This window comes from Nocardia sp. Marseille-Q1738 (genome assembly GCF_965283145.1).
Window position 1 is genome coordinate 514356 of the sequence record NZ_CBDIMS010000004.1, and the last position, 55584, is coordinate 569939.

General features: G+C 68.0%; 57 protein-coding genes (1 of these 57 cut by a window edge). 30 read left to right on the forward strand and 27 right to left on the reverse strand.

All coding sequences use genetic code 11. The annotated features are described in order from the left end of the window. Positions 1-1002: 1002 nt before the first annotated feature. The 4 genes from ACWPXK_RS19015 to ACWPXK_RS19030 form a co-directional block, all read right to left on the reverse strand. Entirely contained in the window at positions 1003-1407 is a 405-nt protein-coding gene (locus ACWPXK_RS19015; RefSeq protein WP_454197473.1) for a DUF5994 family protein, read from the reverse strand. 195 nt (positions 1408-1602) lie between these two features. Next, positions 1603-2508: a phosphatidylinositol mannoside acyltransferase gene (locus ACWPXK_RS19020; protein WP_454197474.1), complete on the reverse strand. Its 906-nt coding sequence runs from the start codon at positions 2506-2508 to the stop codon at positions 1603-1605. Then, positions 2505-2675, reverse strand: a complete 171-nt coding sequence (locus tag ACWPXK_RS19025) for a hypothetical protein (protein ID WP_454197475.1) — start codon at positions 2673-2675, stop codon at positions 2505-2507. Before ACWPXK_RS19025 ends, ACWPXK_RS19020 begins: the two co-directional genes overlap by 4 nt. A 115-nt stretch (positions 2676-2790) precedes the next feature. Then, complete coding sequence (locus ACWPXK_RS19030; protein WP_454197476.1) at positions 2791-3495, reverse strand: TetR/AcrR family transcriptional regulator; 705 nt, start codon at positions 3493-3495, stop codon at positions 2791-2793. A gap of 73 nt (positions 3496-3568) precedes the next feature. On the opposite strand from ACWPXK_RS19030, the gene ACWPXK_RS19035 reads away from it, so the two are divergent. Beyond that, the gene (locus ACWPXK_RS19035) at positions 3569-4459 is read left to right on the forward strand and encodes an alpha/beta hydrolase (RefSeq protein WP_454197477.1); all 891 of its coding nucleotides are present in this window, start codon (positions 3569-3571) and stop codon (positions 4457-4459) included. A 164-nt stretch (positions 4460-4623) separates the two neighbouring features. On the opposite strand, the gene ACWPXK_RS19040 is transcribed toward ACWPXK_RS19035, so the two are convergent. Both ACWPXK_RS19040 and ACWPXK_RS19045 read right to left on the reverse strand, forming a co-directional pair. Continuing rightward, positions 4624-5448, reverse strand: coding sequence for an ABC transporter permease (locus tag ACWPXK_RS19040; protein ID WP_454197478.1), 825 nt, complete (start codon positions 5446-5448; stop codon positions 4624-4626). After that, complete coding sequence (locus ACWPXK_RS19045) at positions 5448-6407, reverse strand: ATP-binding cassette domain-containing protein (protein ID WP_454197479.1); 960 nt, start codon at positions 6405-6407, stop codon at positions 5448-5450. Before ACWPXK_RS19045 ends, ACWPXK_RS19040 begins: the two co-directional genes overlap by 1 nt. Before the next feature lie 97 nt (positions 6408-6504). On the opposite strand from ACWPXK_RS19045, the gene ACWPXK_RS19050 reads away from it, so the two are divergent. Further along, positions 6505-7272, forward strand: coding sequence for a TetR/AcrR family transcriptional regulator (locus ACWPXK_RS19050; protein WP_454197480.1), 768 nt, complete (start codon positions 6505-6507; stop codon positions 7270-7272). A 112-nt stretch (positions 7273-7384) separates the two neighbouring features. Here ACWPXK_RS19050 and ACWPXK_RS19055 read toward each other — a convergent pair whose 3' ends face one another. From ACWPXK_RS19055 to ACWPXK_RS19065, 3 genes are read right to left on the reverse strand one after another with little or no spacing between them, the layout of a single operon-like run. After that, a complete protein-coding gene (locus ACWPXK_RS19055) occupies positions 7385-8494 on the reverse strand; it encodes a winged helix DNA-binding domain-containing protein (protein ID WP_454197481.1) in 1110 nt (369 codons plus the stop codon). A 17-nt stretch (positions 8495-8511) separates the two neighbouring features. Further along, positions 8512-9459 (reverse strand): M56 family metallopeptidase, encoded by a 948-nt coding sequence (locus tag ACWPXK_RS19060; protein WP_454197482.1) that lies wholly within the window; start codon positions 9457-9459, stop codon positions 8512-8514. After that, complete coding sequence (locus tag ACWPXK_RS19065; protein WP_040778742.1) at positions 9456-9839, reverse strand: BlaI/MecI/CopY family transcriptional regulator; 384 nt, start codon at positions 9837-9839, stop codon at positions 9456-9458. The genes ACWPXK_RS19060 and ACWPXK_RS19065 overlap by 4 nt, the downstream gene beginning before the upstream one ends. Positions 9840-9975: 136 nt before the next feature. On the opposite strand from ACWPXK_RS19065, the gene dinB reads away from it, so the two are divergent. Next, the gene (gene dinB, locus ACWPXK_RS19070; RefSeq protein WP_454197483.1) at positions 9976-11217 is read left to right on the forward strand and encodes a DNA polymerase IV; all 1242 of its coding nucleotides are present in this window, start codon (positions 9976-9978) and stop codon (positions 11215-11217) included. 15 nt (positions 11218-11232) lie between these two features. Here dinB and ACWPXK_RS19075 read toward each other — a convergent pair whose 3' ends face one another. The 5 genes from ACWPXK_RS19075 to ACWPXK_RS19095 are packed head-to-tail and all read right to left on the reverse strand — an operon-like array spanning position 11233 to position 16125. Next, positions 11233-12111: a phosphoribulokinase gene (locus tag ACWPXK_RS19075; protein WP_454197484.1), complete on the reverse strand. Its 879-nt coding sequence runs from the start codon at positions 12109-12111 to the stop codon at positions 11233-11235. Positions 12112-12123: 12 nt separating this feature from the next. Further along, positions 12124-13218, reverse strand: a complete 1095-nt coding sequence (locus ACWPXK_RS19080; RefSeq protein ID WP_454197485.1) for a class 1 fructose-bisphosphatase — start codon at positions 13216-13218, stop codon at positions 12124-12126. Positions 13219-13233: 15 nt separating this feature from the next. Continuing rightward, positions 13234-14250, reverse strand: coding sequence for an AAA family ATPase (locus tag ACWPXK_RS19085; protein WP_454197486.1), 1017 nt, complete (start codon positions 14248-14250; stop codon positions 13234-13236). After that, entirely contained in the window at positions 14240-14662 is a 423-nt protein-coding gene (locus ACWPXK_RS19090) for a ribulose bisphosphate carboxylase small subunit (RefSeq protein WP_454197487.1), read from the reverse strand. The genes ACWPXK_RS19085 and ACWPXK_RS19090 overlap by 11 nt, the downstream gene beginning before the upstream one ends. 20 nt (positions 14663-14682) lie before the next feature. Then, the gene (locus tag ACWPXK_RS19095) at positions 14683-16125 is read right to left on the reverse strand and encodes a form I ribulose bisphosphate carboxylase large subunit (RefSeq protein ID WP_454197488.1); all 1443 of its coding nucleotides are present in this window, start codon (positions 16123-16125) and stop codon (positions 14683-14685) included. A 148-nt stretch (positions 16126-16273) separates the two neighbouring features. Here ACWPXK_RS19095 and ACWPXK_RS19100 point away from each other — a divergent pair, with 148 nt between their 5' ends. Further along, positions 16274-17143, forward strand: a complete 870-nt coding sequence (locus tag ACWPXK_RS19100) for a LysR family transcriptional regulator (RefSeq protein WP_454197489.1) — start codon at positions 16274-16276, stop codon at positions 17141-17143. A 23-nt stretch (positions 17144-17166) separates the two neighbouring features. Here the strand turns inward: ACWPXK_RS19100 and ACWPXK_RS19105 are convergent, their stop codons facing one another. From ACWPXK_RS19105 to ACWPXK_RS19115, 3 genes are read right to left on the reverse strand one after another with little or no spacing between them, the layout of a single operon-like run. Then, on the reverse strand, positions 17167-18999 hold the full coding sequence (locus ACWPXK_RS19105) for an FHA domain-containing protein (RefSeq protein WP_454197490.1): 1833 nt from the start codon (positions 18997-18999) through the stop codon (positions 17167-17169). After that, positions 18996-19439 carry a hypothetical protein gene (locus ACWPXK_RS19110; RefSeq protein ID WP_454197491.1) on the reverse strand — a complete coding sequence of 148 codons (444 nt, stop codon included), beginning with the start codon at positions 19437-19439 and terminating at the stop codon, positions 18996-18998. Before ACWPXK_RS19110 ends, ACWPXK_RS19105 begins: the two co-directional genes overlap by 4 nt. Positions 19440-19442: 3 nt before the next feature. Next, positions 19443-20984 (reverse strand): hypothetical protein, encoded by a 1542-nt coding sequence (locus ACWPXK_RS19115; protein ID WP_454197492.1) that lies wholly within the window; start codon positions 20982-20984, stop codon positions 19443-19445. A gap of 137 nt (positions 20985-21121) precedes the next feature. Here ACWPXK_RS19115 and ACWPXK_RS19120 point away from each other — a divergent pair, with 137 nt between their 5' ends. From ACWPXK_RS19120 to nuoN, 14 genes are all read left to right on the forward strand, one after another. Further along, entirely contained in the window at positions 21122-21541 is a 420-nt protein-coding gene (locus ACWPXK_RS19120; protein ID WP_454197493.1) for an Rv3143 family two-component system response regulator, read from the forward strand. A 478-nt stretch (positions 21542-22019) separates the two neighbouring features. Next, complete coding sequence (locus ACWPXK_RS19125; protein ID WP_454197494.1) at positions 22020-22400, forward strand: NADH-quinone oxidoreductase subunit A; 381 nt, start codon at positions 22020-22022, stop codon at positions 22398-22400. Positions 22401-22451: 51 nt separating this feature from the next. Then, positions 22452-23006 (forward strand): NuoB/complex I 20 kDa subunit family protein, encoded by a 555-nt coding sequence (locus ACWPXK_RS19130; RefSeq protein ID WP_364334806.1) that lies wholly within the window; start codon positions 22452-22454, stop codon positions 23004-23006. Then, positions 23003-23779 carry an NADH-quinone oxidoreductase subunit C gene (locus ACWPXK_RS19135; protein WP_454197495.1) on the forward strand — a complete coding sequence of 259 codons (777 nt, stop codon included), beginning with the start codon at positions 23003-23005 and terminating at the stop codon, positions 23777-23779. Before ACWPXK_RS19130 ends, ACWPXK_RS19135 begins: the two co-directional genes overlap by 4 nt. A 20-nt stretch (positions 23780-23799) precedes the next feature. Beyond that, complete coding sequence (locus ACWPXK_RS19140; protein ID WP_454197578.1) at positions 23800-25134, forward strand: NADH-quinone oxidoreductase subunit D; 1335 nt, start codon at positions 23800-23802, stop codon at positions 25132-25134. Then, the gene (gene nuoE, locus ACWPXK_RS19145) at positions 25131-25847 is read left to right on the forward strand and encodes an NADH-quinone oxidoreductase subunit NuoE (protein ID WP_454197496.1); all 717 of its coding nucleotides are present in this window, start codon (positions 25131-25133) and stop codon (positions 25845-25847) included. Before ACWPXK_RS19140 ends, nuoE begins: the two co-directional genes overlap by 4 nt. Beyond that, on the forward strand, positions 25844-27166 hold the full coding sequence (nuoF, locus tag ACWPXK_RS19150) for an NADH-quinone oxidoreductase subunit NuoF (protein ID WP_454197497.1): 1323 nt from the start codon (positions 25844-25846) through the stop codon (positions 27164-27166). The genes nuoE and nuoF overlap by 4 nt, the downstream gene beginning before the upstream one ends. Then, positions 27163-29700, forward strand: a complete 2538-nt coding sequence (locus ACWPXK_RS19155; RefSeq protein ID WP_454197498.1) for an NADH-quinone oxidoreductase subunit G — start codon at positions 27163-27165, stop codon at positions 29698-29700. Before nuoF ends, ACWPXK_RS19155 begins: the two co-directional genes overlap by 4 nt. Continuing rightward, positions 29693-31570 carry an NADH-quinone oxidoreductase subunit NuoH gene (gene nuoH, locus ACWPXK_RS19160; protein WP_454197499.1) on the forward strand — a complete coding sequence of 626 codons (1878 nt, stop codon included), beginning with the start codon at positions 29693-29695 and terminating at the stop codon, positions 31568-31570. The genes ACWPXK_RS19155 and nuoH overlap by 8 nt, the downstream gene beginning before the upstream one ends. After that, entirely contained in the window at positions 31567-32424 is an 858-nt protein-coding gene (locus ACWPXK_RS19165) for an NADH-quinone oxidoreductase subunit J (protein WP_454197500.1), read from the forward strand. The genes nuoH and ACWPXK_RS19165 overlap by 4 nt, the downstream gene beginning before the upstream one ends. Further along, the gene (gene nuoK / locus ACWPXK_RS19170) at positions 32421-32720 is read left to right on the forward strand and encodes an NADH-quinone oxidoreductase subunit NuoK (RefSeq protein WP_454197501.1); all 300 of its coding nucleotides are present in this window, start codon (positions 32421-32423) and stop codon (positions 32718-32720) included. Before ACWPXK_RS19165 ends, nuoK begins: the two co-directional genes overlap by 4 nt. 1 nt (position 32721) lies before the next feature. After that, a complete protein-coding gene (nuoL, locus tag ACWPXK_RS19175; protein ID WP_454197502.1) occupies positions 32722-34608 on the forward strand; it encodes an NADH-quinone oxidoreductase subunit L in 1887 nt (628 codons plus the stop codon). Then, positions 34605-36227 carry an NADH-quinone oxidoreductase subunit M gene (locus tag ACWPXK_RS19180; protein ID WP_454197503.1) on the forward strand — a complete coding sequence of 541 codons (1623 nt, stop codon included), beginning with the start codon at positions 34605-34607 and terminating at the stop codon, positions 36225-36227. The genes nuoL and ACWPXK_RS19180 overlap by 4 nt, the downstream gene beginning before the upstream one ends. Beyond that, positions 36224-37837 (forward strand): NADH-quinone oxidoreductase subunit NuoN, encoded by a 1614-nt coding sequence (gene nuoN / locus ACWPXK_RS19185; protein ID WP_454197504.1) that lies wholly within the window; start codon positions 36224-36226, stop codon positions 37835-37837. The genes ACWPXK_RS19180 and nuoN overlap by 4 nt, the downstream gene beginning before the upstream one ends. Positions 37838-37900: 63 nt before the next feature. On the opposite strand, the gene ACWPXK_RS19190 is transcribed toward nuoN, so the two are convergent. The 3 genes from ACWPXK_RS19190 to ACWPXK_RS19200 are packed head-to-tail and all read right to left on the reverse strand — an operon-like array spanning position 37901 to position 39566. Next, entirely contained in the window at positions 37901-38737 is an 837-nt protein-coding gene (locus ACWPXK_RS19190) for a helix-turn-helix domain-containing protein (protein ID WP_454197505.1), read from the reverse strand. Next, positions 38734-39282, reverse strand: coding sequence for a DUF6879 family protein (locus ACWPXK_RS19195; protein WP_454197506.1), 549 nt, complete (start codon positions 39280-39282; stop codon positions 38734-38736). Before ACWPXK_RS19195 ends, ACWPXK_RS19190 begins: the two co-directional genes overlap by 4 nt. Then, positions 39282-39566 carry a hypothetical protein gene (locus ACWPXK_RS19200; protein ID WP_364334845.1) on the reverse strand — a complete coding sequence of 95 codons (285 nt, stop codon included), beginning with the start codon at positions 39564-39566 and terminating at the stop codon, positions 39282-39284. Before ACWPXK_RS19200 ends, ACWPXK_RS19195 begins: the two co-directional genes overlap by 1 nt. A 200-nt stretch (positions 39567-39766) precedes the next feature. On the opposite strand from ACWPXK_RS19200, the gene ACWPXK_RS19205 reads away from it, so the two are divergent. After that, positions 39767-40009, forward strand: a complete 243-nt coding sequence (locus ACWPXK_RS19205; RefSeq protein ID WP_454197507.1) for a MarR family transcriptional regulator — start codon at positions 39767-39769, stop codon at positions 40007-40009. A gap of 61 nt (positions 40010-40070) precedes the next feature. On the opposite strand, the gene ACWPXK_RS19210 is transcribed toward ACWPXK_RS19205, so the two are convergent. Further along, entirely contained in the window at positions 40071-40901 is an 831-nt protein-coding gene (locus ACWPXK_RS19210; RefSeq protein ID WP_454197508.1) for an alpha/beta fold hydrolase, read from the reverse strand. Between the two features lie 213 nt (positions 40902-41114). Here ACWPXK_RS19210 and ACWPXK_RS19215 point away from each other — a divergent pair, with 213 nt between their 5' ends. Together ACWPXK_RS19215 and ACWPXK_RS19220 are read left to right on the forward strand one after the other, a co-directional pair. After that, positions 41115-41702: a TetR/AcrR family transcriptional regulator gene (locus ACWPXK_RS19215; RefSeq protein ID WP_454197509.1), complete on the forward strand. Its 588-nt coding sequence runs from the start codon at positions 41115-41117 to the stop codon at positions 41700-41702. Then, on the forward strand, positions 41699-42538 hold the full coding sequence (locus ACWPXK_RS19220) for an alpha/beta fold hydrolase (RefSeq protein ID WP_454197510.1): 840 nt from the start codon (positions 41699-41701) through the stop codon (positions 42536-42538). The genes ACWPXK_RS19215 and ACWPXK_RS19220 overlap by 4 nt, the downstream gene beginning before the upstream one ends. Positions 42539-42638: 100 nt before the next feature. On the opposite strand, the gene ACWPXK_RS19225 is transcribed toward ACWPXK_RS19220, so the two are convergent. Next, on the reverse strand, positions 42639-43037 hold the full coding sequence (locus ACWPXK_RS19225; RefSeq protein WP_454197511.1) for a winged helix-turn-helix transcriptional regulator: 399 nt from the start codon (positions 43035-43037) through the stop codon (positions 42639-42641). Between the two features lie 69 nt (positions 43038-43106). On the opposite strand from ACWPXK_RS19225, the gene ACWPXK_RS19230 reads away from it, so the two are divergent. After that, positions 43107-43748 carry a nitroreductase family protein gene (locus ACWPXK_RS19230; protein ID WP_454197512.1) on the forward strand — a complete coding sequence of 214 codons (642 nt, stop codon included), beginning with the start codon at positions 43107-43109 and terminating at the stop codon, positions 43746-43748. Between the two features lie 210 nt (positions 43749-43958). On the opposite strand, the gene ACWPXK_RS19235 is transcribed toward ACWPXK_RS19230, so the two are convergent. Further along, a complete protein-coding gene (locus ACWPXK_RS19235) occupies positions 43959-44351 on the reverse strand; it encodes a DoxX family protein (RefSeq protein ID WP_454197513.1) in 393 nt (130 codons plus the stop codon). Between ACWPXK_RS19235 and ACWPXK_RS19240 the strand changes: the two genes are divergently transcribed. The 4 genes from ACWPXK_RS19240 to ACWPXK_RS19255 all read left to right on the forward strand — a co-directional run bounded on the left by ACWPXK_RS19240 (position 44350) and on the right by ACWPXK_RS19255 (position 47287). Beyond that, complete coding sequence (locus ACWPXK_RS19240) at positions 44350-44472, forward strand: hypothetical protein (RefSeq protein ID WP_454197514.1); 123 nt, start codon at positions 44350-44352, stop codon at positions 44470-44472. The genes ACWPXK_RS19235 and ACWPXK_RS19240 overlap by 2 nt on opposite strands. Positions 44473-44755: 283 nt before the next feature. Continuing rightward, the gene (locus ACWPXK_RS19245) at positions 44756-45802 is read left to right on the forward strand and encodes an NADP-dependent oxidoreductase (protein ID WP_454197515.1); all 1047 of its coding nucleotides are present in this window, start codon (positions 44756-44758) and stop codon (positions 45800-45802) included. A gap of 205 nt (positions 45803-46007) precedes the next feature. Then, complete coding sequence (locus ACWPXK_RS19250) at positions 46008-46904, forward strand: RNA polymerase sigma-70 factor (RefSeq protein ID WP_454197516.1); 897 nt, start codon at positions 46008-46010, stop codon at positions 46902-46904. 110 nt (positions 46905-47014) lie between these two features. Beyond that, entirely contained in the window at positions 47015-47287 is a 273-nt protein-coding gene (locus ACWPXK_RS19255) for a hypothetical protein (protein ID WP_454197517.1), read from the forward strand. A gap of 230 nt (positions 47288-47517) precedes the next feature. Here the strand turns inward: ACWPXK_RS19255 and ACWPXK_RS19260 are convergent, their stop codons facing one another. The 3 genes from ACWPXK_RS19260 to ACWPXK_RS19270 all read right to left on the reverse strand — a co-directional run bounded on the left by ACWPXK_RS19260 (position 47518) and on the right by ACWPXK_RS19270 (position 50721). Continuing rightward, positions 47518-48945, reverse strand: coding sequence for a S8 family peptidase (locus ACWPXK_RS19260; protein ID WP_454197518.1), 1428 nt, complete (start codon positions 48943-48945; stop codon positions 47518-47520). Next, positions 48903-49583 (reverse strand): HdeD family acid-resistance protein, encoded by a 681-nt coding sequence (locus ACWPXK_RS19265; RefSeq protein WP_454197519.1) that lies wholly within the window; start codon positions 49581-49583, stop codon positions 48903-48905. The genes ACWPXK_RS19260 and ACWPXK_RS19265 overlap by 43 nt, the downstream gene beginning before the upstream one ends. Positions 49584-49785: 202 nt before the next feature. Then, entirely contained in the window at positions 49786-50721 is a 936-nt protein-coding gene (locus ACWPXK_RS19270) for a hypothetical protein (protein ID WP_454197520.1), read from the reverse strand. 891 nt (positions 50722-51612) lie between these two features. On the opposite strand from ACWPXK_RS19270, the gene ACWPXK_RS19275 reads away from it, so the two are divergent. From ACWPXK_RS19275 to ACWPXK_RS19285, 3 genes are all read left to right on the forward strand, one after another. Further along, positions 51613-52815, forward strand: a complete 1203-nt coding sequence (locus ACWPXK_RS19275) for a site-specific integrase (protein WP_454197521.1) — start codon at positions 51613-51615, stop codon at positions 52813-52815. 195 nt (positions 52816-53010) lie between these two features. Next, complete coding sequence (locus ACWPXK_RS19280; protein ID WP_454197522.1) at positions 53011-53430, forward strand: DUF6463 family protein; 420 nt, start codon at positions 53011-53013, stop codon at positions 53428-53430. A gap of 68 nt (positions 53431-53498) precedes the next feature. Beyond that, entirely contained in the window at positions 53499-54164 is a 666-nt protein-coding gene (locus tag ACWPXK_RS19285; RefSeq protein WP_454197523.1) for a hypothetical protein, read from the forward strand. Positions 54165-54336: 172 nt separating this feature from the next. Here ACWPXK_RS19285 and ACWPXK_RS19290 read toward each other — a convergent pair whose 3' ends face one another. Beyond that, positions 54337-55275, reverse strand: coding sequence for a DMT family transporter (locus ACWPXK_RS19290; RefSeq protein WP_454197524.1), 939 nt, complete (start codon positions 55273-55275; stop codon positions 54337-54339). Between ACWPXK_RS19290 and ACWPXK_RS19295 the strand changes: the two genes are divergently transcribed. Then, on the forward strand, positions 55274-55584 hold the beginning of the coding sequence (locus ACWPXK_RS19295) for an aminotransferase-like domain-containing protein (protein WP_454197525.1). Its footprint extends 1096 nt past the window's final position; 311 of the gene's 1407 nt are visible here — the first part of the coding sequence; the start codon lies at positions 55274-55276; its stop codon lies off the right edge, out of view. The two genes, ACWPXK_RS19290 and ACWPXK_RS19295, sit on opposite strands and share 2 nt — an antisense overlap.

Sequence of the window (55584 nt, forward strand, 5' to 3'; positions counted from 1 at the left end):
GTTGTGCTGTAACACCACAGAATCTTCGCCTCGAGTCGCGCCGGTCGCCCCGCCTGTAAAGAATCTGGCGAGTACGAAAGTGATTGTCCGCCTTGGCATAACAAGCCATATGGTGCGGGCGGGGATGACTGGAGAGAAGTAGCGGTGGTACTGCTGTGGGTCGTTATCGTTGCCATCGTCGTGGTTCTGCTCGGCGGCGCGGCCGCAGCCATGGTGTGGGATCCCAACTCCCGTCGTAATTCACGGGCGTCAGGCAACCGCGCGGCGATGCGGGTCTCGAACACGCGAGCGCAGCACCAAAATTGGCCCCGCCAGTCTTGAGGAATCACCCACCGCAATCGCTCGCCGAGTACGGCACCACGCGAACAGTCTTGTCTGCGTCCGCAATTCGTTCCGGCCGCTTGTCCCATCGGCCCGAGCCGTGCGACGGGGCCGAGATCCTCGCGCAGGACGTGGTTCGATCTTGACGGCGTGGACACGCCGATCACAGCTGAACAGCGGCAGCTACAGTCCAAGTCCCCAGCGCTAGCAGGCACAATATCGAGCCGATGATTGCCACTGCCGTGCCTCGTCGCGGCCCGATGCATCCGAGAACGCCGAAGATGAGGCCGGGCAGCGCAAACACATATGCCAGGTACTGGCGAACCTCCCACAGGTCGATCGGGAGAAAGGGGACGACCAATCCGGCAACCCCGAGAACCAGTGCGATCACGGCGAATCCGAATCCCTTGGCCGGCGCGGGCGCGTTCGGCACATTCTGGGACCACGCTGACGGTGGAACGTCGCGGAACTGAGGCGGCTGATTCAAGGGCCGCCCGAATTGGTCCAGGTACGGCGATTGCCGACTCTGCAGGGGTGGCGGGCTCGGTGGCCGCGGACCGAAGTCGGGGCCGGGTACGTGCGGATCGTTCGGCACCGACCGAGCATATCGGTGTGCGACCTTCCCAGTCAGCGTCTGAGCGGTGAAAATTCAGCTGTCGACGTCCCGTGCACGCACCGCGTCTAGCCCCCAGCCGCCGCGAGCGCGGAACGCGCGAAGGCCGCATCGGCGCCCGAGGGGATGGCTTGCAGCACGGTCACGGAACCGTCGGTCCCGCACATGTACACCGTGCCGAACAGTTCGAAGGGATACGGGTCGAGTCGTATGGTGCGGTCGTCCATGATGAGGTGCCGGTCAGTTGGTGACCATGCACGTGGGTCGTAGACGATGCGCCATATCGGCCCGGTCCGTGGCTGGAGCTCGATGATCAGATCAGGAAGCTCGGTAATGAGGTTGCTCGATCGTGGCCACCAGACCACATCGATGTAGCTGCTCGTATCGGAGTCCGGACGCAGACGTAATCGTGGGGTATGTGTGGGCGTGCGGCGAAGCGGTGCCGGATGCACATTCGTCGAAAGTGGCGTCATCAGACGCTCCTGTCACGGCCTGTCCGAAGACCGGATTATCGAACCGGGGACGGCGCGACCTCTGCCGGCCAGCGCGCATGATACCACCGAATACTGTCGAGCCTACACGCATGTGTGGCCGCCCGGCGTGGGCGGTGGAAGGGACGAGGCACCGGTCTGGCAACCCCGTCCAGTGGGCTGGGCGTGGGCGCTGGATCAGTGTGGCGTGTTGCGGCGGGCGAGTTGGTCGGCAGTGAAGTCGGCGGTCCACACCGGTTGCAGCATGTGCCAGTCGGCCGGGTGCTCGGCGATTCCTGCGGCGAACCGATCGGCCAGCGCCTGAGTCGTATGCTGCACTCCGCCAGCGGTGTCGATCGGGGCGCCGACGTGGAATCCCCAGCCGTCGGGCGTGAACCAGCAGTGCACCGGTAGCAGTGGTGCACCGGTGTCGGTCGCCAGCCGGGCCGGACCGGCCGGCATGCGGGCCGGTTCGCCGAAGAAGGTGACCGGCACGCCCGTGCCGGACAGATCGCGTTCACCGAGCAGCCCGACTATCCGCCCCTGCCGAAGCCGCGCGGTCAGCTGCTCGAACGGTGGTGTCGCGGCACCGGTGAGCGGGACGATCTCGAAACCCAGACCTTCACGGAACCGGACGAAGCGCCGGAACAGCGATTCCGGGTTGAGCCGCTCGGCCACGACGGTCGGTGAGCCCACCCGCTGCACCAGCCAGACTCCTGCCATGTCCCAGTTGCCGCTGTGCGGCAAGGCCAGCACCGCCCCGCGTCCACGCTCGACCGCCTCGTAGATGTGTTCGAGCCCGGTGGCCGAGGATTCGATGATATCGGCCAGCCGTACCGGATTCATCGACGGCAGCCGGAACGCTTCGCGCCAGTAACGAGCGTAGGAGCGCAGGCTCGCGTGCACGAGGTGGTCGGGTACACCCTCCGGCACGGTGGACAGTACCCGGGCCAGATTGCGCCGCAATTGGTGCGGTCCCCCGTCGCGGGCCGCGCGATCCGCCGCGATGTCGAACATGCGGATCGCCCACCGCTGCGGCAGAGCACGCACCAGCCGCCAACCGGCCGCGTACCCGAGATCCCAGGCTCGGGCCTTCGGGTTCACTGATCGGTGCCAACCGTTACGGCGGCATCATCCGCGGCCGCGGCACCCGATACAGCGCTGCTGAACACCGGTCGGCACACCACGCCCGCACCGGCCTGTGCGGAGGTGGCGGCGGGTTCCTCGAGGTGACTGAACAGGCTCGGCGACGGTAGAGATTTGCGATTCATCCCTGAAGTGTCCTCCCATCTACCGAAAACAGCACAATGAACGCCTGGAACGTGAGCGTGTCGACGTAGACGATCGGACGATGGGGCCGAGTTCGTTACGGCACATGCAATCAGCTCAGCGTTCGACGCTTTTCCCGTCTGCGTGCTGATGCGGGGTACCGGCTGGAGAGTGAGTGGGGTGGTTCGTTTGCCAACCCAAACCTGCGAGGACGATGCCCAGGCCGCCACGGAATTCGATTTCGGGATCGCTGTCGAGGACAGCTCGGGAGATCTCGATCAGCTTCGCGAACCGGTCCGACGGCAGCGCCGCGATTCGGTCGGTGATGGACATGAGGTCTTCGCCGCGCTCGGTGGAGAGCGGACCGGTGAGTTCGGCTTGCGCGAATCCGGTGATGAACGCCGACACCGCGCGGAAGGCGATGAGTAGTTCCCCGCCTGATCGGCCACTACGGGCCAGAGCGCGCAGCAACGCCTCCGCGGGTGCGAGCGTCGTTTCGTCGAAACTGCGCCGGGTCAGTACCAGCGGGATAGCGTGCGGATGGGCACGCGCGGTGCGCCAGAGTCCTTCCGCGATCGCGGTTACCTCCTGCCCCCACTCCGCATCCGGCTCGACGGACCATCGCGCTTCGGCCATCACGGCTTCCGTGACGAGACGCTCGAGCCCCTCGCGCCCGTCGACGTAGTTGTAAATCGTCATCGCGCCGGTGCCCAGTGCGGCAGCGAGGCTGCGCATCGTGAGCCCGGCGAGTCCGTGCTGGTCGACCAGCGCAAGAGCCGCGGCCCGCAGTTGCTCATGGGTGAACTTTCTGGGCGCAGGCAACACCCCTCCTTGTTTAAGTACGTCGTACGTGTTTAACTGTCGTCGTTAACGTACAACGTACTTGAATCGAGATATGATGACCATCCGTACCAGCTTTCCGTCCGGTCGTGACGAGTGCGCCGCCTGGCTGACCCTGCCCGATGGGCCAGGCCCGCATCCGGTGGTCGTGCTCGTGCACGGCGGGGGCGCGACGCACGAGATGATGCTCAGCCAGTACGAGAAGTGGTTCTCGGCGGCCGGGCTGGCCGTGGTGGCCTTCGACTTTCGTTACCTCGGCGAATCGGGTGGCCGACCGCGGCAGCTGGTCAGCCAGCGCCGTTACGCCCGCGACGTCGACTCCGCACTCGCCTTCGTCCGATCCCGTCCCGAACTCGACTCGGCGCGCGTAGCGCTGTGGGGAACGTCTTTCGGGGCCAGCCACGTGGTCGCTGCCGCAGCCCGCCACCCCGAGCTGGCCGCGGCAGTCGTGCAATGTCCCGTCCTCAGCGGGCGGGCCATCGTCGCCCGAGCCGGAGTGCGGCACCTTCTACGGTTCACCGTGCCGATACTGTCGGACCTGGTTCGCGCCACACTGCATCTGCCACGGCGGTACGTTCCGCTGGTCGGCAAGCCGGGTGAGTTGGCATTCGTCAACCAGCCCGGGGCGCTGGAGGGCTGGCAGTCGGTGACCCCGCCGGGCAACCGGTTCGACAACCGGATCACGGCCGCTTCGGGACTGGGCATGCTGTTCTACAACGCAGCGGCAGCGGCTCCTCGCGTGCGATGCCCGTTGCTGATCTGTGCGTGCGACCGCGAGAACCTCATCGACCCCGCGATCGTGGAACGAGTCGCCGCGACCGTGCCCCGGGCCGTCCTCGAGCACTACGACGCCGACCACTTCACCGTTTACCATCCGCCGCACGTCGAACGGATCGTCGCCGATCAGATCGCTTTTCTTCGCACCCACCTGCAGCCGGGCGCGTAACGAGAGGAGATGACCGTGCAACGAATTCACGATCTTCTCGCCGACAAGATTCAGAAATCCAGCCTGGACAGCAACCCACGAGTCCCGAAGTGGCCTGAGAAATAGCAGGGCGCCCGGCATCCGTGAGATGCCGGGCGCCGAACGGGTTTACCCGCGACCCCGGATCAGCGGCTCAACCGCTGGAATCGCCGCACCGCCAGCGGCAGGAAGATCGCGGTGATGATCAACGGCCACACCACCGCCATCAGCAGCGAGTGCTGCTCCACCCAGGAATCACCGCTGCCCACCGGCGTGCCGAACAGCTCGCGGGTCGCCGCCACCGTGGACGAGATCGGGTTCCATGCCGCGATGACGCCGAGCCAGTCCGGCATCAATTGCGGCGCAACGAAAATGCTCGAGATCATGGTGAGCGGGAAGGCGACCGCGAACAGTCCGCCCGCGGCCTCCGGGTTGGGGACGAGCAAACCCAGCCACACGCCCACCCAGATCAGCGCGAATCGCAGCAACAGCAGCAGCCCGAATGCCGCCAGGCCGCGCAGTACGCCGCCCTCGGGGCGCCAGCCGATCACCAAGGCGGTCAGCATCAGGATGGTCAGCTCGGCGCAGGCGACGATCAGATCGGTCACGCCGCGCCCGGACACCACCGCCGACGACGCCATCGGCATCGAGCGGAAGCGGTCGATGACGCCGTTGGTGGCGTCGTAGACGACCACCGTCGCGGTGTTGACGAACCCGAAGGCCATCGTCATCGCGAACATCCCCGGCATGAGGAAGCTACGGTAGTCGCCGCCGCCCGGCACGCTCATCGCGCTGCCGAACACGTACCCGTACAGCAGCACCGACAGAATCGGGAACCCGAGCTGCCACGCGATGTTCACGGGCTGGCGCTGGTAGTGGGTCAGGCCGCGGCGCACCATGTTCCAGCAATCGGCGAGCGCCCAGTAGGCGCGCGACCGCGAGCGGCTCGGGGTGAGATCGATCGTGCCCATCAGGCCGCCTCCTCGGTGGTGGTGCGGTGTCCGGTCAACTGGAGGAAGACCTCGTCCAGGCTCGGCCTGCGCAGGCCGATGTCCTCGACGTCGATTCTTTCGTCCTGCAGGGTGCGCGCGACCTCGGTGAGCGCCGCCACCCGATCGGTGACCGGCGCCGACACGCGCAACTCGACGTTGTCGGTCTCCGGCTCGCCCTCGCACACCCGCGCCACCACCTTGGCGACAGCGGGAAGGTCGGCGACGTCCGCGGCCACGACCTCGATGCGGTCGCCGCCGACCGTGCTCTTCAACCCGTCCGGGGTGTCGTCGGCGATGGCGCGGCCGTGATCGATGACGGTGATCCGGGAGGCGAGTTTGTCCGCCTCCTCGAGGTATTGGGTTGTCAGCAGCACCGTGGTGCCATCGGCGACCAAGGCGCGCACCGATTCCCAGACCTCGCCGCGGCTGCGCGGGTCCAGACCTGTGGTGGGCTCATCGAGGAACAGCACATCCGGCGCGAGGATCATCGACGCCGCCAGGTCGAGCCTGCGGCGCATGCCGCCGCTGTACTTGCCGACACCGCGGTCACCCGCCTCGGTCAAGTCGAAGCGCTCCAACAGTTCGGTGGCCCGTTGCTCGGCGCGCCGGCCGCCGAGATGGAACAACCTGCCGAACATCTCCAGGTTCTGCCGTCCGGTGAGCACCTCGTCGACGGCCGCGTACTGGCCGGTCAGCCCGATGCGCGCCCGTACCTCGCGCGGATTGCGCGTCACGTCCAGCCCGGCCACGCTGGCGCGACCGCCGTCGAGCCGGACCAGCGTCGAGAGGATGCGCACCGCGGTGGTCTTGCCCGCGCCGTTGGGGCCGAGCAGCCCATGCACCGTGCCACGGCGCACGGTCAGATCGAATCCGTCCAGGGCCCGCTTGTCCCCATATCTCTTTTCCAGTCCTTCGGCGAGGACCGCGAAATCGTTCACTACTTACCTTCCCGTGACGTACGCAAAACTGAGTACAACGTACTCGGATCAGAGTACAATGTACCCAGTTTCTTGCCAAGCGGATAAGCTGACCTCCATGACCAGCGCGGAGACCAGCGGCAGCGGCGACATCGCCCGCACCCTCGACCTGCTCTGGGGCTCGGGCCCCCGGCCGAGTCGCGGGCCGAAACCCGGTCTGTCCCTGGATCGGATCGTCGACGCGGCGATCGCGGTGGCCGACGCCGAGGGGCTCGGCGCGGTGACCATGCGGCGAGTGGCGACCGAGCTCGGCACCGGCACCATGTCGCTGTACCGATACCTGCCCGGCAAGGCCGAACTGCTGGATCTGATGCTGGACAAGGTGCAGCGTCCCGTCGACGGCCCGGCCGAAACCGTCGGCGGATGGCGCGCCGCGCTGGAAAACCTTGCCTACGAGTCGCTCGCGTTGTACCGGCGGCACCCGTGGCTGACGGGCGTGAACCAGTCGCGGCCGGTGCTGGGACCGGGCGCGGTCGAAGGCATGGAGAAGGTGCTCGGCGCGATCCGGCCGATGGGTTTGCCCGATCGCGAACTCGTCTCGGTGGTCATCATGATCTCCGGTTACGTGCTCGGCGTCGCCCGCACGCAGCTGTATGAGCAAGAGGCCGAACGCAAGACGGGCATGACCGACGCGGAATTCTGGCAGGCGCAGGTCCCTGTGCTCGACCAAGCCATCGCCAGTGGCCGCTATCCCGTCATGGCCGCCCTCTCGGACGACGCGTTCTCCCCTGATTTCGACCACTTCGGCTTCGGCCTACAGCGGATCCTCGACGGGCTGGAACATTATGTCGCCCAACGTGCCAGCACGGCGCCGCCCGCCCCCTGACCCCCTGACCCAGCAGTTCCGCTTCCAATGTGCCCGCCCGACGAGTGGTACACGGCTGCGGCAAAACGCGAGTAAGCCCCTCCATGGTGTGCCACTCGCCAGAACCGCAGACCTACCGCGCCGGACGCACTGTGAGCGTCTCGCGTCCTGCCGCGACCGCCATGTGCGCGACGGCGGCGTCGAGCCCCTGCTCAGGCAGCGGCGCGCCGTCGAACATGGCGATTTCCACGGCGTCGTCGGCGAGTTCCCATGTGCCGGCGATGCGTCCGCCCACGACGACGATCGGTGAGATCCACCCCGCGGTGCGGCTCACTTTCGACCGGTGCGCCGCTGGCAGCAGCATCGTGTCGCCGGTGCCCGGCCCCAGCACGTACTGATCGAAGGCGCCGAGCAGATGCACCGACGTGTTCGGCGCGGTGGCGGCGAGCGCGTCCACCTGGTCGGTCGGCAGGAAGGCGCGGCGGCCCTCCACGTCGACCTCGGTGAGCCGATCGCCCAGGTCGACGAACCACCGCCGCAGCATCGTTTTGCGCAGGCTGTTGCGGCTGAGCCAGGCGTCGAACGTCTCCGGGGTCGCCGGGCCGTTGGCGCCCAGGTAGGCGAGGATCGCCAGGGGCGCCGCGGCATCCGGCTCCGGTAGGCCCGGCCAGTCACGGACCAGATGGGCGGGACTGGTGAACGTCACCTTGGCGCCCCGGGCGGGGCCGTGGCACAGCGCGCCCTGCCAGGCCAGCGGTTTGAGCAACGCGCCCCAGCCCGAGCGCAATTCCGCACCGAGCCGGTGGAATCCGGGATCGGACACCAGCGCCTCCACCAGTTCCTCGCGGGTGAGCACCGCACCGTCGAGCACCTCGGCGACTGCCTCGGTCAGCGCGGCGACCTCCGCGGGCGAGGCGCCGAAGTTCTTCTGCCAGGACGGCTTCGCCCAGGTCCGTGCCGAGCCGATGAGCGCGAGGCACGCGGCGGCCAGCACCGGGGTCAGCGCGTGCAGGGTGCCGCGCATCGCCCAAGTCTTCATCAGGATGCCATCGTCGAGAGCGTGAACCAGCGCGCCCGGCTCCGGCTTCGTACTGCGCAGCGCCACCGCCAGTTCCGCGGCGGACGTGACCTGCGCCTGCACCCCGCACAATCGGTCGGCGATCTCGACCGCGCCGTCTGCACGGGACTCCACGTAGTGACGGCTCAGCCGCCACGCGAAGACCTGGTCCCAGGTGACCCGCACTCGCGCTCCTCTTCCACTCAGCTCAGCAGTGCGCCGAAACCGGCGACGACCACGGCCGTCAGCGCGGACCCTGCCACCGTCATCGCGATCACGCCGACCAGCGCGGTGCTGGTCGTGACCCACCGGAGCGCACCGACGGGGTCGGCCAGTCGCTCGGCCCGCGCCAGCACCGCGGTGCCCGCGGCCGCCAGGGCGCCAGACGGCGCGGGCTCGGCGATGCCGACGATCGCCAGCAGCCCGCCCAGCAGCGAGAGCGAGCCGTGCTCGCCGGCGGCCTTGTCGTCGGCGCACATTTCCAGCAGCCTGGCGATCTCGGCCGCGCCGCCGGTGAACAACCGCAGGCCGGGCAGGGTGGTGGCGATCGCTCGCAGCACCGCGGTCAACGCCGCGTGCCTGCCGGACAGGTGCGCGCGTTCGTGGGCGAGAACCGCGGCGAGCTGATCCGCGCTCAGCGCGTCGAGCGCGCCGGTGGTGACGACGATGGTGTCGGGACCGGGCACGCAATACACTTGTCGCTCCGGCGAATCCAGCACAACGGCGCCGATTCCCGGGACCCTCCTGCCGACCAGACGCACCGCACGCGCATGGACGCTGGTCCGCCTGCGCATCTGCAACGCCACCCGCGACGCACGCACGACCAGCGCGACCGTGCCGGTTGCCACCAGCGCCGCCGCCGCGAAGGTGGCCGCTCGAGTGGCCGCGGCGCCGTGCAGGTGCATCGGCGTCCACAGGAACGCGAAGCAGGCCCGCAGCGCGTCCTTCGGATGTCCCCAGTAGGTGGCGAATTCGACGGTCACCAGCATCACCGCGATCCCCCACGCGCTCAGCGCGCCGACGATCGCGACCAGCCAGGCGATCACGCCCAAGCGCGGTGCGATGCCGCGATGGGTCAGACTGCGCAGCACGGGCGGACCGAGGGTCGCCACGACGCTGCCGTACAGCATCAGCGTAATGACCAGGCTCACGGTACTTCTGGTGTCTTGCGCGCCGCCAGTCTGCGCAGCGCGGCACGCAACCCGGCCGACTCCTCGGCGCTGATCCGGTCGACGAAATGACTGAGCACAAGGTCCGAGCGTCCGCCGGAGCCGAGCGCCTCCAGCATGAGCCGGGCGCTGTGCTCCTCCCTGGTGAGCGTCGGCCAGTATCGGTAGGCCTTGCCCGCGCGTTCGCGCGCCAGCCAGCCCTTGCGGTGGAGGTTGTCCATGGTCGACATGACCGTGGTATAGGCGATGTCCCGCTGAGCCGACAGTTCGTCGAAGATCTCGCGCACCGTTGTGTCCTCTGCGTCCTGATCCCAGATGCGGTCCATGATCACCGCCTCTAGGTCCCCGAATCCTCGCACCATACCGACTCCCTCATCCGCGCTGTGCCCTGTCGTGGGGACAGGGTACCGGCCAGGGCCGATTACTACGTAGGTAAGTAGTAGATCCGGCCACGGCCGCACGGTAGAGCCGGCACCTGTCGTAGGCCTATGCGAACATATGTTCGTGTCCGATGTCTCCGTCTCCCGATCCGGCAGGCCCCGGATTCTCGCGCGGGCGGACGCATCGATCCTGCATGCCGACCTCGACTCGTTCTATGCCTCGGTCGAGCAGCGTGATGACCCGCGGTTGCGCGGCAGGCCGGTGATCGTCGGCGGCGGCGTGGTGCTGGCGGCCAGCTACGAAGCGAAGGCGTTCGGCGTTCGCACGCCGATGAACGGCGGTCAGGCGCGCCGGCTGTGCCCGCAGGCGATCGTGGTGCCTCCGCGCATGTCCGCTTACGCCGAGGCGAGCAAGGCGGTCTTCGAGATATTCCGCGACACGACTCCGGTCGTGGAGGGCATCTCCATCGATGAGGCGTTCCTCGACGTCGGCGGGCTGCGCCGGATCGCGGGTGAGCCGGTAACCATAGCGGACAAGCTGCGCGCGGAGGTTCGCGATCGGGTCGGCTTACCCATTTCGGTGGGCATCGCTCGCACGAAGTTCCTCGCGAAGGTGGCCAGCGCCGTCGCGAAACCCGACGGGTTGCGGCTGGTGCCGCCGGACGGCGAACTGGACTTCCTGCACCCACTGCCGGTCGAAAGACTCTGGGGCGTCGGTGATGTCACCGCCCGCACGCTGCACGAGCACGGCATCACCCGGGTCGGTCAACTGGCCGAGCTGGGCGAGAGCCCGCTGCGGGCGATCCTCGGCCCCGCCGCCGCCCGCCACCTCTACGCGCTGTCCTGGGCGCGCGACCCACGCCGGGTGGAAACCGGCAGGCGCCGCCGCTCGATCGGCGCCCAGCGGGCCCTCGGCCGCCGCCACCGTCCGCCCGACGAGATCGAGGCCTACCTGCACGGCCTCGCCGATCGGCTGGGCAGGCGTCTGCGCGCCGCCGACCGGGTGTGCCGAACCGTGGTGCTGCGCTTGCGTTTCGACGATTTCGCCCGTGCCACCCGCTCACACACCCTCGCCGAGGCCACCGACCACACCGACACGATCCTGCATGCGGCCCGCACCCTGCTGGCCGGGGCCATGCCGATGATCCAGGAGCGCGGCCTGACGCTGATCGGCCTGGCGCTGACCAACCTGGACGACGCCGACACCATCCAACTGACCCTCCCCTTCGAGCCCCGCGCCATCAACACCCTCGACGCAACCCTCGACGACCTGCGCAAACGCTTCGGCTCCAGCGCCGTAACCCGCGCCGCCCTACTCAACCGCGGCGAGGGCCTTTCGGTCCCACTGCTCCCCGACTGAACCCCGCCCGGCCGCTCAGTACGAGCGCTTCGGCCGCTTGTCCATCAACCGGAGGATCAGCGGGGTGAAGATCAACTGCATGGCCAGCTCCATCTTGCCGCCGGGCACCACGATGCAGTTCGTCCGCGACATGAACGAGTCGTGCAGCATCGACAGCAGATAGGGAAAGTCGATGACCTTCGGGTCCGCGAACCGGATCACCACGAAGCTCTCGTCCGCCGTCGGAATGGTTCGCGCGATGAACGGGTTCGAGGTGTCCACGGTGGGCACCCGCTGGAAGTTGACGTAGGTGCGGGAGAACTGCGGGCAGATATAGGTGACGTAGTCCGGCATCCGCCGCAGGATGGTGTCGATCACCGCCTCGCTCGAGTAGCCGCGCTCGGTCTTGTCCCGGATCACCTTCTGGATCCACTCCAGGTTGATGATCGGCACCACGCCGACCAGCAGATCGGTGTACCGGGCCACATCCACCGTCGCGGTGACCGCGGCACCGTGCAGGCCCTCGTAGTACAGCAGATCACTGCCCGGTGCCAGCTCCTCCCACGGTGTGAAGGTTCCCGGCGGCTGCCCGTACGGCTTGGCTTCCGTCTCGTCGTGCAGGTACCGGCGCACCGTCCCGACCCCGGTCTCGCCGTAGTCGCGAAACAGCGTCTCCAGTTCCTTCAGCAGGTTGGCCTCCTCACCGAAATGCGAGAACCGCAGATTGCTGTTCTGCTCCGCCTCGGCCATGGCCAGCTTCATCTCGTTGCGGTCGTAGCGGTGGAACGAGTCGCCTTCCACGATGGCCGCGTTGATGCCCTCGCGGCGGAATATCTCCTGGAATGTCCGTGTCACGCTGGTCGTTCCAGCGCCGGAGGACCCGGTGATCGCGACGACGGGATGCTTGACCGACATGGATTCTCCTCTTCAGCGTCGAGCCGGACGAAACAGCGACCGGGTCCCGAACAGCGAGGTGTCGAAGCTGGGTCCCTCATCGGGTTCGCGGTGGTAACGCTCGATGCGCTCGACTTCGTTGCGGGAGCCGAAGATCAGCGGCACCCGCTGGTGAACGTGATCCGGCACCACCTCCAGCACCCGCTCACTGCCGGTGGTCGCCGCGCCCCCGGCCTGCTCGACGATGAACGCGATCGGATTGGCGCCATAGAGCAACGCGACCCGCCCCGGGCGCGCGGGCGGCCGCGCGTCGCGCGGATACAGGTAGACCCCGCCGCGGGTGAGGATGTGAAAGGTGTCGGCGACCAGTGACGCCACCCAGCGCATGTTGAAATCCCGGCCCCGCGGACCGTCCACGCCGTCCAGGCACTCCTGCACATAGCGGCGCACGGGCCGCTCCCAGAACCGCTCGTTGGCCGCGTTGATCGCGAAACCCGAGGTGTCCTCCGGGATACGCATCCGCGGATGGGTCAGCACGAACGCACCGATCTCGCGATCCAGGGTGAACCCGTCCACCCCGCTGCCGGTGGTCAGCACCAGCATGGTCGCGGGCCCGTACAGGGTGAACCCCGCGCATACCTGCTCGACGCCCGGCTGCAGGAAATCGTCCGCTGTGGGAGTGCTCGCCGTGCCCTTGCCCCGTACCCGGGCGGGTGCGCGGAGCACGCTGAAGATCGTCCCCACCGGCAGGTTCACGTCGATATTCGACGATCCGTCCAACGGATCGAACGCCAGCAAGTACTTTCCGCGCCGATGGACGTCGGGCACCGGGTGGATCTCGCTGATCTGCTCCGACAGCAGCCCCGAAAGATGACCGGTCCATTGGGTTTCGGCGACAATGATGTCATTGGCGATCGCGTCCAGTTTGCGGTGCACCGTCGGTGGCAGATTGTCCGGCTCCGACGCGCCGATCGATCCGACGATCGCACCCCTGGTGACCTGATTGGCGACGATCTTCGTCGCGGTCGCGATCACGTTCACCAGCGCGGAGAACTCACCGGAGGAGCCGGGATGGCGGTGCTCCTGCTCGATGGTGTAGCGGGTGAGGGTCTTCAGTCCTTCTGGCATAGCGCCTCGTTCTCATCACGCGGGAGCTCGCGCGGCAGGCCCGTCCGGTAGCTCGGGGTCGGTGAACACGCTGCTGCCGTACACATCCCGGTCGGTCAGCGTGATCAGGTCGGTCTTGGTGAGCGGTCTGCGCAGCTCCACCAGGCGCTTGGCCTGACGCAACCGGCAGCGGTCCAGCGCGTTGCGCACGCTGCGGGCGTTGGAGAAACGGGGCCTGGCCATCCGGCGCTCCAGATACTCGCTGAACGCCACGCGCGCCGCGTTCTCGAAGCGGAAGTTCTCCGCAGCCACCATCAGCTCGGCGATGCCCATGAGTTCCGCATGCGTGTAGTCGGCGAACTCCAGGTGATGCGCCACCCGCGACGACAGCCCGGGATTGGCGGAGAAGAAGCGCTCCATCCGGTCGGGGTAACCCGCGAAGATCACCACCAGGCTGGTGCGCTCGTTCTCCATCTCCTGCAGCAGGATCTCGATCACCTCCTGCCCGTAGTCGCGTTCGTTCTCCGGCCGGAACAGGTAGTAGGCCTCATCGATGAACAGCACACCACCGGCCGCCTTGGCCAGCGCCTCCTTCGTCTTCGGGGCGGTGTGCCCGATGAACTGGCCGACGAGGTCGTCGCGAGTCACCGTGTGCACCTTCGGTTTCCGGATATAGCCGAGTGCATGCAGCATCTGCGCCATACGCAACGCCACCGTCGTCTTGCCGGTGCCGGGGCCGCCGGTGAAGCTCATGTGCATGGTCGGCCGGGACGACGTCAGCCCGAACCGCTGCCGGGCCCGATCGATCAGCAGCAGCGCCGCGATCTCCCGCACCCGCCGCTTCACCGGGGCCAACCCGATCAGTTCGGCATCCAGCTTGCGCAGCGTCTCCTCGACGTCGTGGCCTGCGATGTCGGTCGACAGATCCAGCACCGCGTCCTCGTCCAGGATCTCCGGAGCCTCCGGGTCGGCGGGCGCCGTCCGCACCGCGCCGGGGATGTCGACCCCCGGCCGGTGCAGACGGAATCCGGAGCCGTTGCGCTCAGCCGCCATACCGGTCTCCCGGACGGACGGTGGTCGCATACGAGTGCAGGCCGTACTTCTGCTGGCGATCCGGGCCCTCGCTGCGGGTCAGCAGGAAGCCGGGTTCGTCGGGCGGGCGCTGCACCAGGAAGCTCAGCGCCGTCGTCTGCCTGGTGTAGCGGGCGTCGTAGGCCAGCACCCGGACGTAGTGCCGCGGGAAGGTTGCCCGGCAGGCGTTGATCTCGGCGAGCACGCCGTCGGGCTCGTCCAGATCGAACAGCGGCAGCCCCCACATCTCCCAGTAGGCGTTGCGTGGATGCGGATCGTCGGTGTATTCGATCGACACCGGCCAGCCGTTGAGCAGCGCGTACCGCACCTGGGCGGCGATCTGCTCGTCGGTCAGCGGCGGCAGATAGGAAAACGTTCCGTGACGCAAGTACATGGCTTGTCCTTCAAGGGTTCTCAGCGGCTGGCCGTCGGCACGGCATCCGGCGCGTCGGTGGAGGTGTAGTCGAAGGTGACATCGCCCCAGGTCGCCAGCGCCACATCGAGCGGGCGGCAGATCTCGGCCGCCTTCCGCAACACCTCCGGTCCTTCCTTCAGCAGGTCACGGCCTTCGTTGCGGGCCTGAACGACCGCCTCCAGCGCCACCCGGTTCGCCTCCGCGCCCGCGGCGATGCCGAGCGGGTGCCCGATCGTGCCGCCGCCGAACTGCAACACCACGTCGTCACCGAACAGGTCGAGCAGCTGGTGCATCTGAGCGGCGTGGATGCCGCCGGAGGCCACCGGCATCACGCCGGGCAGGCTCGCCCAGTGCTGGTCGAAGAAGATCCCGTTGGCGGGTTCGGTGCGAATGTGATTCTCCCGCAACGTGTCGTAGAACCCTTTGGTGGTCGCGGGATCGCCTTCCAGCTTCCCGACCACGGTGCCGGCGTGCAGATGGTCGACGCCGATCAGCCTGCACCACTTGGCCAGCACCCGGAAGCTGACGCCGTGCGTCTTCTGCCGGGTGTAGGTGGAATGCCCCGCACGGTGCAGATGCAGCAACACGCCGTTGCGCCGCGCCCAGTGCGACATCGACTGCATCGCGGTGAATCCGACCGTGAGGTCCATCATGATCACGACACTGCCCAGTTCCTTGGCGAACTCGGCCCGCTCGTACATCTCCTCCATCGACGCCGCGGTCACATTGAGGTAGTGCCCCTTGATCTCGCCGGTCTCGGCCATTGCCCGGTTCACGCCCTCCATCGCGAACAGGTACCGGTCGCGCCAGCGCATGAACGGCTGCGAGTTGATGTTCTCGTCGTCCTTGGTGAAATCCAGCCCGCCCTTACACGCCTCGTAGACCACCCGGCCGTAATTGCGCGCGGAGAGGCCGAGTTTCGGCTTCACCGTCGCACCCAGCAGCGGCCTGCCGTACTTGTTCAGATATTCGCGCTCCATCACCGTGCCGTGCGGCGGCCCTTGGAACGTCTTGACGTACGCCACCGGAATCCGCATGTCCTCCAGCCGCAGCGCCAGCAGCGGCTTGAAACCGAACACATTGCCGATGATCGACGAGGTCAGATTGGTGATCGACCCCTCCTCGAACAAATCGAGATCGTAGGCGATGTAGGCGAAGTACTCCCCCGGACGTCCGGGCACCTCGTCGATGCGGTAACACTTGGCTTGATACCGGGAATGCGCGGTCAGCCGGTCGGTCCACACGACCGTCCAAGTCGCGGTGGAGGATTCACCGGCCACCGCGGCCGCCGCCTCGATCGGGTCGACGCCACGCTGCGGGGTCACCCGGAACACGGCGAGCACGTCGGTCTCCGACGGCTGGTAGTCGGGCGCGTAATAGCCCATCGACGCATAGGATTGGACACCCGGATCCCAGCGGTCGCGTTCAGTTTCTTCGGCCATCGTTCCTCCTGCTGCCACTGCGGGACACCCGCACCCGGGCGAACGGGCGTGCCTTGGGATTTCCAGGATGACGGGCCGGATACCGACAAACAATTTGATTGTTCCTGGTCATACTCAACGTATTCATCGAGTTTGTTACCGTCGTTCGATGGGTATGGTGAGCGCCGGGCGGATGGAAACATTCCTGGCCGTCGCCCGCCAAGGCAGCGTCCGCCGGGCGGCGGCGCAACTGCACATCACCGAGGCTGCCGTCTCCGCCGCCGTCGCGCACATCGAGAAACAGCTGGGCGCGAAGCTCATCGCGAAATCCGGGCGCGGCATCGCGCTCACCGAGGCCGGTCGCATCTACGCCGAGTACTGCCGCGGCATCCTCGGACTGATGCAGGAGGCGCAGGCGGCCGTCCGCCGCGCCGAGACCGGACGGCTGCGCATCGGCGTGGTCGCCACCGCGGGCGAGTACGTCTTGCTGCGCCCGCTCGCGTCGTTCCGCCGCCGGTTTCCCGATATCGAGCTGAGCTTGTCGGTGCATCCACGCGATGTGTTGTTCCTCGAATTGCAGCACCACGAAACGGATCTCGTCATCGCGGGACGGCCGCCGCGGGACACCGGGCTGGTGGTGCGGGCCCGGCGGCCGAGCCGTCTGGTCGTGGTCGGCCTCCCCGAACTCGACCCGCTGCACGCCACCTGGCTGCTGCGCGGCCGCGGTTCCGGCACCCTCGAGGCCACCCTCGGCCTGCTCGACCAGCTACGGATCGAACCACCCACCCTGACCCTCGGATCACACGGCGCGGTCCTGGCCGCCGCGCGAGAAGGATTGGGGGTCACGCTGATTCACAGCGACGCGATCTCCCACGACCTCGAGAACGGCGTTTTGCGTGTCCTCCCGGTCGAGGGCACTCCGCTCGACCGGCCGTGGCACGCGATCACCACCCGCATGCCGACCCCCACCACGCGCCTGTTCCTCACCCACCTACTCGACCCCGAAGAGGTCGGACCCGACGCCTTCCACCCCCACTGATCCGCCTACCCGAGACGCAGCGCCTACAACTGGCCATGGGGCGAGCCGAAGGTGAGAACGCGTCCGCCGAGCTGGATCTGAGCGCCGGGCAGCAAGGTGACCGGATGGCCGGGGATGGCCCGAATCCAGTCCTGATGGCCTGGCTGGCGGATATGGGTGCCATTGGTGGAGCCGCCGTCGACCACCGTCACATCCCAGTCCATCAGGCGGATTTCCGCGTGCGCCCGGGACATCCCGCCTGAGCTGTCCTCCAGCCGCACCGGGCGAGCGCCGCGCGCGACCGCCTCCGCGTACTCCGGTTCGCGGCCCAGAACGCAGTCGTTGTCCAGGACGAACGACGTACCGTCGTCGAGCAGCAGCACCCCGAGCGGCGGGCGCACACCCTCGGTCAGCACACAGGTGAGCTGGTCCATCCGGATGCCACAGACCGCGCAGAACGACACCCGCGGGTCGTTGTGATGCTGCCGCGCGCATTGGAAGCCCTGCACGATCACCCGGTGGCCCAGCGTGTTCGCACCGCCGGACCCGAGCGCGTCGGCGACGACCTCCGCCGACGGCACCACCGTCTCGGCGAGATTCGTGTCGTTGGCGATCGCGTAGTCGCTGTCGTTGCCGCGCTCCGGCCGTGCTCCGCCGCGCTGCGCTCGCGGCGGAAGGGGCGGCGGCACCGGCTGTACCACCGGCGGCGTCACGCCCGCGCCAGACGCTCGCGCCTGGAGATCGACTTCCGTTGCGGCATCACCGAAATCGCTCTTCCGAAGGCTCGGCCCCTGTCGCGGCGGCACGGGCGTCTGTTCGGGGCCTGGTCGCGCCTCGTGCCGCGGTGGTCGTGCATCGGAGATCGGCTCGGCACGGTGTGGTGCGGGCGCCGCTTCGCGCTCGGAGACCGGGTGCGCTGCGGACACCGATTGGCCCTCGGGCGTTGGGCACGGTGTGGACGCCGCTTCTTGCTCGGCGACCGGGTGCGCTGTGGACGCCGGTTGATGTCCGGAGATCGGGGGCGGTGCGGACACCTCTGCCTGTTCGGGGACCAGGTGCGGTGCGGAGGTCTCGCGAGAAACCGCGGCAAAGTCGGGCTCCGCGGTCGGGTGGGGTTTCGACGTCGTGCGCGCTTCGGCGGCGGCGTAGGGCTGCGGCTCGGCTGTCGAGAGCGGTTCCGGCGCGGCTCGGTGTTCGGACGCGCGATCTGTGCCCGACCGATCCTCGGCGACGGGCTGTTCCGGCTGCGCAGACGACCCACCGATCGATGACGGGTCATGGACAGGCGCGGCTGCGCTGGTTCCCGCCGACCCGGTGACACCGCCCATCGCCGATCCGCCAGCTGTCTGGACGGAACCAGTCCACAGCACAGCGCCCGACCCCGGCGCCGTCCCCTCTTCGAGCGCGAAGATCCCACGCCCCGGAAGGGAACCCACACCGTGCCCCGCCTCGTCCACGAACAACCCGGCGCCGATGCCGGGCCTTGGCGTCACCACACGGTCGACGGTGAATCCAGCGTCCCTGCCGCGGAGCACTTCCGTGCGATCGGGCCCGGCCACAATCGCGGTCACCCCGCCGTGCAGGAACACCGCGACGCCATCCTCCACGGGGGTGATCACGCCGAATTCGACCTCGTCCTCTTCCCCGTTCGACAGGTTCATCAGCCAGGACGTCGCCAGCCGTGCCACCGCGCGCCCGCTGCGGTGCCGATCGTGCGCGATAGCCTCCCGCACGATGTCGAGCAGGGCCGCCATCGTCCGGGCCGCCATCGTGTCCGCCGTGACCGTGCCCTCGCCCCGATGCGCGACCACCACGACCGCGCCGCCCACGCCCGCCACCAGGTGGGCGCCGGGCACCACTTCGATCTGCCCGCTCATAGGAACCTGCCGCCTTGAAACCGCCACCGATGGAAGACGACCCGCATCGGCCCGTTCACGATGAGCCAGAAGAGAATCCAGGTGCTGACGAATTGGAGCAGAAAGGCCGCCGGAGACGGACGCAGATGCTCGGGCAGCGCCACCGTGGTGTAGCGCACGAGGACCCAGATCAGCGCGCCCTCGTTGAGAATGGTGACGAGACCGAACAATGTCGGCCAATCCTTTTCCCAGCGGAATTGCTGCAGAAAATGGTAGAGCAATTCCCACAGCACGCCGACCAGAACGGTCGCGAGCAGGACCGACAACGTCACCCGATACGCCTGCCCGATACTCAGCGATCCGGTCGGCAGCAATGGGGTGATGATCAGCGCGACGAAGAAACCGATCACGCTCAGCGCGAGAACACGGGTCTGAATTCGCCCGTTCAAGGTAGGAAGCATCGCTCAGATCTTCTTGTTCGTAACCCACAGCCACCATTGCCGCGTCGAGCGCAGCGGCCCCATCCTGCGGCAGAATCCCAGCGCGGCCAAATCGTCGGCGATCTCCTGGGCGGCGATCTGCAAGCCGAGGAAGGTGTCCACGCCGACGAACGGCCCGCCGAGCGTCGCGCTGCCGGACGCGTAGATCCGCCCCGTGCCGCTGCGGGTGCCGATCAACTCGAACGTGGTGTCCACGTCGAGCCGTCCCATCGGATTTCGCCCGGCGCCGGTGTGGTCGAGCAGGTCGGCCAGCAACCGGTGCTCACGGATGTCGGCCTCCAGCCCGGTGCAGTCGATGATGTAGTCGACGGTCGTGTCGAACGGCTGCGTCGGCGGCGGAAACGGCAGTGGCGCAGCGGTGTCCGGAAGAATCGTCGCGACCACGCCTTGGCGTCCCTCGGCCGGGCGCGGCGCTCGCATCGTGCCCGCCATCACCTGATACCAGCCCTGCGTGCGGCCGCGGCGCAGCTGTTCCTGCCAGTTGTTCCTGATCGGAGTGTTGGTGCCGGCGAACTCCTGGTACGCCTTCGCGCGTTCCTCGCCTTGCAGGTTGCGCACCTTCTGCTTCAGCTGACCACCCCACACCGACTTCGGGTAGTTGAAGCCCTGGTAGGCCCACCCGTCGCCGCCCTTGCGCCGATTGAAGAGGTTCTTGCCATGCGATCCCGCGACGTAGGTGCGGAACAGGTGCAGGATCTGGGTGTTGAGCCCGTGGGCGTCCCGGTCGTCGATGAGCCGTTGCAGCACACGGCTGGCCACGATCCCGCTGCCGCGGATCATCACCGTGCCGGGCCGCCGCTGCAGCGCCTGGTAGACGTGCTCGTGCGGTTCGTAGGCGTTCACCACGCGGGTGGGATCGCGATGGGTCTCGCGGTATTCCTGCAGGTCGGGCAACAGCTTCAAACCCGGATAACCCACCGCCACATGGACGTACGTGCTGCGGAACGCGACCCGCTTGGTCGGCGTCGAGCCCGCGGGCGGGGTGAGAATGGTGAAATAGCCGCCGCCGTGGCGCTTGCGCACCATGCGAACGTGCCCGTGGTGCAACGAGTTCGCGTAGCCGATGCGGTGGAATTCCCGCTCCATCGCCACGAATGCCTGACCTGCCCGCGGGGTGTAGTAGTTGGCGAAGATGGGTTCGACCAAAACGTTCCACAGCGGCTGGACTGACTTGTCCGCGATGGCCTCCCGCACCGCGTAGGAGGGGAAGCCCCAGATGTTGTCCGGCGTGGAGGCCGAGTCACTGCGCAGTCGTTCCGAGCGAGGAATCTGCGAGACCCTGGTCAGGTATTCATAGGAGGCCCATGGGTGGTCCTGCGGGCCGAGCACCGCCATCGCGTGCGCGGGCACACCGAAGATGCGGAGCGTGTCATAGGTGACGAACGAGCCGATCCCACTGCCGATGGTCACGAACGGTACGTCGATCACCGGAATCCCGGCGCTGTCCAGCATCGCATCGGTCCACACGTCGGTATCGACGAGGACCTGCGTGATATCTCCCCGCATTGGCCGGACTCTACCGGCAGATTCTTATCCGCAACTTGTCATCGCCTTGCGGCGAAGTGACGCGCGGTGGGCCGACATAGGACGCGCGCAGACGATCTGCGCCAACCTGCCACGCGGGCGGCCTTCGCGGACGTACCATGCCGTTCGTGGCCGATTCCGTTCGTTCCACCCCTCTGCGGGTTCTCGTATACAGCAGCGACGCCGACACCCGGCGCCAGGTGATCCTGGCCTTGGGCAAGCAGCCGCACCCGGAACTCCCGGCGTTCGAGTATCTCGAGGTGGCCACCGCTCCCGTGGTGATCGCCCAGATGGATGCCGGCGGCATCGATCTGGCCGTTCTCGACGGCGAGGCGGCTCCAGCGGGCGGGCTGGGCATCGCCAAGCAGTTGAAGGACGAGATCAGCCCCTGCCCACCGATTCTGGTGCTCACGGGCCGCGCGGACGACACCTGGCTGGCCAGCTGGTCGCGCGCGGAGGCGTCGGTCGCGCATCCCATCGATCCGATCCGTCTCACCGAGGCCGTCGTCGGCCTGCTGCGCAGTCGTTCCGCGGCCTGATCGCCACCGCCCTTCAGCGGCCCCGGGGCATTATTCATAGCGATCATGTATTAGTCTGTCGCGTCGCTCACCCGCGCGTTCCTGCGCCTGACCGGACCAACTCCAGCCGGTCGGACCGGCGCCGCCGCCTGTCGCGGATGCCGACTCCGAACCTGCTCGGAACCACATTTGACGTCGCGACTACCGACACTTCGCGCCGGCGCCCGAGCTTCGGGCAAACGTCACGTGACGCCAACCGGGATTACCCCCGTTTCAGTCATAAATTGTTGTACTGAATTCGATCAAACGACGTCGCGAAACAGGCGGCGACCGGACCATTCGGTTGTAGGCTGTGCCCTATCTCACATGGGAATGGGCCCGGTAATGACCCATCCCGGTGAAGCCGAGGGGCGAGTCTGGCCGAGGCGGACAACGACGTCAGCCCGCCTCGGACGCTGTTGTCATCCAGCTGCAGCTCGCAAGGAGGGGAAGTGCAGTCGTGAATATCGAGGTGCCGATTCTTGTCCTCGGCGCGATCGCCGCCGCGTTCGCGCTGTTCTCCATCGTCATGGCGGCCCTGGTCGGCCCGAAGCGCTACAACCGGGCCAAGCTGGAAGCCTACGAATGCGGTATCGAACCCACTCCGCACGCCGTCGCCGGCGGGCCGGGAAACGCTGCCGGACAACGCTTTCCGGTGAAGTACTACCTCACCGCCATGCTGTTCATCATCTTCGATATCGAGATCGTGTTCCTCTATCCGTGGGCAGTCCACTTCGATGCGCTCGGTCTCTTCGGCCTCGCCGCGATGGCGTTGTTCATCGTCAACGTCTCCGTGGCCTACGCCTACGAATGGCGGCGCGGCGGGCTCAGCTGGGAGTGAGCACCGCGCAACCGAATTCGTAGCCGACGAGTGGAAGCGAGTCAGAAGAACATGGGTCTCGAGGAAAAACTGCCCAGCGGCTTCCTGCTGAGCACGGTCGAGGATTTCGCCGGATACCTGCGCAAGGGCTCGGTGTGGCCGGCCACCTTCGGCCTGGCCTGCTGCGCCATCGAGATGATGGCCACCGGCGCGGGGCGTTTCGACATCGCCCGCTTCGGCATGGAGGCCTTCCGCGCCTCGCCGCGGCAGGCCGACCTGATGATCGTCGCCGGCCGGGTGAGCCAGAAGATGGCCCCGGTGCTGCGCCAGGTCTACGACCAGATGACCGAACCGAAGTGGGTGCTCGCGATGGGCGTCTGCGCCTCCTCCGGCGGGATGTTCAACAACTACGCCATCGTGCAGGGCGTCGACCATGTGGTGCCGGTGGACATCTACCTGCCCGGCTGCCCGCCACGCCCGGAGATGCTGCTCAACGCGATCCTGGCGCTACACGCGAAGATTCAACAGATGCCGCTCGGCGTCAACCGCGAGGAGGCCATCCGCGCCGCCGAAGAGGCCGCGCTCGCCTCGACGCCGACCATCCGGATGGAGGGTCTGCTGCGATGACCTTCGACACCCCCGACAACACCGACACCCCGCCCGCGCACGACCCGATCGACGCCGCGGCCACCGCCGGACCCGAAGGCACACTCCCCGAAGAGGATTCCGCGCAGCCCGCCGCCGACGTGATCGCCGTGCGACGCGGCATGTTCGGCGTCGCCGGTACCGGCGACACCTCCGGCTACGGAGGCCTGGTCCGCCCGGTCACCTTGCCCGGCGGCACGCCACCCCCCTACGGCGGCTACTTCGACGAGGTGGTCGACGCGCTGCGCGCCGCGCTGGCGACCGGCGGCACCCGCTTGGACGCGGCGCTGGAGAAGGTGATCGTCTTCCGTGGCGAGCTGACCCTGCACGTGCGCCGGGAACACCTGCTCGCCGTCGCGCAAGCGTTGCGCGACGATCCCGCACTGCGTTTCGAGCTCTGCCTCGGCGTCAACGGTGTGCACTACCCGGAGGATTCCGGCCGCGAACTGCACGCCGCCTACCACCTCATGTCGATCACGCACAACCGCCGCCTGCGAGTGGAGGTGTCCGCGCCGGACGCGGACCCGCACATCCCTTCGCTCTACGAGGTGTATCCGACCACCGACTGGCACGAACGCGAGACCTACGACTTCTTCGGCATCCGGTTCGACGGTCACCCCTCGCTCACCCGCATCACCATGCCGGACGACTGGCGAGGCCACCCCCAGCGCAAGGACTACCCGCTCGGCGGGATCCCGGTCGAATACAAGGGCGCGCGCATCCCGCCGCCCGACGAGCGGAGGGCATACAGCTGATGGAAGCATCGCGAAGTGGGCTGAACGACACCGACACCAGGTCCGGCGTCACCGGTGACGCCGGACCGGAGCCCGCCACGGTCACCGTCGCCGGGCAGGACTGGGACCAGGTGGCCGAGACGCTGGTCGGCGCGGGTGAGGAACGCATCGTCGTCAACATGGGCCCGCAGCATCCGTCCACGCACGGCGTGCTGCGGCTGATCCTGGAGATCGAAGGCGAGACGGTCATCGAGGCCCGCTGCGGAATCGGCTACCTGCACACCGGCATCGAGAAGAACCTCGAGTTCCGCAACTGGACCCAAGGCGTCACCTTCGTCACCCGCATGGACTACCTGGCGCCGTTCTTCAACGAGACGGCGTACTGCCTGGGCGTGGAGCAACTGCTCGACATCACCGAACAGATCCCCGAGCGCGCCACGATCATCCGGGTGCTGCTCATGGAGCTCAACCGCATCTCCTCGCACCTGGTCGCCTTGGCCACCGGCGGCATGGAACTGGGCGCGCTGACGCCGATGCTGTTCGGGTTCCGCGAGCGCGAGCTGATCCTCGACGTCTTCGAAACGATCACCGGGCTGCGGATGAACCATGCGTACATCCGGCCCGGCGGCCTGGTCCAGGACCTGCCCGACGACGGAGTGAGCAAGGTGCGCGAACTGCTCGCGTTGTTGCCCAAGCGGCTGCGCGACATGGAACATCTGCTCACCGCGAATCCGATCTGGAAGGCCCGCACCCAGAACGTCGGTTATCTCGACCTGCAGGGGTGCATGGCACTCGGCATCACCGGCCCGGTGCTCCGCGCCACCGGCCTGCCGCACGACCTGCGCAAAGCACAGCCCTACTGCGGCTACGAGAACTACGAATTCGACGTCCCGACCACCACCGGATGCGATTGCTACGGCCGCTACGCCATCCGGGTGGAGGAAATGAAGGAGTCGCTGAAGATCGTGGAGCAATGCCTCGACCGGCTGCGGCCCGGCCCGGTCATGGTGGAGGACAAGAAGATCGCCTGGCCCGCCGACCTGCAGCTCGGCGCGGACGGACTGGGCAACTCTCCCGCGCACATCGGCAAGATCATGGGCAGGTCCATGGAGGGGCTCATCCACCACTTCAAACTGGTCACCGAGGGCATCCGGGTCCCGGCCGGCCAGGTGTACGTGGCGGTGGAGTCGCCGCGCGGCGAACTGGGCGTGCACATGGTCAGCGACGGCGGCACCCGGCCCTATCGAGTGCACTATCGCGACCCCTCGTTCACCAATCTGCAAGCGGTCGCGGCGATGTGCGAGGGCGGCATGGTCGCCGACGTCATCGCCTCGGTCGCCAGCATCGACCCGGTCATGGGCGGAGTGGACCGATGACGGAAATCTTGCTGAAGCTCGGCACGCGGCCCGAGCCGTACCAACCTTTCGTGCGCGAGCGGCTGGAAACCGACGCCAAGGAGATCATCGCGCGCTACCCGCATCCGCGGTCGGCACTGCTTCCCTTGCTGCACCTGGTGCAGTCCGAGGAGGGCTACGTCACCGGCACCGGCATCGAATTCTGCGCCGAGCAGCTCGGCCTCACCGGCGCGGAGGTCACCGCGGTCGCCACGTTCTACTCGATGTTCCGGCGCACCCCGACCGGCGACTATCACGTCGGCGTCTGCACCAACACGCTGTGCGCGGTGATGGGCGGCGACGCCATCCTCGCCGCACTCGAGCGCCACCTCGGCATCGCACACGGCGAGACGACGGCGGACGGAGCGATCACGCTCGAACACATCGAGTGCAACGCCGCATGCGACTTCGCCCCGGTGGTCATGGTCAACTGGGAGTTCTTCGACAACCAGACTCCGGAATCGGCACGCGCCCTGGTGGACGCCCTGCGGGCCGGACAACAGGTCACGCCGACCCGCGGCGCGCCGCTGTGCACGTTCAAACAGACCGCGCGCATCCTGGCCGGATTCCCGGACGAACGCGAGGGCGTCCTCGACGGCGCCGCGGGCGAGGCGACGCTCGCCGGCCTGCGGATCGCTCGCGAGCAGGGCATGCAAGCCCCTGCGCCACAAGAGGGTTCGGAGGGCCTCCGATGACCCTCACACCGGTATTGACCGAGTACTGGGACGATCCGCAGTCCTGGACGATGGACACCTACCTGCGCCACGACGGCTACCAGGCGCTGCGCACCGCGCTGCGGATGGATCCCGACCAGGTCATCCAGACCGTCAAGGACGCGGGCCTGCGCGGCCGCGGCGGCGCGGGCTTCCCCACCGGTATGAAGTGGAGTTTCATCCCGCAAGGCCCCGACCCCGACGGCGTCACCAAACCGCACTACCTCGTGGTGAACGCCGACGAGTCGGAACCGGGCACCTGCAAGGACATTCCGCTCATGCTGGCCACGCCGCACACCTTGATCGAAGGCGTCGTCATCGCCTCCTATGCCATCCGCGCGGCGCACGCGTTCATCTACGTTCGCGGCGAAGTGGTTCCGGTGCTGCGGCGGCTGCAGGCCGCGGTGGCGCAAGCCTACGAAGCGGGCTTCCTCGGCCACGACATCCTCGGCTCCGGCTACGACCTCGAGCTGATCGTGCACGCGGGCGCGGGCGCCTACATCTGCGGTGAGGAGACCGCGCTGCTGGATTCGCTGGAAGGCCGCCGCGGACAGCCCCGCCTGCGTCCGCCGTTCCCCGCTGTCGCCGGCCTCTACGCCTGCCCCACGGTGGTGAACAACGTGGAATCCATCGCCAGCGTGCCACCCATCATCCGCAACGGCATCGCCTGGTTCCGCTCGATGGGCAGCGAGAAATCCCCCGGCTTCACCCTCTACTCGCTGTCGGGTCACGTCGCCCGGCCCGGACAGTACGAGGCGCCGCTCGGCGTCACGCTGCGGGAGCTGCTCGACTACGCCGGCGGCGTGCGCGCCGGCCACCGAGTGAAGTTCTGGACGCCGGGCGGCTCGTCCACGCCGCTGTTCACCGACGAACACCTCGACGTCCCCCTCGACTACGAGGCCGTCGCCGACGCCGGATCCATGCTCGGCACCAAGGCGCTGCAGATCTTCGACGACACCACCTGCGTGGTGCGGGCGGTGCTGCGCTGGACCGAGTTCTACGCGCACGAGTCCTGCGGCAAGTGCACCCCCTGCCGGGAGGGCACCTACTGGCTCGTTCAGCTGTTGCGACGCATCGAGTCCGGCGACGGCGACGAATCCGACCTGGACAAGCTGCTCGACATCAGCGACACCATCAACGGCAAGTCGTTCTGTGCCCTCGGCGACGGCGCGGCCAGCCCGATCATCTCCTCGCTGAAGTACTTCCGCGAGGAGTACGCCGACCACCTGCGGCTCGGCGGATGCCCATTCGACCCGGCGCGCTGCACCGCATGGGCCGAGTCAGGAGAAGGGGTGCGATGAATCCGGTACCACGTAGCGATTCGGTCCGTGGCGGCGGTCGGGCAACCGGTAGTCCCGCCATCGTCACCGGCAGCACCAGCGATCCGGCTCCCGCCGACCTGGTGACCGTGACCATCGACGACACCACCGTCAGCGTGCCGCCCGGCACCCTGCTGATCCGGGCCGCCGAACTGATCGGTATCCAGATCCCCCGCTTCTGCGACCATCCGCTGCTCGACCCGGTGGGCGCCTGCCGCCAGTGCCTCGTCGAGGTGGAGGGCCAGCGCAAACCCGTCGCCTCCTGCACCATGGCCGTCACCGACGGCATGGTGGCCCGCACCCAGCTCACCTCCCCGGTCGCCGACAAGGCGCAGGAGGGCGTGATGGAGCTGCTGCTGATCAACCATCCGCTCGACTGCCCGGTGTGCGACAAGGGCGGCGAATGCCCGCTGCAGAACCAGGCGATGTCCACCGGCCGCGCCGAATCCCGCTTCGACGGGCACAAACGCACCTACCCCAAACCGATCCCACTGTCCACGGCCGTGCTGCTGGACCGGGAACGCTGTGTGCTCTGCGCCCGCTGCACGCGCTTCTCCCAGCAGATCGCCGGTGACCCGTTCATCGAGATGATGGATCGCGGTGCGCTGCAACAGGTCGGCACCGCACAGGCCGAGCCGCTGGACTCCTACTTCTCCGGCAACACCGTGCAGATCTGCCCGGTCGGCGCGCTCACCGGCACCACCTACCGGTTCCGCGCACGCCCCTTCGACCTGGTGTCCAGCCCGAACGTGTGCGAGCACTGCGCCTCCGGCTGCGCGCAGCGCACCGACCACCGGCGCGGCAAGGTACTGCGCAGGCTGGCCGGTGACGACCCACAGGTCAACGAGGAATGGAACTGCGACAAGGGACGCTGGGCCTTCGCGTACGCCACCGAACCCGACCGGATCACCACCCCGCTGGTGCGCGGCTGGGACGGCAACCTCGCCCCCGCCTCTTGGTCGGAGGCGCTGGCCGCGGCGGCTGCGGGTCTCGCCGCGGCCTTCGGCAACGCGGGCGTGCTCGTCGGCGGCCGGGTCACCGAAGAGGACGCCTACGCCTACGCCAAGTTCGCGCGAATCGCCCTCGGCACCAACGACATCGACTTCCGCTCCCGCACGCACTCGGCGGAGGAGGCGGACTTCCTCGCCGCCCGCGTCGCGGGCAGGCCCACCACGGTGACCTACGAGAGCATGGAAGCCGCGCCGGTCGTCCTGCTGGTCGGGTTCGAGCCGGAAGAGGAGTCGCCGATCGTCTACCTGCGCCTGCGCAAAGCCGCCCGTAAGCGCGGCCTGCCGGTCTACTCGCTGGCGCCGTACACCTCCCGCGGACTCGACCGCATGTCCGGCCGCCTGCTGCGCACCGCACCGGGCGCCGAACCACAGCTGCTCGACGCCATCCGCACCGGTGAGATCACCACGCCCGGCGCGGATCCCGCCCGGCTGGCCGAGCTGGCGCGGCTGCTGCGCGAACCCGGCGCGGTGATCATGGTCGGCGAGCGGATGGCCGGTGTCGCGGGCGCGCTGTCGGCGGCCGTCCGGCTCACCGACGAGACCGGAGCCGCCCTCGCGTGGGTGCCGCGGCGGGCAGGTGAACGCGGCGCGGTCGAAGCGGGTGCGCTGCCCGGCCTGCTCCCCGGTGGGCGCCCGGTCGCGGATCCCCGTGCCAGGCAACAGGTTCGGGTGGTCTGGAACGCGGCGGAGCTGCCGATCGGCGCCGGCCGCGACACCACGGCCATCCTGGAGGCCGCACCCGGCCTCGGCGCGCTGGTGATCGGCGGGGTCGACGTCGCCGACCTGCCCGACCCGGCTGCCGCGCTGGCCGCCATCGACGCGGCCCGGTTCGTGGTCAGCCTGGAACTGCGGCACAGTTCGATCACCGACCGCGCCGACGTGGTCTTCCCAGTGGCCTCGGCGATGGAGAAGTCCGGCACCTTCCGTACCTGGGAGGGCAGGCCGCGTCCGTTCGCCGCCGCGCTCGGCGACGACATGGTGCGCCGCCAGACCGCGCCGCTGTCGGATCAGCGGGTGCTGCACGCCATCGCCGACGAGATGTCGGTGCGCCTCGGCTTGCCCGACACCGAATCCGCACGCGCCGAACTCGCCGAACTCGGCGCCTGGGACGGCGTACCGGTCGCCGCGCCAACGCACGGTCCACATGAGATGCCGCGCCCCCAACCGGGCACCGCGATCCTCGCCAGCTGGCGAATGCTGCTCGACGAGGGGCGCATGCAGGACGGCGAACCGAACCTGGCGGGCATCGCCCGGCCCCCGGTGGTGCGTCTGTCGGCGGCCACCGCCGCGGAGATCGGTGTGGTCGAGCACGATCCGGTCACCGTCGCCACCGGCCACGGTGCTGTCACGCTGCCGCTGATGATCAGCGACCTGCCCGATCGCGTGGTCTGGGTGCCACAGCACTCGCCCGGCTGCTCCGTCGCCGAGCAACTCGCCGTCCAGCCCGGCGCCATCGTCCAGCTGCGGCGCGCCGACGAGAGGATGAAGGAACACCGTCATGAGTGATCCGGCTCTGCTCATCGCGTCGACCACGGCGCCCTACGCGCCTGTCGGCTTCGGACACGACCCGCTGTGGCTCGTGGTCGCGAAAGCGCTCGCCATCTTCGTCTACCTGATGCTGATCCCACTGGTCGCGGTGCTGGCGGAACGAAAGATCGTGGCGCGCATGCAGATGCGGATCGGCCCGAACCGGACCGGGCCGTTCGGGTCGCTGCAGAGCATCGCCGACGGCGTGAAGATGGCCCTCAAAGAGGACATCGTCCCGGCGATCGTGGACAAGCCGATCTACATTCTGGCGCCGATCATCTCGGTGGTGCCCGCCTTCATGGCGTTCGCGGTCATCCCACTCGGGCCGCAGGTGTCGATCTTCGGCGTCACCACCGCGCTGCAGCTCACCGACCTGCCGGTGGCGGTGCTCTACATCCTGGCGATCACCTCCATCGGCGTGTACGGCATCGTGCTGGCCGGGTGGTCGTCCGGCTCGACCTATCCGCTGCTGGGCGGCCTGCGCTCCACCGCGCAAGTCATCTCCTACGAGATCGCGATGGCGCTGTGCTTCGCCGCCGTGTTCCTGCTCGGCGGCACCATGGCGACCTCGGGCATCGTGTCCGCGCAGGAAGGCACCTGGTATGTCTTCCTGCTGCTGCCGTCGTTCCTGATCTACTGCGTCTCGATGGTCGGCGAGACCAACCGGGCGCCGTTCGACCTGCCGGAGGCCGAGGGCGAACTGGTCGGCGGCTTCCACACCGAGTACTCCTCGCTCAAGTTCGCCATGTTCATGCTGGCCGAATACGTGAACATGGCCACGGTTTCCGCGCTGGCCACCACGCTGTTCCTGGGCGGCTGGCGCGCGCCGTGGCCGCTGAACATGTGGGACGGCGCGAACTCCGGCTGGTGGCCGGTGCTGTGGTTCACCGCCAAGGTCTGGGCGTTCCTGTTCGTGTTCATCTGGTTGCGCGGCACGCTGCCGCGGTTGCGCTACGACCAGTTCATGAATCTCGGGTGGAAACTGCTGATCCCGGCCTCCTTGGGCTGGGTCATGGTGGTGGCCACGGCCCGGGTGTTGCAGGCCGAGGGCTACCCCGTGCAGACCCCGATCCTGGTGATCGGTGGCCTGGTGGTCACCGGCTTGCTGGTGCTGCAGTTCCTGCGGGCGGGCCGGGCGAAGGCGGCGCCGCCACCGGTCGAGGAACCCGCCGCCGCGGATTCCAGTGTCTTCCTCGGCTTCCCGGTGCCGCCGCTGCCCGCCGACGCCCACGCCCGCGACGCCACCCGCGCCAAGGGCAGTCTGCTCGAACCGCTGTCCGGATTCGCGGTCACCGCGGCGACCATGTTCAAGAAGCCGAACACCGAGTTCTATCCCGAGCAGAAGACGCCGACCGCGCCCCGCTATCACGGCAGGCACCAGCTGAACCGTCATCCCGACGGCTTGGAGAAGTGCATCGGTTGCGAGCTGTGCGCCTGGGCCTGCCCTGCCGACGCGATCTACGTCGAAGGCGCGGACAACACCGAAACCGAACGCTATTCGCCCGGTGAACGCTACGGCCGCGTCTACCAGATCAACTACCTGCGCTGCATCGGCTGCGGGTTGTGCATCGAAGCCTGCCCCACCCGCGCGCTCACCATGACCAACGACTACGAGATGGCCGACGACAACCGGGCCGACCTCATCTACGAAAAGGACCGGTTGCTCGCCCCGCTGCAGCCCGGTATGACCGCGCCGCCGCACGCGATGCACCCCGGCACCGACGAGGCCGACTACTACCTCGGCAAGGTGCCCGGCAGCCCGCAGGACACCGGCGCCACCACGGGCAACGGCCCGGCCGAGTCGGTCGGGCAACCAGCCGTCGCGGGTGCGGAAGGAGTAGCACGGTGACCGATGTGATCCTGGCCGCGGAGCCGCTGGCCCGCACCTCCACCGGCGAGGCCGTCCAATTCTGGATCCTGGCCCCGCTGGCGGTGCTCGGCGCGCTCGGCATGGTCTTCGCCCGCAAGGCAGTGCATTCCGCGATCTGCCTGGCCGCGACGATGATCGCGCTGGCCGTCTTCTACATCGCCCAGGACGCGCTGTTCCTCGGCGTCGTGCAGATCGTGGTCTACACCGGCGCGGTCATGATGCTGTTCCTGTTCGTGCTGATGCTCGTCGGCGTCGACTCCGGCGAATCGCTGACCGAAACGATCCGCGGTCAGCGCCTCGCGGCAGCCGGTGTCGGCCTCGGCTTCGGCCTGCTGCTCAGCAGCGGCATCGCGCGGGGAGTGCGCGAATCCGGAATAACCTTCCCCACTTCCGGTTTCGCCGGCCGCGACGTGATCGCCGAGCTGGCCGAGCTGATCTTCCTGCGCTACGTGTGGGCATTCGAACTCACCGGCGCCCTGCTGATCGCCGCCACCATCGGCGCCATGGTGCTGGCCCACCGCGAGCAGTTCGGTCCCCGGACGAGCCAGCGCGAGCTGTCCCGCCGCCGGTTCCGCGAGACCGGACACCGTGCGACGCCGCTACCCACCCCCGGTGTCTACGCCAGGCACAACGCGGTGGACATCCCCGCGCGGCTGCCCGACGGCTCCTTCGAAGAACTGTCGGTCAGCACCATCCTGCGGCACCGCCGCACCAGGGCGCTCACCGAAGCGGCCGTCATCTCGGTCGGCACCGCCCCCGTATCGGATACATCGGACGTATCGGACACATCGGACGCGACCGACAACACCAGCGACGAGGAAGGCAACCGGTGAATCCCGAGAACTACCTGTTCCTGTCCGCCCTGCTGTTCACCATCGGCGCGGCCGGCGTGCTGCTGCGGCGCAACGCCATCGTGGTGTTCATGTGCATCGAGCTGATGCTCAACGCGGTGAACCTCACGTTCGTCACCTTCGCCAGGATGCACGACAACCTGGACGGGCAGGTGTTCGCGTTCTTCACGATGGTGGTCGCCGCGGCCGAGGTCGTCGTCGGCTTGGCCATCATCATGACCATCTTCCGCGCCCGCCGCTCGACCTCGGTCGACGACGCCAACCTGCTGAAGTTCTGACGTGGACACCGCAACGCTCTGGCTGCTGCCCGCCCTCCCCCTGGCTGGCGCGATCGTCCTGCTGCTGACCGGACGCTACGGCGACAAGTGGGGCCACCTGCTCGGTGCCGCGATGGCGCTGGCCTCCTTCGGGGTCGCCGCGAACGCGTTCGTCGCCATGCTCGGGCGCGACACCGCCGAACGGCCGATCCACGAGGATCTGTTCAGCTGGGTCCCGGTCGCCGGACTCCAGGTCGACTTCGCGCTCCAATTGGACCAGCTGTCGATGTGTTTCGCGCTGCTGATCACCGGCGTCGGCTCGCTCATCCACATCTACTCGATCGGCTACATGAGCCACGACCCGGGGCGGCGGCGGTTCTTCGCCTACCTCAACCTGTTCCTGGCGGCCATGCTGCTGCTGGTGCTGGCGAACAACTACCTCGTGCTCTACCTCGGCTGGGAAGGCGTCGGCCTGGCCTCCTACCTGCTGATCGGGTTCTGGTACCACAAGCCTTCGGCGGCAACGGCGGCCAAGAAGGCGTTCGTGGTCAACCGGGTCGGCGACATGGGCTTGGCGATCGCCATGATGGTGATGTTCGCGACGTTCGGCTCGGTCGACTTCGACGCCGTGTTCGGCGCCGCGCCCGCCGCCGGCGAGGGCACGCTCACCGCGATCGGCCTGTTGCTGCTGCTCGCCGCGTGCGGCAAATCCGCGCAGGTGCCGCTGCAATCCTGGCTCGGCGACGCGATGGAAGGCCCCACACCGGTGTCGGCGCTCATCCACGCGGCCACCATGGTCACCGCGGGCGTCTACCTGATCGCGCGGTCCAATCCCATCTACGATCTCGCGCCGAACGCCCGGCTCGGGGTGGTGCTGGTCGGCGCGGTCACACTGCTGTTCGGCGCCATCGTCGGCTGCGCCAAGGACGACATCAAGAAGGCGCTGGCCGCCTCAACGATGAGCCAGATCGGCTACATGGTGCTGGCCGCCGGTCTCGGCCCGGCCGGCTACGCCGTCGCCATCATGCACCTGCTCACGCACGGATTCTTCAAAGCCGGACTGTTCCTCGGCGCCGGATCGGTGATGCACGCGATGAACGACGAGACCGACATGCGCCGCTACGGCGGCCTGCGCACCCTGCTGCCGATCACCTACGTCACCTTCGGCCTCGGCTACCTCGCCATCATCGGGGTACCGCCGTTCGCCGGGTTCTTCTCCAAGGACCGGATCATCGAGGCGGCGTTCAACCAAGGCGGCGCCGGTGGTATCGCGCTCGGTCTGGCCGCATTGCTCGGCGCGGGCCTGACCGCGTTCTACATGACGCGGGTCATGCTGATGACGTTCTTCGGTGAGCGCCGCTGGAAACCGGACACCCATCCGCACGAAGCGCCCGCGGTGATGACCGGTCCGATGATCCTGCTCGCGGTGGGCTCGGCCGGGGCGGGCGCGGTGTTCGTCTTCGGCTCCTCGCTGCAGAACTGGCTCGAACCGGTGGTCGGCGCCCATCACGGCACCGAAACCGTTCCCGCGGCACTGGTCACCGTGCTCGCGCTCGGCGTGGTCGCCGTCGGCGTCGGCCTCGCCTACTCCCAGTACGCGCGGCGCGATATCCCCGAGACCGCACCCGCGGCCGTGTCCGCGCTGACCGTCGCGGCACGCGAAGATCTCTACGGCGACGCGGTCAACGAAGCGGCGTTCATGCGTCCCGGACGGCATCTGACCCGGGCGCTGGTCTTCCTCGACAACCGCGGCATCGACGGCATCGTCAACGGCACCGCGGCGCTGATAGGCGGCTTGTCCGCGCGGGCCCGGCGGGTGCAGTCCGGGTTCGTGCGCTCCTATGCCCTGTCCATGTTCACCGGCGCGGCCCTGGTGGCCGCCGCCCTGCTGGCGGTGAGGTTGTGGTGAGCGAGTTCCCCTTGTTGACGACGCTCTGGCTGGTTCCGGTCGTCGGTGCGGCGATCGTGCTCGCGCTGCCCGCGACCCGGCGCACCCTCGCACGCGTTGTGGCGCTGAGCTTCTCGCTGCTCGTGCTGGCCACCGGCATCGTGCTCGCCGTGCGCTTCGACCCCGGTGGAGCGCAATACCAGTTCGTCGAATCCCACCAATGGATTCCGGCGTTCGGTGCCGGATACACCCTCGGCCTGGACGGCATCGCGCTGGTGCTGGTGCTGCTGACCACGGCCCTGGTTCCGCTGCTGATCCTGGCGGGCTGGCACGACGAACGGGAAGTGGGCAGCGGTAAGCGGGTGGCGCACACCTACGTCGCGCTCACCCTGCTCGTCGAGGCGATGGTGCTGATCTCCTTCGTCGCCCTGGACATCCTGCTGTTCTACGTCTTCTTCGAGGCGATGCTCATCCCGATGTACTTCCTCATCGGCGGATTCGGGCCGCGCACCGGGGACGTGCGGCTGCGCCAGCAGCGCTCACGTGCGGCGGTGAAGTTCCTGCTGTACAACCTGTTCGGCGGGCTGATCATGCTGGCCGCGGTCATCGGGTTGTACGTGCTCACCGCCCGCGAAGGGCTGGGCGAGGGCTCGTCGGGGACGTTCGATTTCCGCACCGTGGTCGCGGCGGCGAACGCGGGCCAGCTCGGTGCCGGGCCCGCGGTGCTCAACGCCTTGTTCCTCGGGTTCATGTTCGCCTTCGCGGTGAAGGCGCCGCTGTGGCCGCTGCACACCTGGCTGCCGGACGCGGCCGTCGCGGCGACTCCCTCCAGCGCGGTGCTGATGATGGCCGTGGTGGACAAGGTGGGCACCTTCGGCATGCTGCGCTACTGCCTGCCGCTGTTCCCTGGCGCCTCGGAAACCTATGCACCGCTGGTGATCACGCTCGCGGTGGTCGGCATCGTCTACGGCGCCCTGCTGGCCATCGGGCAGACCGACCTGATGCGCCTGATCGCCTACACGTCGATCTCCCATTTCGGCTTCATCATCCTCGGCGTCTTCGCCATGACCAGCCAGGGCCAGACCGGAGCGACGCTGTATATGGTCAACCACGGCATCTCCACCGCCGCGCTGTTCCTGGTGGCCGGGTTCCTGGTGTCACGGCGGGGCACCCGCTTGATCGCGGAATTCGGTGGCGTGCAGAAGGTCGCCCCCGTGCTGGCCGGAACCTTCCTCATCTCAGGGCTGGCGACCCTGTCGCTACCCGGGCTCGCCCCATTCGTGAGTGAATTCCTCGTGCTGATCGGCACCTTCACCCGCTACCAGTTCGCGGCCCTGGTGGCCGCCAGTGCCCTGGTGCTGGCCGCACTGTACGTGCTGTGGGTCTACCAGCGGATGATGACCGGCCCGGTGAAGGAAGGCAACGAGCGGATCTATGATCTGGCGCCCCGCGAAATCACCGTGATGGTCCCGTTGATCGTCGCGCTGCTGTTCCTCGGCGTCTACCCGAAGGTCCTGACCGACTTCATCAATCCCGCGGTGAGTCAAACCCTCACCACCATCGGCCGCAGCGATCCCGCGCCATCGGCACCTCCGCTGCCCGAGGCGGGATCGGCCCAACACACCGGAGGTGCCAAATGAGCGCGTCAACGCTCGCCGCGAGCGTCCCCGCGCCGAGTATCGAATACGGCGCGCTCTCCCCCATGCTCATCGTGTTCGGCGCCGCGGTCTTCGGTGTGCTCGCCGAGGCATTCGTCGCCCGCCGCTTCCGCTATGCGACACACCTGGTACTGAGCCTGGTCGGGTTGGCCGCGGCGCTGGTCGCCGTGGTGGCGCTGGCCGGAACCGAGTCCACCGCCGTCGCCGGAGCGGTAGCGATCGACGGCGTCACGCTGTTCCTGCAAGGAACGATCCTGGTGGTGTCGATCCTCGGCGTCTTGTTCATCGCCGAACGCGGCGCGGAGCCGCGCGAGCAGGCACGGTCAGGGCCGGGAACCTGGAGTCTGGCCGCCGCGACCCTCGGACGCGGCGTGGACGCGTTCACGCCGCAGGCTTCGGTGGTGCCCGGCAGCGCGGCCGAAACCGCCGCGGTGCGAGCGGGCGTCGCGACCACCGAGGTGTTCCCGCTGACGTTGCTGGCCGTCGGTGGCCTGCTGCTGTTCCCGGCGTCCAACGACCTGCTCACCATGTTCGTCGCGCTCGAGGTGCTGTCGCTGCCGCTGTACCTGCTGTGCGGGCTGGCGCGGCACAAGCGGCTGCTCTCCCAGGAGGCGGCGCTGAAGTACTTCCTGCTCGGCGCGTTCTCCTCGGCATTCTTCCTCTACGGTGTCGCGCTGCTGTACGGGCAGGCGGGCACGGTGCGGCTCGGCGGCATCGCGGACGCCATCGCCCGGCATCCGCAGGATACGACGCTGGCACTGCTGGGCATCGCGATGCTGGCGGTGGGGCTGCTGTTCAAGATCGGCGCGGTGCCGTTCCAGTCCTGGGTGCCGGACGTGTACCAGGGTGCCCCCACCGCGATCACCGGTTTCATGGCGGCGGCCACCAAGATCGCGGCGGTCGGCGCGTTGGTGCGCGTGCTGCAGGTCGCGGTGCCCGGCCTGCGCGACGACTGGCGTCCGATCATCGCCGCCGTCGCGATCGCCACCATGGCGGTCGGCGCGGTCATGGCGATCACGCAGACCGACGTGAAGCGGATGCTCGCGTATTCCTCGGTGGCCCATGCCGGTTTCCTGCTCACCGGCCCGGTGGCGGCCGACGACCGTGGCGTCGCCGCGGTGCTGTTCTACCTGGCGGCCTACGGTATCGGAACCCTCGGTGCGTTCGCCGTGGTCAGCCTGGTCCGCGAACCGGCCGGGGAGGAGGCCACCGGCCTGCCCCGGTGGGCTGGTCTCGGCCGCCGCTCCCCTTGGCTGGCAACGGTTTTCGCGCTGTTTCTGCTTTCTTTCGCCGGTTTGCCGCTCACCAGCGGCTTCGTCGGCAAGTTCGCCGTCTTCGAGGCCGCGGCCTCGGGCGGTGCGAGCGCACTGGTGATCGTCGGCGTGATCTGCAGTGCCATCGCGGCGTTCTTCTACCTGCGGGTCATCGTGCTGATGTTCTTCACCGACCCGCCGGCCGACGCTCCCGTGCTGGTCAGCCCGCCGCTGACCACCTCCATCGTGGCGGTGACCGCGGCGGTCACGTTCGTGCTCGGCGTCTTCCCGCAGCCGCTGCTCGATTTGGCCGATCAGGCAGCGACATTCGTCCGCTGAGTGGCCTCGGGTGCTGCCGCCGCGTCCGGCGACGGCGGCATCACCCACGTCGGGAATCGAATGCTAGGCACCGCGCCGGCGGTCCAGCACGTTGGTGATCAGCAAACGGGCACGTTCGCCGTATTCGGCCTGGTCGGCCAGGATGGCGAAGGTCTTCTCGTGCAAGGCGATCTCGGAGGGACGGGTGATGGTCAGCTCGGCCGAGACCGTCTCGGTCAGCACCTGCGAGCGGTCGTAGATGACGAAGTTCGTCGCGGGAGCGCGATAGTCGGCGCAGGCCGGGATGATGCCCAGCCGGATCCTCGGATTGGACATCACCGCAAGAAGATAGGCGAGCTGCTCGGCCATGGTCGCCGCGTCACCGACCACGCGCCAGAGCGCGGCCTCGTTGACCAGGAAGTGGAACCGGTGCTTGGCCCGGTGGAGTACCTGCTTGCGCGCCATCCGCGCGGCCACCGCGTCTTCGAGGTCGTCGCGTCCGCCGGTGACCGCGATGCACGCGGCGAGGATTGCGCGGGCGTAGCCCTCGGTTTGCAGCAGTCCCGGCAACGTATCGGGGGCATACCAGCGGATCTGGGTGGTCTGTGCCTCCAGATCGATCGACTGCCGTTGCCTGCGCGCATGACCGGAGGCGACGGTGCGTTGCCATTCCAGATACATCGACTGCAGATTGCGCGCGTTGGCAACCAGGTCGTCCAGCACGGCGGTGTTGTCACACGCCTCACACCAGGCGGCGAGGTCGGCTTCCGACGGCGTCTGTTTGCCGCCCTCGATCCGGGAGACCTTGCTCGAATGCCAGCCACATCTGGCCGCCAGCTCCAGGCCGGTCAGGTGGGCCGCGCGCCGCAGTTCGCGCAGGCGCGCACCCAGCGCCGCGCGTGCGTCCGACACACCGTTCACTCGCCCACGTGCTCGCTCTCGTAATACCGTTGATGATCAATACCTTTGGGCCACAGCCGGTCCCGCACCTGCAGGCAGCGGGCGACCAGGGCCGGGTCGGTGGTGATCGACAGACCCGTGAATCTCCCGTCCGCGGCGAAGGTGTTGAACGCGACCGTGTCCATGTCGAACAACCAGTAGTCGTCGTGCGGCACGTCCGCGGGATCGGCCAAGTGCCGCGGCAGCCAGCGCACCATCTCACCGGTGGCGATGTTGTCGTCGGTCGCCGACAACAACCACCGGGTGTAATCGGAGTGCGGGACCGTCACGACCCGGAGGCGTTCCAGCGTGACTCCGCGACCGGCTGACTCCACCATCAGAGCGTCCCAGGCTTTCCATGACTCCGGCTGTTCCTCTCGTTCGTACGCTACTCCGGCATCGAAGCGGCGCAATGCTTCCTGCTCGTCCTCCAGCACGTAGAAGTCCCTCACCTCCAGGTGGAAAGCGCGGAATCGAGCCGCCCGGAACAGCGGCTCGAAACAGCGGTCGCCACCGACGTGCAGCATCAGCGCACCACCACGGCGGTTTCGTGGCCTGCGAGGGTCAACTGCGCGAGCAGCTCGGGGTCGGTGACCGGTTCACCGGCCACCAGCACCGAACCGCAGGTTCCGGTCGCCTCCACCGGTAGCCGCATACCCGGCTCCAGCCAGTCCAGCAACTGGTGTGGCACCAGGACCGTGCCCGTGCGCTCGGTGGCGTCGCCCTGCACCACGAGCACGCCGGTGTCGGTCGCGTACACGGCGGGGCAGGCTCCATGATCGGATCCGGATCCGAGGAGTCGCAGGTTCATAGCTGATCCTTTGCGAGAGCGGAGAGGCGATGTCGTGCAATCGTCCCCACCGGAAGGCTTGCCGGTCAACGCACGTCGCAAAGTCGCGCAAAGCCGTAGCGGCGGAACAGGTTCGCTCTTACCTTCGATTGGGCACCTCGGGTACCACCGCGGCGAGTTCGATCCCGAGTTGCCTTTTCCCCACAGGAAAGGGCTCCGACATGATGAGACGACCCAGGACTGCCGCCGACTTCGCGGTGCTGGGTGTGCTGGCGCCAGGTGGATTACTCACCGTCGAGCAGCTGGCTCAGCAGGCGCGACTGACCGCATGGTCGGTGCGCGGTGCGTTGTTGCGCCTGCAGTCGCGTGGCTTGATCATGGACACCAACAACCGCGGCCGCTGGGCGATCACGCCACGGGGCCGCGGCGAGTGGGCCGCGAAGGGGCGCCGATTCACCCTATGAACCGATCAGTCGTCCCCAGCACGGTGTTCGACCCGCTTCGGCGTATCGGAGCCGAGACAAATCACGGAGTGGTCAGGATTTCCCGCAGCCGGACGACGAATGCGGCGGGATCGTCGACGAAACCGATGTGGCCGCCGGGGAACAGCGTCGGCGTCAAGTCGAGAGCCGCGGCGAGTGCGCGTGAGGTGCGATCGCAGAACTGGCCGGCGGAGTCGGCGCCGATGCCGACGACGAGCCGGGCGGGTGTGCCGAGCAGGGTGACGATGTCGGGCTCCCAGGTGGTGGTGCCGCGGATCTCGTGGGCGAACCAGTAGCGTTCGCTGGCCATCTGCCGCGGGTCGCGCTCGGGCCCGAACATCTGCGCGAGCATCGGTTCCGGCATCGGAATATTCGCGGCGGAGAAGAACTTTCGCCACGCGCCGAGCACATCGCCCTCGGCGTAGGTGGCGATCATGTCTTCGGTGGCGGCACGGTGGGCGTCGCGGTCGGCGATCAGCGCGTTGATCGGCGGCTCGTGCGCGATCACTGTCGCGACGAGGTCGGGGCGAGCCTGCGCCAGCGCCAGAGCGGTCACCGCACCGCCACTGGACCCGAGGACCACGGCGGGTCCGGCGTCCACGTGGGTGATCAGCCGGGCGAGGTCGTCGGCGCGCAGTTCCGGCGTGGAGTCCTGGCCAGGGTCGTCCAGCGTGCTGTTCTGGTGTCCGCGCGGGTCCGTGGTGAGCACCGTGTGGTCGGCGGCGAGCAGGTCGGCCAGCGGCGCGAACGCGGCGGCGTCCATCGGCGCGCCGACCAGCACGACCAGCGGCCCCGCACCGCGCAGTTCGTAATAGAGGTGCGCGCCGGGAACGTCGAGAGTCCGCGCTGTGACGGCGGACGGGGTCTGGGTCATGAGTTCTCCTCGTGGGTGTCTTTAGTGGGCGCTGTCGGACGTAGTCCGTCCTCAACCCGCGCACGGCCGGAGCCAAGGCCGAGGTACGCCTTCGTGTCCGCCTATAGGGACGGTGCACGCGAACGGAATTCATCGCCCGGCCGCTGCACCGGTTGCCAAACCTAGGGAGATTAGGATAAACCCATGGTGCCCTAGTTTTCGAGGAGGTTGCCGATGATGGCACGAGCGGGACTGACCGCGGAACGAATCACGCTGGCCGCGGCCGATCTCGCCGACGAGATCGGGCTCGACAACGTCACCATGTCGGCGGTGGCCAAGAAGTTCGGCGTTCAGGACGCCAGCCTGTATTCGCACGTCAAGAACCTTCAGGACCTGCGCACCCGGGTGGCCGTCATGGCGGCCACGGAGAAGACCGACCTGATCGCCGCCGCGATCGCCGGACGCGCCGGACGCGACGCGCTCGCCGCGTACGCCCACGCCTGGCGCGACTACGCGCTGCGTCATCCCGGGCGATACGCGGCCACCCAGCTGCCGATGAACCCGGAAGTGGCGAAGACCGCGACCGGCGCGCTGCGCGCTGTCGAACTGACCTACGGCATGCTGCGCGGCTACGGCTTGACCGAACCCGACCGCACCGACGCGGTTCGCTTGCTGCGCAGCACCTTTCACGGATACAGCGTCTTGGAGGCCACCGGCGGTTTCGGGCACGCGCGCTCCACCGCGGACTCCTGGGAACGCATCATCGACGCACTGCACGTCACACTCGAGCAGTGGCCGTCCAGTCACAAGGAGAAGTCATGAGGTCCGACACCCTGAAAGTCCCCGGAGCGACCCTGCATTACGAGGTGCGCGGCGCCGGGCCGGTACTGCTGCTGCTGTGCGGCAGCGGCGGCGACGGGGCCGTCTTCGACCCGATCGCCGAACCCCTCGCCGAGCACTTCACCGTGGTCACCCCCGATCCTCGCGGCTACTCGCGCAGCGTGCTCGACCCCGGCGCCGCGGACGACGTTGCGGTCGAAGTGCAGAGCGACGACGCCCACCGGCTGCTCGAACACCTCACGCCCGCGGGCGAAGACGCCTACGTCTTCGGTGGCAGCGGCGGCGCGGTGGTGGCGCTGGAGTTGCTTGCCCGGCAACCGCAACGCCTGCGGCTGGTGGTCGCACACGAACCGCCGTGTTTCGCGGTGCTCCCCGACGCGGCCGTGCACAAGGCGTTCGTCGAGGAGGTGCACGAACTTTTCGTGACCGAAGGCCTTGCCGCCGCGGGCGCACGCTTCCTCGACGGCATCGGCGGCGGAATGAAAGCCATGCCCGATCCGGCCGAACTCCCGCCCCGCGCGGCCGCGATGATCGAACGCATCCACGTCAACACCCCGCGCATGATGGCGCACGAATTGCGCGTGGTCACCTCTCACCGCCCTGATGTGGCGGCCTTGGCGCCCGTCTCCGACCGGCTGGTGCTCGGCGCGGGCCGCGAGAGCAGGGGCAAGCTCCCCTACCGCCCGGCCGAGACACTCGCGGCGCAACTGAGCATCGCGTTGACCGAGTTTCCTGGCGGGCACAGCGGTTTCACCGACGCGCCCGCCGAATTCGGTCAGCTTCTGCTCGATCTGCTCCTGGCTGCTCGCGCACGCTGACTGTCGCATCGGTCTGCGTAGTGATCACGCGCTCAACGGACCAAGCTCCAGCGGTCGGTCGTCGTTCTCGGCGGCCGACACTATGCCCACCCCGAGAGATTCACACCAAGTCCTCGGCGTGCTGAATGCCTGTGGTGCGGCGGCTCGCTTCGATGCGGTTGATGTTGGTTTCGATCCACTCCCGCAGCGCCGCTATGGGAACTCGCAGGCTGTGGCCGAGATCGGTGAGCGTGTATTCGACCCGCGGCGGCACGGTGGGGTGCACAGTACGGGTCACGAAACCGTCGGCCTCCAACCGGCGCAATGTCTGGGTCAGCATTTTCTGCGATATGCCGTCGATGCGGTGCTGCAGGTCCGTGTACCGCATCGTGCCCTCGGCCAGGGCGTCCACGATCAGCACGGTCCACTTTCCGGCGATGTGATCGAGCATCTGCCGGGTGGGGCATTTCGCGGAATAGACGTCGGCGGGCAAGCCTGATGACTCGACATATGTACGCACCTTCTGGAGCGTAGCGCACTATCAGGTGCCATCTTCCTATTTGGTTGTAACGAACCGATAGTTAGAAATGTGGAGCAACAAGCACTTTCCGTTTCCGAAGCCATCCGCGTCCGGCGCACCGTGCGCCACTACCGTCCTGATCCGGTTCCGGCCCCGGTTCTCGACGAACTGTTGGACCTGACCATGCAGGCACCCAGCGCCTGGAATATGCAGGACCGGTCGATCGTCGTCGTAACCAGCGAATCCGGCCGCAGAGAACTGTCCGCGGCCGCCTACGGCCAGCCTCAGCCACTCGAGGCGCCGGCCACGCTCGTCTTCGTCGCCGACAGCACGGCGTGGGAAGCCCCCAACGCCGACATCGCCGACCGAGCCCGCCACAACGGTGCTTGGAACGCCGAGTTCACCGCCCTCTTCGACAGCCGCGCGGAGTTCCATGAGCTACGCCGACGCGATCTGCTGCGGGAAAACGCCGTCAAGAACGCCATGATCGCGGCCACCTACACCATGCTGGCCGCCACCGCGCTCGGGTTGGCGTCCGCGCCGATGAACGGATGGGATCCCGACCTGGTCAAGGCAGTGATCGGCATCGAAGATCGCCCCGAGCTCGCCATCGCCGTGCTGGTGACAGTCGGCTACAGCGACGCCACACCGCCGCATCCGGGACGCCGTGCCGTGGAAAGCACAGTCTTCCGTGAGCGATTCGCCGCCTGAAAGGTCGGTGGGCAGGCGGTCGCGTGCGCTCCCTTACAGCGAGGTCGAACTCACCATGAATACCCGGCTCGCTCTCGGCGGATGAGTCCGCGTCGTGGGGCGGTCGACCTAGGAACTCATCGGCTCGTGGACTCTGGTCGGGAACGGCTGGGCGGGCGCAGCAGGAGCCGCCTGCTGCGCCCGGCGCCACCCGCTGGCGACTTGCCTGAATCAGCCGGTGAAGGACTCGGGGCCGAAGCGGCCCCAGGCCACGAAGGCGGCCGCAGCGAGGTAGACGAAGTTCAGCGCGACGTATTTGTACTGGCCGTAGCGGGCGTGGGTGATCATCGCGCCGATCATCAACAGGATCCAGCACACGGCGGTCACCGGCACCATCACCGGCGCGATGTCGAGCACGGCGGGCAGGATCAGGCCGGCCGCGGCCAGGATCTCGAGGCCACCGAGGGTTCTGACGAAACCGGCGCTGGCGTGCTCGGTCCATCCCCCACCGGACTTTCTGCCCAGTTCGTCCAGCTTGTCCTTGGGCATGAACGCTTTGGTGGCGCCACCGAACAGTGAGAGGGCGGCAAGCAGGCCGGCGACGATCCAGAGGGCGAGGTTCATGAGCTTCTCCTTCAGGTGCGGGCGACTCCGGCTCGTCCTCGATCCGGCCGAGCCGTTCGTCGCCGACGGGCTGCCGGACGATGCTGTTCGCGGCATCCCTGTCGGCTTCCCGATCGTGTAACTGGTCGGGCATCAGACACCGCCGGCCCTGGGTGTGTGACACCACGTCGGCGTGACGTGCGCCACCGCACGCGCTGCCCGTGCGGCGAATTCGGGCCGAACATGAACACCCGCCCTTGGCGGGGTGAGGGTGTAGCGAGCATCGATGCGCCAAACATCTCATCGGTGGAGTGATCTGCCTCACACTCCTGTCACAGCGAACGATCATGCGGTGTCTGGTGGCCGAACCCTGCGAACAGAAGGAGAAACCGGTGACCGAAGCAAGTAGGGGAAGAGGAGAGTCCATGAAGGCAGTGCGGTACCACTCCTACGGCGGAAGTGATGTTCTGGTCTACGAGGAGGCGGACCGTCCGGTCCCGGATGCGGGTCAGGTGGTGGTGCAGGTGGCCGGTACCTCGTACAACGACGCGGACGCCGGGCTCCGCGCGGGTTTTCGACAAGACGTTGTCCCGGTGACCTTCCCGCATATTCCGAACGTCGACGTGGCTGGTGTCATCACCGAAGTCGGCGAGGGGGTGACCGGCTGGAGTGTCGGGGACGCGGTGGTCGCGGTCTTGCCGGTGACCGCGCCCGGCGCGGCCGCCGAGTACGTTGCCGCGCCCGCCGAGATACTGGCTTCCGCTCCCCGCACCGTCGAGCTCGCGGACGCCGCGGCCCTGCCTTTGGTTGGGCTCACGGCTTGGCAATCATTGTTCGAACACGCCGGTCTGAAGCCCGGGCAGGGTGTCCTGATCAATGGCGCGGGCAGCGCGGTGGGCGGGTACGCCGTCCAGCTCGCCGTGCAGGCCGGTGCCACCGTGACCGCGACTGCCAGCTCGCGGAGCCGTGACCGCACTCGCTCCTACGGCGCGCAGCGGATCATCGACTACACCGAAATCCCCGTTGTGCAGGCGGTGGCCGGACAGCGGTTCGACGTGGTGCTGAACCTGGCGCCCAGCGGCCCGGAGGAGAACATGGAGTTGGCGAACCTGGTCGCCGACGGTGGGGCGTACGTCAGCACGACCACTCCCGTCCCGCAGGATGTCGGGCGCGGGGTGCGGGCCGTGCGGCCCTTCGCGTACAGCGACGCCGCTCAGCTCGCCACGCTGGTCGCTCGCGTCGACGCCGGAGATCTGGAGATCGCGGTGGCCGAACGGCTGCCACTGTCCGAACTGCCCACTGTCCATGCCCGCGCCGCCGAACGGATCGCCCATGTGGCCGAGCTGGTCGCCCGCGTCGAGGGCCGAGAGCTGGGTTTCGCAGTGGCCGCACAGCTGCGGGCCGAGGCGGACACTGTCGACGTTCGCGCCGCCGGTGGAGAGATAGTCGGCAAGGTCATCCTGACCCCCTGACCCGAGCGACACCAGGAGTGAGTTCCCATCAGAATGCTGAACGCGCAGCCTGGGCCACGTAACGGTCGCGGTCCGCTCGACTGGCGAGCGGACCTGGACCGCATCCGTGCAGTCACCGCTACCAACGAAAGAGGACATCGCAGTGAATACACCGGGTGAGGGCTCTCGACTACCAGGGCCGCCCGCGAAGGAGAGGGGCCGGGATGTGGGCGACCACGCCACCGACCCAGCGACCGAGGCATTCCTCGCCCATCGCAATCTGCTGTTCACCGTCGCCTACGAGATGCTCGGATCGGCGGCCGACGCCGAAGACGTCCTGCAGGAGACATGGCTGCGGTGGATGAAGGTCGACCAGGGACAAGTGCGCGACCGGCGTGCCTACCTGGTCCGCATCACGACCCGGCAGTCGCTCAACCGGCTGCGGACCATCAGCCGCCGCAAGGAGTCCTACGTCGGACCCTGGCTGCCCGAGCCACTGCTCACCACACCGGACGCGGCCGCAGACATCGAGCTCGCCGAGAGCCTGTCGATGGCGACGATGCTCATCCTCGAGACGCTGTCACCAACCGAACGCGCCGTATTCGTGCTGCGTGAAGTATTCGAGATCGGCTACGACGAGATCGCCGCCGCCGTCGACAAAACCCCCACGGCCGTTCGCCAGATCGCGCACCGCGCCCGCCGGCACGTCGATGCCCGCCGCCCCCGATCGGTGGTCTCGGCCAGCGAGACCCGGGCGGCACTCGAGTCGTTCCGGCGCGCCATCGAATCCGGCGACCCGCAGGCTCTGCTGGACGTGCTCGCCCCCGAGGTAGTCCTGGTCAGCGACGGCGGCGGCGTCAAACGGGCAGCGCTGCGGCCCGTCATCGGCGCCGAGAACGTGGTCCGCTACATCCTCGGCGGAATCGGCAAGACCGACGCCACGATCACCATCGACCCGACCATGCTCAACGGCAGCCCGGCACTGGTCTTCCGGTTGGACAGCGAAATCGACGGCGTCATGGCGTTCCGGGTCGAGAACGACCACATCAACGGCCTCTACTTCGTCCGCAACCCGCACAAGCTGACCCGCGTCGAATCCGAGACCCCACTGACCCTGCGCTGAATATCGGCGCAGGACCAGTCACCGGAACAAGGCAGCCAGCGAGATGGGGGCACCTTCCTGCGGAGTGTTCCGTAAGCCGATCCGCCAGCGGAACACCCCTCGCTCGGAACATGGCCGAGGCCGGCGAGATCCTGACCGACCTGCGCGAGCACGACGTGCTGTTCGGGCTCGGCAGCTCGATCTACGACTGGCACGACCTGTTCGGAAAGCTGTTCCTGCAACCCTCGCCATGGTCGGGGAGTTCGAGGCCGACCTGGGCCACCTGCGCACCCGCGAGGGCATTACCAAGGCCCGCGCGAGAGACCGACTCAAAGGCAAACAACCGAAACTGCCTCTCGCAGCCCGGAAAAACGATCCACCGCCGCTACCACGACCCCCTGTGACCCGATCCTTACCGGGGGCAAAATTCCTGAGAACGCAACAATGTCGATGATTGATTCCGCTGAGCGCAATCGCGAGCGGGGACTGCCTATCTCGCCGCGATCCCTCAACGACTGAGTAGGGCTGGCCACTATGACGGCGCGAAGTCGACGCGGCTGGACGCACCGGGCACGTCGGCATACGGCGCCTCTCGGCCATCGTTGCGAGAGCCGCTTCGCGTATTCACGCCCTATTACGGCCCGAGCACCGACCTCACGTCCGGCAGGTTGCCGATTCGTTGGGTGGCCGGCCGTCCCGGTGCGTCGGTTTGCGGCGAGCCGGTGCCGCGCAACCGGGTCCGCACTTCCCCGGGTGTCTTACGTCCGGCGCCGGCCCCGCTCATACCCTGATAGCTCGCGACCGCGCCGACCACGATCGGGGACGCGCTCGAGGTTCCGCTGAATACGTCGGTGTACCAAAGGTCTTCGTCGGAGCCGCCCTGCAGGTCGCCATAGCCGGTTGTGGTGACTTCCAGTCCCCACCCCTGCGCGTCGACACGCTTGCCGTAGTTGGAGAACGCCAGCCGGGAGCGGCCCGGGCCGTGGTCGCGGCCGTGGAATCCCGGTGGTGGTGTGCCCGCGCCGACGATGATCGCCCCCGAGTCGACCGCGCCGCCACGCAACGGGTTCTGCCATGTGGCCGGGAACTCCGGGGGCCGGATGTCATACAGTGCGGCGTCCAGATCCTCGTCGCCATTGCCGGCCGCCTCGACCACGATCACGCCCTTGCCGACCGCGTACCGGACGGCTGCCAAGTCGTCTGGCCACCATTCGATCGGTATGTAGCCGCGCTGGTCGGGCCTGCCCGCGTAGTCGAATCGCGGGCCGGGACGGTGCACTTCGAGCAGGATCACGTCACCGGGACGCAACACGTCAGCCGCAGAACGGATCGCGGACGCCGATCCGGACCCGAATATCGACACCGCCCGGATGTGCGCCTCCGGCACGATGCCGGTGATGCCGTAGGCGTTGACGTCAGCACTGATCACGCCCGTGACGGCGGTGCCGTGGTCGCGCCAGCCCCGGTCCGGTGATGGAGTGCCGCCGATGACCCCACCTTGGTTGGCGTGCAAATCCTCGTGGGTGAACTGCCAGGCTCCCTCGACGTCCACCACCCGCACGCCGGCGCCGCGCCCTCCGGGAACTGTCCAGGCCCAGCGCGCGTCGATGCCATGCGGCGCGGCGGCCAGATATCCCTGGCGCTCTATGAAATCCGGGGTAACCGGAGGTGCGTCGGCCGCGGAACCAGCCGTGACCGTCACGATGCCTTGCGGCGCGATCGGCGGTTCGGCGGGCGGTTTCACGTACGCTGCCGCCACTGCGTCGTCGTCGCGCAGCCGAGCGGCGAGCTCGTGGAGCTCGCCGTCGACGCCGCGGACATAGAAGTAATTGAGGTATTCCGTGCCGGTTTGCTCGTGTGACGTGCCGCTGAGGCGGCCCTGCAATCGGTTGGCCGGTCCGAAGATCCGTACCAGTTCACCACCCTCCGGAAGCCGCGTGCCCACGTGTGACTGCGCACTGCGGCTCTCACGCAGGGCGATCGGTGTGATCGCGGCGTCGGCGGCGTAGGTGACGACAATCAGTTCGGCGGGCGATCGGAGCTTCGGACGCTGGGATGCCATGGTGCATAGTCAACCTGGAGGGCGCGCCCGTCGCCACCGCGCTCACCCATCCAAGGTGCGGTCGGCATCATCCCGAGCGGCATGACCGCACGGGGGCGGCCCGCCGTGACGATGAGGACCTCCACCGCGCCGATCGCGATCAGGCACAGCCCGACGACCCAGCCGACCGCGTCGAGTGAATCGAACGGCAGCGCACCGACAACGACGCCGAGCGTCAGCGTGACCAGGCCGAACACTTCGTGCCGTCCCCGCCCAGGCAGGTCGTCGACCCATACCGCCACGGTGGCGTGGCAGATTCCGCGAATCGCCCACGCGAGCCCGATCCAGAACGACAGCAGCAGCGCCGAATTGCCGCCCGCGAAGCACAGCATCGCCAGCAGGGCCGACATGACGCCGCTGATCAGCACCAGCACGCGCAGGGCCGTGGCGAACCGGGCGCTCACCGCGAGGATCATCTGGAATACACCGTTGAGCAGAAGGTAGCCGCCGCACAGCAATTCCGCTGTCGGTAGCGACTTGTGCGGCCACACCACGATTGCCACACCCACGATCATCGAGCAGGCGCCGACCACCAGTACCGACTGCCGGGCGCCGCCGGCCAGTGGTTCCGTACGCCCTTCCACCACAGTTTCGGGCATAGCTACATGATATGACCGACGTTGGTAGCGAACCGTTTGCCCCGCTGGGGCAACGGCATTCGTTCCTGCGTCTGCGCCGAGCACGCCGACGTCAGCTCGCGTAGCGCGGACGACCGAGGGCCTGCCCGCTGGATTGGGCGAACTTTGCTGTCACAGGGCGAATGCCGGCTGACCCGCACCGAACCTCGGTCCGAATTACATGTCACGTGCCTTCGTGGTCCACCGGTTCCGTAGCGTGCGATTTGCGACGTGCTTCTGCGAGGAGTTCGTCGAGTTGGGTTTCGGCGCGTTCGGCGCGCGCGAGGGTTTGAGCGCGTGCTTCGTCGAGTGCCGCGATGCGCTGGGCGGCTTCGGTGCGGACCTTGTCGATCGCGGCGGCGGCTTCTGCGCGGGCCGCGGTGAGGTCCGCGGCCGCGGTGCGGCGGGTCTCGGTGAGTTCGGCGCGGGTGGCGTCGAGTTCGGCACGTACCCTGCGCCATTCGCCGCGCGCTTCGTCGGCGGCTTCGGCTCGTTCGGCGGCAACCTGTTCGGCGCGCTCGGTCGCGCGTTCGGCGTCGGCCGCGCGCTGGACGGCGAGGTCACGTTCGGAGTGGGCCGCCCTCACCTCCGCGGCTGCTTCGCGCTGGGCTTGCGCGATTTCGGTTTCGGCGCGGCGCTGCGCGCGCTGGACCTGTTCGGCTGCATCTTGTTTGACGCGTTCGATCTCTTCGGCGGTCTCCTGTCGCACGGCGCGGATTTCGGCCTCGGCATCGCTGCGCGCGGCGAACACGTCGTCGGCCGCCTGTTTGGTGACTCGTCCCACTTCGAGCAGTGCGTCGTCGCGTGCCGCGTTCGCCTGGGCGATCAGCTCTTCGGCCCGTTCGGCGGCATTCGCGGCGTCGTCGGCTGCCGACTCGGCCAGGGCCCGCGCTTCCTGCGCCTGCCTGCGTGCCTGTTCCGCCGCCACCGCGGCGGCCTCGGCCTCGGCGATCCGCCGTGCCGCGTCCGCCTGCACCGCCTGGACCTGCGCCTCGGCGATGGATGGGTCGGCGAGCGTGGACAATTCCGCGACAGCGGCATTCACCGTGGTGTTCAACTGTCCGGCGAGCGACCGGAACTGCGTGAGCAGCTCATCAGCACGCAACCGTGCGGCTGTCACCGGCCCCTGCTGCGTCACAGTGACAGCAGCGGCGGGTGCCTCCGACTCTTGTTGCCGCCGTTGCCGCTCCCGCCACGCGCGCCACCGCGTGTGATCCGGATGGTCACAGTACTCCGACGGCCGACCGGGCCCGCCTCCCCGCGTGAGGGGACGAGAGCAGCCCGGGTAGTTACATAGGTTCGACACGCCGGAATCGTAGCGTTGATTTCGTCATTCCCAACGGATCGACACGAAACGAAACCCTGCGGCGCACATTCAGGTCCATTCCCTCCTGACCGCCGATAAGTGAACCTTATCGGCGGCCAGGCTCCCCGTTGCGGCACCGTATCTCATCGTCAGAAATACGTTTACGTTTGGTTGTATCCAACGATACGTAACCTTGACGAAAAGGGTTGAAAACTGTGCACCCCTTCCAGACAACAGATGCCGCCGCTCCCCCACCCACACCACCGAAGTCAGGCGCGCTTCGCGACGACGACGCGGCTTCTCGCAAAGCCAGTCAGAGGCGGGCAGCTACGCGGGGAACATTGGCCGGTTGCAGCGGAGGTTCAGAGCGGGCGATTGTGCGACCTCCGAGCAAGGGCTCAGAATGCTCCGCGCTCGACGGGGACCGGCACGGAGTCGGCTGGGAGTTGGATAAGGGCGAGGTCCGACGCGAGACTGCTGCGCGTTGCCTGACTCGCGGGGTGGCCGAAGAAGTGTCGTTGTGACGCTGGGGAATTCGCCTGCTCGGCGAGTGCGGCACCCGTGACGAGCCGTCGTTGACCGCGTCGAGGGAACGTGGCGCTCAGGTGCCGAAGTCCCCGTTGGGCGTGCCGTAGGGTGAAGTCTCGCGCCGAAATATCCTTGGCGCGAGCAGCCAGTCGCCGACGTGAATACGGGAGCCGAGACATGGACGATCGATCCACCGTCGTCGCGGTCCCCGAGTCGGTGCGCACGGAGCTGCGCCGTGGGGTCCGCAGTGTCTTGGTCGACGCTGCTGCGCTGCGCCTGGTGCGGGATCGCTTCGACGACGATCAGGCCGGTTCGCTGGGCCGGTATCTCGAAGCCTCCCAGTCGGCGAACACTGTGCGCGCCTACCGCGCCGACTGGGTCGCCTGGGCGGCTTGGTGCGCAGCCGAAGGCAGACAGGCTCTGCCCGCTGACGCGCTCGACGTCGCCGTCTACCTGGCGGCGGCCGCCGACGCGCGTCGCGATACGGGCGGATGGGCGTTCAGTCCGGCGACATTGGAACGAAAGTCGGCTGCTATCGCCGCCGTGCACGCTGCGAACGGACTGCCGTCGCCGACACGCTCGGATGTGGTCCGGCTGACCCTGCGCGGTATCCGCCGCACCCGCCGCGCGCAGCCTCAGCGCAAACGTCCGGTGCTGCTGCACACTCTCGACCAGCTCCTGGGCGGGCTTCCCGAACCGGGCTGGCCCACCGAACCCGCCCGCCGCCGGGACGCGCTCGCACTGCTCGTCGGTTTCGCCGGAGCCTTGCGCCGCAGCGAACTCGCCGGACTGCGCATCGGCGATGTCGAGGTGAGCACCGACCACAGCACCGGCGAACCGATCCTGCTGATCCGGCTGCCCGCCACGAAAACCGATCCCACCGGCGCGGCGGAACAGCGGGTGGCCCTCCCGCGCGGCCGCCGCCGGGCCACCTGCCCGGTCTGCGCTTTCGCCGACTGGTTGCGTCTGCGCGAAATACATGCCGCCGCAGGAACTTCCGGTGTCCGCGGCTGGCTGTCCGAGCTGCCCGCCAGCGCTCCCGACATCCACCGCTGCCACGGCTTCACCGGCACCCGTATCGACCCGGACCTTCCCCTCTTCCCGGCCATCACGCGGCACGGAGCCATCGCCGACCACGCCATGTCCGGTCGCGCCGTCGCCGAACTGGTCAAGCGCTATGCCGCCCGGGCCGGTCTCGACCCCGACCTCTTCTCCGGCCACTCACTGCGCGCCGGATTCGCCACGCAGGCCGCGCTCGGCGGCGCCAGCGACCGCGAGATCATGCGCCAGGGCCGATGGTCCAACCCGCGCACCGTCCACGGCTACATCCGCACGGCAAACCCCTTGGAAGACAACGCGGTCACCAAACTCGGGTTGTGAGGGGTGACTCCTCTCATACTCCCCCATCTATACGGCACCGTATATAAGAGCTAGGCTCAGTTTTATACGCCACCGTATATCAGAACTCGAGGGTGGCGGTCCGCGTAGCGAGGTGAACGCGTATCGCGGGGCCACGGTCGCGGAGACAACCCGATGGAGCCACACGGCTCCACGCACGGAAAATGGGGAGTTCACATGATCAAGTGGGCTGGCTGGCTCATTGTGTTGTTTCCAGGAGTCGGCCACACGCTGGGCGCTCTCGTGGAGACGGCCCCGCGCTACGCCGAGGCGTGGTTCAGCGGAGAGGGGTGGGACGCGGATGCCACTGCGATGAACTACGCCGAGGCCACGTTGTGGTACACCGTGTTCAGCTTCGGCGTGCCGTTCCTCCTGATCGGCCTGATGGTGCTGTGGCTGGACCACCGCGGCATCACACCGCCACCGTTCCTCGCGTGGATGGTGGCCGCTTGGACTTTGGTCACTGTCGCGGTCGGCGGCCCCTCGCCCTTGCTGGTCCTCCTGATCGCCGCCGGCCTGCTACTGGCCGGCTCCAGACGCGCCGCCCGCCGCGACAACTCGGGAACTGCTGCCGGAATATCCGCCCGGACGAGTTGAACCCCGTGGCCACGGGTGGTGCGCCGGCTCGGCCGAGTGGGCCGACTGCCGTAAGTTCGGTTGAGGGCATGAGCGCGGATCGGGCGTTGGGTCACGGTCGTCGAGATGAGGAGGCCCCGATCGAAACGTCAGGTGTGCGTGAGGGGCTGGCCGAGGGCGGACAGGACGCCGCCACTGCGCCGGGGTCCGCGGTCCTGACGGGGACAGTCCTCGGTGTTGTGGTTCTGTTGTGCGTCCACCTCGATTGGGCTCCGTTCGTAAGGAACCCGACCGGTCCCGATCAGCTCGTCGGCCTGGTGACCGGCGGGATTCTGCTGGCTGTTTCCCTGCTGGTGTGGGCGATCAAGTCGCTGTATCTGCTCGGTCGCCGGCGCAGGTGGTCCTGGAAGGTCGCCGCGGTGCCGGTGGTTGTGCTCGCGGGGTTGGTGGCCGGGTTGGTCTTTCAGCCCGGAGGCTTCGACTCCGCACGTCCGGAAATGGAAGAAGTCGCGGTCGAGATGCTGCGCGAGGATGGGCCGAATACCCGCCAAGACCTGAGTCTTGGCGGGCTCGATATCAGTTCGGCTCAGCGCCGGTCCGATGGGCGGGTCTATTTCTACGACGCCGACGGATTCGTGGGCTCCACTGTCCGGGGCTGGGTCTACTCTCCTGGCGCCGAGCCAGCAGAGAGTGGCGCCCGACGGTTCGAAAGGCTGTCCGGAGACTGGTATTCGTTCGTCTTCACTATCGACTGAGGCCACTGGTGGCTCGACTCAACATCAGGGCGAGTCGGGAATACGCTCTCCGCCAGGCGAATCGGCTGTGGGCGGGTCGCCACCCACGATCAGCATCCCGAGGCGCAGCACGACGCGCTCACCCGGCCGGGTGCGACCAGATCTTCCACGTTGCAGCGCGATATCCACACGGTCACTCCTTTGGGGCGGTCTCGGCACCGCCGAGTCGATTTCGAACCGCACCGCCCGCGCATGCGATGACCACGATCCCGCCCACGAATGTGAGCCAGCCGACGTGTTCCCCGAGCAGCATGGCCGCCCAGCAGATGCTCATGATGGGCTGTACGAGTTGTACCTGACTGACCCGGGACATCGGACCGATAGCGAGCCCTCGGTACCAAGCGAAGAAGCCGAGGTACATGCTGACGGCCGACAGGTAGGCGAAACAAGCCCATTCGACAGCCGTCCCCGACGGTGTCTGACGCCCGAACGCGATGCCGGTCAGGGTGAGCGTCAGCGGTGCGGCGAGGATCAGTGCCCACGACACGGTCTGCCAGGACCCGATCTCGCGCGCGAGTAGGGCACCCTCGGAATATCCCACCGCAGCCGCCAGCACAGCACCGAAGAGAAGCAGGTCGGCCCAGTGGATCCGGCCGATGCCGCCGCTCTGCAGAAGGGCGAACACGACAGCGGCGATTGCGCCCGCGAGCGAGAACAGCCAGAACGTGGGTGCCGGCTGCTCACCGGTGCGCAGCACGGCCGTCACCGCGGTGGCGGCGGGCAGCAGGGCGACGACGATGGCACCGTGGCTCGCTGGTGTCACGCTGAGGGCGTACGACGTGAGGACCGGGAAGCCGACGACGACCCCCGCCGCGACGACAGCGATCCGCAGCCACTGCTTGCCTCCCGGGACTGTCTGCCGTGTGGCCGCCAGGGTCACCCCCGCCAGCACAGCTGCGACCACTGCACGACCGGACCCGATGAACAGAGGCGAGAGCCCGCCGACTGCGACGCGGGTGAGTGGCATCGTGAACGAGAAGGCCGCGACACCCACGAGTCCCCAGGTCAAGCCGGCCGACCTGGCCGGTAGCGGAGGTCCGAACTTGACAGTAGCGCTACTCTGAACTGACATGTTCAACGATAGCAGTAGCCGCTTGGCTGACGGTATTCGCGCCTGGATCGTGACGGCTGCCCCGGGTGCGCGACTTCCGTCCACACGACAGTTGGTGACCGAGTACGCAGCCAGTCCGGTCACAGTGCAGAAGGCCATTCGGTCACTCGCCGCAGAAGGCCTCATCGAGTGCCGCCCGGGCGTCGGCAACTTCGTCCGGACTCCGCGTTCGACCCGTCCGCAGGACTTCGGGTGGCAGACAGCTGCACTGGGCTCCCCGCGCAGCACCTTGCCGAGTGTGGCAGGCGCCCTGCGCACCGCTCCGCCGGG

What these genes read in the sequence shown, in the direction of transcription:
- ACWPXK_RS19275 (WP_454197521.1), top strand. Translation starts at nt 51,613, where the DNA reads ATGGACGATCGATCCACCGTCGTCGCGGTCCCCGAGTCGGTGCGCACG.
- ACWPXK_RS19065 (WP_040778742.1), bottom strand. Translation starts at nt 9,839, where the DNA reads ATGGTGCGAGGATTCGGGGACCTAGAGGCGGTGATCATGGACCGCATC.
- dinB (WP_454197483.1), top strand. Translation starts at nt 9,976, where the DNA reads ATGTTCGTGTCCGATGTCTCCGTCTCCCGATCCGGCAGGCCCCGGATT.
- ACWPXK_RS19115 (WP_454197492.1), bottom strand. Translation starts at nt 20,984, where the DNA reads ATGCGGGGAGATATCACGCAGGTCCTCGTCGATACCGACGTGTGGACC.
- ACWPXK_RS19050 (WP_454197480.1), top strand. Translation starts at nt 6,505, where the DNA reads ATGACCAGCGCGGAGACCAGCGGCAGCGGCGACATCGCCCGCACCCTC.
- ACWPXK_RS19280 (WP_454197522.1), top strand. Translation starts at nt 53,011, where the DNA reads ATGATCAAGTGGGCTGGCTGGCTCATTGTGTTGTTTCCAGGAGTCGGC.
- ACWPXK_RS19105 (WP_454197490.1), bottom strand. Translation starts at nt 18,999, where the DNA reads ATGAGCGGGCAGATCGAAGTGGTGCCCGGCGCCCACCTGGTGGCGGGC.
- ACWPXK_RS19215 (WP_454197509.1), top strand. Translation starts at nt 41,115, where the DNA reads ATGATGGCACGAGCGGGACTGACCGCGGAACGAATCACGCTGGCCGCG.
- ACWPXK_RS19040 (WP_454197478.1), bottom strand. Translation starts at nt 5,448, where the DNA reads ATGGGCACGATCGATCTCACCCCGAGCCGCTCGCGGTCGCGCGCCTAC.
- ACWPXK_RS19220 (WP_454197510.1), top strand. Translation starts at nt 41,699, where the DNA reads ATGAGGTCCGACACCCTGAAAGTCCCCGGAGCGACCCTGCATTACGAG.
- ACWPXK_RS19265 (WP_454197519.1), bottom strand. Translation starts at nt 49,583, where the DNA reads ATGCCCGAAACTGTGGTGGAAGGGCGTACGGAACCACTGGCCGGCGGC.
- ACWPXK_RS19110 (WP_454197491.1), bottom strand. Translation starts at nt 19,439, where the DNA reads ATGCTTCCTACCTTGAACGGGCGAATTCAGACCCGTGTTCTCGCGCTG.
- ACWPXK_RS19095 (WP_454197488.1), bottom strand. Translation starts at nt 16,125, where the DNA reads ATGGCCGAAGAAACTGAACGCGACCGCTGGGATCCGGGTGTCCAATCC.
- ACWPXK_RS19285 (WP_454197523.1), top strand. Translation starts at nt 53,499, where the DNA reads ATGAGCGCGGATCGGGCGTTGGGTCACGGTCGTCGAGATGAGGAGGCC.
- ACWPXK_RS19245 (WP_454197515.1), top strand. Translation starts at nt 44,756, where the DNA reads ATGAAGGCAGTGCGGTACCACTCCTACGGCGGAAGTGATGTTCTGGTC.
- ACWPXK_RS19085 (WP_454197486.1), bottom strand. Translation starts at nt 14,250, where the DNA reads ATGGCGGCTGAGCGCAACGGCTCCGGATTCCGTCTGCACCGGCCGGGG.
- ACWPXK_RS19290 (WP_454197524.1), bottom strand. Translation starts at nt 55,275, where the DNA reads ATGTCAGTTCAGAGTAGCGCTACTGTCAAGTTCGGACCTCCGCTACCG.
- ACWPXK_RS19035 (WP_454197477.1), top strand. Translation starts at nt 3,569, where the DNA reads ATGATGACCATCCGTACCAGCTTTCCGTCCGGTCGTGACGAGTGCGCC.
- ACWPXK_RS19210 (WP_454197508.1), bottom strand. Translation starts at nt 40,901, where the DNA reads ATGACCCAGACCCCGTCCGCCGTCACAGCGCGGACTCTCGACGTTCCC.
- ACWPXK_RS19090 (WP_454197487.1), bottom strand. Translation starts at nt 14,662, where the DNA reads ATGTACTTGCGTCACGGAACGTTTTCCTATCTGCCGCCGCTGACCGAC.
- ACWPXK_RS19155 (WP_454197498.1), top strand. Translation starts at nt 27,163, where the DNA reads ATGAATCCGGTACCACGTAGCGATTCGGTCCGTGGCGGCGGTCGGGCA.
- ACWPXK_RS19080 (WP_454197485.1), bottom strand. Translation starts at nt 13,218, where the DNA reads ATGCCAGAAGGACTGAAGACCCTCACCCGCTACACCATCGAGCAGGAG.
- ACWPXK_RS19100 (WP_454197489.1), top strand. Translation starts at nt 16,274, where the DNA reads ATGGGTATGGTGAGCGCCGGGCGGATGGAAACATTCCTGGCCGTCGCC.
- ACWPXK_RS19075 (WP_454197484.1), bottom strand. Translation starts at nt 12,111, where the DNA reads ATGTCGGTCAAGCATCCCGTCGTCGCGATCACCGGGTCCTCCGGCGCT.
- ACWPXK_RS19025 (WP_454197475.1), bottom strand. Translation starts at nt 2,675, where the DNA reads ATGAATCGCAAATCTCTACCGTCGCCGAGCCTGTTCAGTCACCTCGAG.
- ACWPXK_RS19195 (WP_454197506.1), bottom strand. Translation starts at nt 39,282, where the DNA reads ATGCTGCACGTCGGTGGCGACCGCTGTTTCGAGCCGCTGTTCCGGGCG.
- ACWPXK_RS19120 (WP_454197493.1), top strand. Translation starts at nt 21,122, where the DNA reads ATGCCGTTCGTGGCCGATTCCGTTCGTTCCACCCCTCTGCGGGTTCTC.
- ACWPXK_RS19205 (WP_454197507.1), top strand. Translation starts at nt 39,767, where the DNA reads ATGATGAGACGACCCAGGACTGCCGCCGACTTCGCGGTGCTGGGTGTG.
- ACWPXK_RS19135 (WP_454197495.1), top strand. Translation starts at nt 23,003, where the DNA reads ATGACCTTCGACACCCCCGACAACACCGACACCCCGCCCGCGCACGAC.
- nuoE (WP_454197496.1), top strand. Translation starts at nt 25,131, where the DNA reads ATGACGGAAATCTTGCTGAAGCTCGGCACGCGGCCCGAGCCGTACCAA.
- nuoN (WP_454197504.1), top strand. Translation starts at nt 36,224, where the DNA reads ATGAGCGCGTCAACGCTCGCCGCGAGCGTCCCCGCGCCGAGTATCGAA.
- ACWPXK_RS19015 (WP_454197473.1), bottom strand. Translation starts at nt 1,407, where the DNA reads ATGACGCCACTTTCGACGAATGTGCATCCGGCACCGCTTCGCCGCACG.
- ACWPXK_RS19130 (WP_364334806.1), top strand. Translation starts at nt 22,452, where the DNA reads ATGGGTCTCGAGGAAAAACTGCCCAGCGGCTTCCTGCTGAGCACGGTC.
- ACWPXK_RS19255 (WP_454197517.1), top strand. Translation starts at nt 47,015, where the DNA reads ATGGCCGAGGCCGGCGAGATCCTGACCGACCTGCGCGAGCACGACGTG.
- ACWPXK_RS19200 (WP_364334845.1), bottom strand. Translation starts at nt 39,566, where the DNA reads ATGAACCTGCGACTCCTCGGATCCGGATCCGATCATGGAGCCTGCCCC.
- ACWPXK_RS19235 (WP_454197513.1), bottom strand. Translation starts at nt 44,351, where the DNA reads ATGAACCTCGCCCTCTGGATCGTCGCCGGCCTGCTTGCCGCCCTCTCA.
- ACWPXK_RS19240 (WP_454197514.1), top strand. Translation starts at nt 44,350, where the DNA reads ATGAGCTTCTCCTTCAGGTGCGGGCGACTCCGGCTCGTCCTCGATCCG.
- ACWPXK_RS19260 (WP_454197518.1), bottom strand. Translation starts at nt 48,945, where the DNA reads ATGGCATCCCAGCGTCCGAAGCTCCGATCGCCCGCCGAACTGATTGTC.
- nuoF (WP_454197497.1), top strand. Translation starts at nt 25,844, where the DNA reads ATGACCCTCACACCGGTATTGACCGAGTACTGGGACGATCCGCAGTCC.
- nuoH (WP_454197499.1), top strand. Translation starts at nt 29,693, where the DNA reads ATGAGTGATCCGGCTCTGCTCATCGCGTCGACCACGGCGCCCTACGCG.